The sequence below is a fragment of the Streptomyces clavifer genome (assembly GCF_036345975.1).
GTDB lineage: Bacteria > Actinomycetota > Actinomycetes > Streptomycetales > Streptomycetaceae > Streptomyces > Streptomyces clavifer.
In genome coordinates, this window is the sequence record NZ_CP107793.1 from 5,607,250 (window position 1) to 5,664,920 (window position 57,671).

Annotated in this window: 44 protein-coding genes and 1 riboswitch (2 of these 45 only partly in view); of the genes, 31 read left to right on the forward strand and 13 right to left on the reverse strand. The window is 71.4% G+C overall.

The genetic code is table 11. From position 1 onward, the window contains the following. Positions 1-2,745 carry the 3' portion of a vitamin B12-dependent ribonucleotide reductase gene (locus tag OG927_RS24640; protein ID WP_124281013.1) on the forward strand. The gene continues 165 nt to the left of window position 1, outside the view, so 2,745 of the gene's 2,910 nt are visible here — the last part of the coding sequence; its start codon lies beyond the left edge, outside the window; its stop codon occupies positions 2,743-2,745. 646 nt (positions 2,746-3,391) lie between these two features. On the opposite strand, the gene OG927_RS24645 is transcribed toward OG927_RS24640, so the two are convergent. Continuing rightward, positions 3,392-3,922 (reverse strand): TerD family protein, encoded by a 531-nt coding sequence (locus OG927_RS24645; RefSeq protein ID WP_124281012.1) that lies wholly within the window; start codon positions 3,920-3,922, stop codon positions 3,392-3,394. Positions 3,923-4,124: 202 nt separating this feature from the next. Here OG927_RS24645 and OG927_RS24650 point away from each other — a divergent pair, with 202 nt between their 5' ends. From OG927_RS24650 to OG927_RS24675, 6 genes are all read left to right on the forward strand, one after another. Further along, positions 4,125-4,730, forward strand: coding sequence for a YdbC family protein (locus OG927_RS24650; protein ID WP_079099279.1), 606 nt, complete (start codon positions 4,125-4,127; stop codon positions 4,728-4,730). A gap of 184 nt (positions 4,731-4,914) precedes the next feature. After that, positions 4,915-5,574 carry a histidine phosphatase family protein gene (locus OG927_RS24655; protein WP_056790811.1) on the forward strand — a complete coding sequence of 220 codons (660 nt, stop codon included), beginning with the start codon at positions 4,915-4,917 and terminating at the stop codon, positions 5,572-5,574. Between the two features lie 12 nt (positions 5,575-5,586). After that, a complete protein-coding gene (locus OG927_RS24660; RefSeq protein WP_209469613.1) occupies positions 5,587-6,495 on the forward strand; it encodes an ADP-ribosylglycohydrolase family protein in 909 nt (302 codons plus the stop codon). A 300-nt stretch (positions 6,496-6,795) separates the two neighbouring features. Then, positions 6,796-8,676: a DUF4153 domain-containing protein gene (locus OG927_RS24665; RefSeq protein ID WP_330320782.1), complete on the forward strand. Its 1,881-nt coding sequence runs from the start codon at positions 6,796-6,798 to the stop codon at positions 8,674-8,676. A 448-nt stretch (positions 8,677-9,124) separates the two neighbouring features. Next, the gene (locus OG927_RS24670) at positions 9,125-9,835 is read left to right on the forward strand and encodes a ribonuclease HII (protein ID WP_056790801.1); all 711 of its coding nucleotides are present in this window, start codon (positions 9,125-9,127) and stop codon (positions 9,833-9,835) included. A 57-nt stretch (positions 9,836-9,892) separates the two neighbouring features. Beyond that, positions 9,893-10,525, forward strand: coding sequence for a hypothetical protein (locus OG927_RS24675; protein ID WP_056790951.1), 633 nt, complete (start codon positions 9,893-9,895; stop codon positions 10,523-10,525). Between the two features lie 57 nt (positions 10,526-10,582). Here OG927_RS24675 and OG927_RS24680 read toward each other — a convergent pair whose 3' ends face one another. Together OG927_RS24680 and OG927_RS24685 are read right to left on the reverse strand one after the other, a co-directional pair. Then, entirely contained in the window at positions 10,583-11,224 is a 642-nt protein-coding gene (locus OG927_RS24680) for a hypothetical protein (protein WP_056790796.1), read from the reverse strand. A gap of 216 nt (positions 11,225-11,440) precedes the next feature. Next, positions 11,441-13,612, reverse strand: a complete 2,172-nt coding sequence (locus OG927_RS24685) for a RecQ family ATP-dependent DNA helicase (protein WP_330320783.1) — start codon at positions 13,610-13,612, stop codon at positions 11,441-11,443. A gap of 111 nt (positions 13,613-13,723) precedes the next feature. On the opposite strand from OG927_RS24685, the gene OG927_RS24690 reads away from it, so the two are divergent. The 6 genes from OG927_RS24690 (at position 13,724) to OG927_RS24715 (ending at position 22,022) form a co-directional block, all read left to right on the forward strand. Further along, positions 13,724-15,100, forward strand: coding sequence for a DUF4192 domain-containing protein (locus OG927_RS24690; protein WP_330320784.1), 1,377 nt, complete (start codon positions 13,724-13,726; stop codon positions 15,098-15,100). A 294-nt stretch (positions 15,101-15,394) separates the two neighbouring features. Further along, positions 15,395-16,159 (forward strand): NUDIX hydrolase, encoded by a 765-nt coding sequence (locus OG927_RS24695; protein WP_056790787.1) that lies wholly within the window; start codon positions 15,395-15,397, stop codon positions 16,157-16,159. Between the two features lie 238 nt (positions 16,160-16,397). Further along, the gene (locus tag OG927_RS24700; protein WP_209469609.1) at positions 16,398-18,146 is read left to right on the forward strand and encodes an ABC transporter ATP-binding protein; all 1,749 of its coding nucleotides are present in this window, start codon (positions 16,398-16,400) and stop codon (positions 18,144-18,146) included. Between the two features lie 181 nt (positions 18,147-18,327). After that, entirely contained in the window at positions 18,328-19,185 is an 858-nt protein-coding gene (locus OG927_RS24705; RefSeq protein WP_056790781.1) for a FadR/GntR family transcriptional regulator, read from the forward strand. Positions 19,186-19,508: 323 nt separating this feature from the next. Next, positions 19,509-21,059, forward strand: a complete 1,551-nt coding sequence (locus OG927_RS24710; protein ID WP_124281006.1) for an RNA polymerase sigma factor — start codon at positions 19,509-19,511, stop codon at positions 21,057-21,059. A gap of 132 nt (positions 21,060-21,191) precedes the next feature. Then, entirely contained in the window at positions 21,192-22,022 is an 831-nt protein-coding gene (locus OG927_RS24715; RefSeq protein ID WP_056790779.1) for a S1 family peptidase, read from the forward strand. Between the two features lie 113 nt (positions 22,023-22,135). On the opposite strand, the gene OG927_RS24720 is transcribed toward OG927_RS24715, so the two are convergent. Beyond that, on the reverse strand, positions 22,136-22,369 hold the full coding sequence (locus OG927_RS24720; protein WP_014153643.1) for a DUF7455 domain-containing protein: 234 nt from the start codon (positions 22,367-22,369) through the stop codon (positions 22,136-22,138). Between the two features lie 432 nt (positions 22,370-22,801). On the opposite strand from OG927_RS24720, the gene OG927_RS24725 reads away from it, so the two are divergent. The 3 genes from OG927_RS24725 (at position 22,802) to OG927_RS24735 (ending at position 27,278) form a co-directional block, all read left to right on the forward strand. Further along, positions 22,802-24,928, forward strand: coding sequence for a DNA gyrase/topoisomerase IV subunit B (locus OG927_RS24725; RefSeq protein ID WP_056790776.1), 2,127 nt, complete (start codon positions 22,802-22,804; stop codon positions 24,926-24,928). A gap of 284 nt (positions 24,929-25,212) precedes the next feature. Beyond that, a complete protein-coding gene (locus OG927_RS24730; protein WP_330320785.1) occupies positions 25,213-25,689 on the forward strand; it encodes a DUF485 domain-containing protein in 477 nt (158 codons plus the stop codon). Then, entirely contained in the window at positions 25,686-27,278 is a 1,593-nt protein-coding gene (locus OG927_RS24735; protein ID WP_124281003.1) for a solute symporter family protein, read from the forward strand. The genes OG927_RS24730 and OG927_RS24735 overlap by 4 nt, the downstream gene beginning before the upstream one ends. A gap of 25 nt (positions 27,279-27,303) precedes the next feature. On the opposite strand, the gene OG927_RS24740 is transcribed toward OG927_RS24735, so the two are convergent. Together OG927_RS24740 and OG927_RS24745 are read right to left on the reverse strand one after the other, a co-directional pair. Continuing rightward, the gene (locus OG927_RS24740; RefSeq protein ID WP_124281002.1) at positions 27,304-27,981 is read right to left on the reverse strand and encodes a DUF7342 family protein; all 678 of its coding nucleotides are present in this window, start codon (positions 27,979-27,981) and stop codon (positions 27,304-27,306) included. Beyond that, positions 27,978-29,654 carry a sensor histidine kinase gene (locus OG927_RS24745; RefSeq protein WP_330320786.1) on the reverse strand — a complete coding sequence of 559 codons (1,677 nt, stop codon included), beginning with the start codon at positions 29,652-29,654 and terminating at the stop codon, positions 27,978-27,980. Before OG927_RS24745 ends, OG927_RS24740 begins: the two co-directional genes overlap by 4 nt. Positions 29,655-30,044: 390 nt before the next feature. Here OG927_RS24745 and OG927_RS24750 point away from each other — a divergent pair, with 390 nt between their 5' ends. After that, positions 30,045-31,064, forward strand: coding sequence for a LacI family DNA-binding transcriptional regulator (locus tag OG927_RS24750; RefSeq protein ID WP_056790765.1), 1,020 nt, complete (start codon positions 30,045-30,047; stop codon positions 31,062-31,064). Positions 31,065-31,070: 6 nt separating this feature from the next. Here OG927_RS24750 and OG927_RS24755 read toward each other — a convergent pair whose 3' ends face one another. Then, positions 31,071-32,384 (reverse strand): citrate synthase, encoded by a 1,314-nt coding sequence (locus OG927_RS24755; RefSeq protein ID WP_330320787.1) that lies wholly within the window; start codon positions 32,382-32,384, stop codon positions 31,071-31,073. 130 nt (positions 32,385-32,514) lie between these two features. On the opposite strand from OG927_RS24755, the gene OG927_RS24760 reads away from it, so the two are divergent. Beyond that, on the forward strand, positions 32,515-33,678 hold the full coding sequence (locus OG927_RS24760; protein ID WP_330320788.1) for a citrate synthase/methylcitrate synthase: 1,164 nt from the start codon (positions 32,515-32,517) through the stop codon (positions 33,676-33,678). A gap of 24 nt (positions 33,679-33,702) precedes the next feature. After that, positions 33,703-34,797: a CobW family GTP-binding protein gene (locus tag OG927_RS24765; protein WP_330320789.1), complete on the forward strand. Its 1,095-nt coding sequence runs from the start codon at positions 33,703-33,705 to the stop codon at positions 34,795-34,797. A gap of 168 nt (positions 34,798-34,965) precedes the next feature. Here OG927_RS24765 and OG927_RS24770 read toward each other — a convergent pair whose 3' ends face one another. After that, a complete protein-coding gene (locus OG927_RS24770) occupies positions 34,966-37,416 on the reverse strand; it encodes a DNA gyrase/topoisomerase IV subunit A (protein ID WP_124280999.1) in 2,451 nt (816 codons plus the stop codon). 246 nt (positions 37,417-37,662) lie between these two features. Here OG927_RS24770 and OG927_RS24775 point away from each other — a divergent pair, with 246 nt between their 5' ends. The 4 genes from OG927_RS24775 (at position 37,663) to OG927_RS24790 (ending at position 42,531) form a co-directional block, all read left to right on the forward strand. Then, positions 37,663-39,015 (forward strand): M16 family metallopeptidase, encoded by a 1,353-nt coding sequence (locus tag OG927_RS24775; RefSeq protein ID WP_319099253.1) that lies wholly within the window; start codon positions 37,663-37,665, stop codon positions 39,013-39,015. Between the two features lie 26 nt (positions 39,016-39,041). Continuing rightward, on the forward strand, positions 39,042-40,424 hold the full coding sequence (locus OG927_RS24780) for a M16 family metallopeptidase (protein WP_319099297.1): 1,383 nt from the start codon (positions 39,042-39,044) through the stop codon (positions 40,422-40,424). A 191-nt stretch (positions 40,425-40,615) separates the two neighbouring features. Continuing rightward, a riboswitch (cyclic di-AMP (ydaO/yuaA leader) is annotated at positions 40,616-40,784 on the forward strand. A gap of 13 nt (positions 40,785-40,797) precedes the next feature. After that, complete coding sequence (locus tag OG927_RS24785) at positions 40,798-41,604, forward strand: M23 family metallopeptidase (protein ID WP_056790751.1); 807 nt, start codon at positions 40,798-40,800, stop codon at positions 41,602-41,604. A 222-nt stretch (positions 41,605-41,826) separates the two neighbouring features. Next, on the forward strand, positions 41,827-42,531 hold the full coding sequence (locus OG927_RS24790) for a GntR family transcriptional regulator (protein WP_056790748.1): 705 nt from the start codon (positions 41,827-41,829) through the stop codon (positions 42,529-42,531). A 169-nt stretch (positions 42,532-42,700) separates the two neighbouring features. Here the strand turns inward: OG927_RS24790 and OG927_RS24795 are convergent, their stop codons facing one another. Then, positions 42,701-42,982, reverse strand: a complete 282-nt coding sequence (locus OG927_RS24795) for an HPr family phosphocarrier protein (RefSeq protein ID WP_056790745.1) — start codon at positions 42,980-42,982, stop codon at positions 42,701-42,703. A gap of 164 nt (positions 42,983-43,146) precedes the next feature. Between OG927_RS24795 and OG927_RS24800 the strand changes: the two genes are divergently transcribed. The 4 genes from OG927_RS24800 (at position 43,147) to OG927_RS24815 (ending at position 48,801) form a co-directional block, all read left to right on the forward strand. Continuing rightward, positions 43,147-46,248 carry a bifunctional acetate--CoA ligase family protein/GNAT family N-acetyltransferase gene (locus tag OG927_RS24800; RefSeq protein ID WP_330320790.1) on the forward strand — a complete coding sequence of 1,034 codons (3,102 nt, stop codon included), beginning with the start codon at positions 43,147-43,149 and terminating at the stop codon, positions 46,246-46,248. Positions 46,249-46,316: 68 nt separating this feature from the next. Further along, positions 46,317-46,913 (forward strand): DUF5998 family protein, encoded by a 597-nt coding sequence (locus OG927_RS24805; protein ID WP_056790739.1) that lies wholly within the window; start codon positions 46,317-46,319, stop codon positions 46,911-46,913. Continuing rightward, the gene (locus OG927_RS24810) at positions 46,913-48,100 is read left to right on the forward strand and encodes an alkaline phosphatase family protein (RefSeq protein ID WP_056790735.1); all 1,188 of its coding nucleotides are present in this window, start codon (positions 46,913-46,915) and stop codon (positions 48,098-48,100) included. Before OG927_RS24805 ends, OG927_RS24810 begins: the two co-directional genes overlap by 1 nt. Positions 48,101-48,150: 50 nt before the next feature. Then, a complete protein-coding gene (locus OG927_RS24815; RefSeq protein ID WP_056790731.1) occupies positions 48,151-48,801 on the forward strand; it encodes a thymidine kinase in 651 nt (216 codons plus the stop codon). A 198-nt stretch (positions 48,802-48,999) separates the two neighbouring features. Here OG927_RS24815 and OG927_RS24820 read toward each other — a convergent pair whose 3' ends face one another. Beyond that, complete coding sequence (locus OG927_RS24820) at positions 49,000-49,776, reverse strand: VOC family protein (protein WP_056790728.1); 777 nt, start codon at positions 49,774-49,776, stop codon at positions 49,000-49,002. A 257-nt stretch (positions 49,777-50,033) separates the two neighbouring features. Between OG927_RS24820 and OG927_RS24825 the strand changes: the two genes are divergently transcribed. Further along, positions 50,034-50,861 (forward strand): sulfurtransferase, encoded by an 828-nt coding sequence (locus tag OG927_RS24825; RefSeq protein ID WP_330320791.1) that lies wholly within the window; start codon positions 50,034-50,036, stop codon positions 50,859-50,861. A gap of 83 nt (positions 50,862-50,944) precedes the next feature. On the opposite strand, the gene sepH is transcribed toward OG927_RS24825, so the two are convergent. Continuing rightward, entirely contained in the window at positions 50,945-52,006 is a 1,062-nt protein-coding gene (gene sepH / locus OG927_RS24830) for a septation protein SepH (protein WP_209469598.1), read from the reverse strand. A 498-nt stretch (positions 52,007-52,504) separates the two neighbouring features. Here sepH and OG927_RS24835 point away from each other — a divergent pair, with 498 nt between their 5' ends. Beyond that, positions 52,505-53,521, forward strand: a complete 1,017-nt coding sequence (locus OG927_RS24835) for a RodZ family helix-turn-helix domain-containing protein (RefSeq protein ID WP_330320792.1) — start codon at positions 52,505-52,507, stop codon at positions 53,519-53,521. A 63-nt stretch (positions 53,522-53,584) separates the two neighbouring features. Here OG927_RS24835 and OG927_RS24840 read toward each other — a convergent pair whose 3' ends face one another. Then, entirely contained in the window at positions 53,585-54,904 is a 1,320-nt protein-coding gene (locus tag OG927_RS24840; protein ID WP_330320793.1) for a D-arabinono-1,4-lactone oxidase, read from the reverse strand. Next, positions 54,864-56,108 carry an MFS transporter gene (locus tag OG927_RS24845; RefSeq protein ID WP_330320794.1) on the reverse strand — a complete coding sequence of 415 codons (1,245 nt, stop codon included), beginning with the start codon at positions 56,106-56,108 and terminating at the stop codon, positions 54,864-54,866. The genes OG927_RS24840 and OG927_RS24845 overlap by 41 nt, the downstream gene beginning before the upstream one ends. A 125-nt stretch (positions 56,109-56,233) precedes the next feature. Here OG927_RS24845 and OG927_RS24850 point away from each other — a divergent pair, with 125 nt between their 5' ends. After that, on the forward strand, positions 56,234-57,361 hold the full coding sequence (locus OG927_RS24850) for a ferrochelatase (protein WP_056790709.1): 1,128 nt from the start codon (positions 56,234-56,236) through the stop codon (positions 57,359-57,361). Between the two features lie 85 nt (positions 57,362-57,446). Continuing rightward, positions 57,447-57,671, forward strand: partial view of an inositol monophosphatase family protein gene (locus tag OG927_RS24855; RefSeq protein WP_056790706.1) — the beginning only. 576 nt of this gene lie beyond the right edge of the window; 225 of the gene's 801 nt are visible here — the first part of the coding sequence; it begins with the start codon at positions 57,447-57,449; its stop codon lies off the right edge, out of view.

Here is a 57,671-nt window from a genome sequence, read left to right on the forward strand (position 1 = left end):
CGCGACGGCTCGATCAACTTCGAGCAGCGTGGCGTCGAGTTCCCCGACTTCTGGTCGGTGAACGCGGTCAACATCGTCACCAGCAAGTACTTCCGCGGCGCTGTCGGTACGCCGCAGCGCGAGACGGGTCTGCGTCAGCTGATCGACCGGATCGTGAAGACGTACCGGAAGGCCGGCGAGGACTACGACTACTTCGCCTCGCCCGCCGACGCCGAGATCTTCGAGCACGAGCTGGCGTACGCCCTCCTGCACCAGATCTTCAGCTTCAACTCGCCGGTCTGGTTCAACGTAGGCACTCCTCAGCCGCAGCAGGTCTCGGCCTGCTTCATCCTGGCCGTCGACGACTCGATGGAGTCGATCCTCGACTGGTACAAGGAAGAGGGGATGATCTTCAAGGGCGGCTCCGGTGCCGGCCTGAACCTGTCCCGCATCCGTTCCTCCAAGGAACTGCTCTCCTCCGGTGGTAACGCCTCCGGCCCGGTCTCCTTCATGCGGGGCGCCGACGCGTCCGCCGGCACGATCAAGTCCGGTGGTGCGACCCGCCGCGCGGCCAAGATGGTCATCCTCGACGTCGACCACCCCGACATCGAGAACTTCATCGAGACCAAGGTGAAGGAGGAGGAGAAGATCCGCGCCCTGCGTGACGCGGGCTTCGACATGGACCTGGGCGGCGACGACATCACGTCCGTCCAGTACCAGAACGCCAACAACTCGGTCCGCGTGAACGACGAGTTCATGAAGGCCGTCGAGTCCGGCGGGAAGTTCGGCCTGCGTGCCCGGATGACCGGTGACGTCATCGAAGAGGTCGAGGCCAAGTCCCTCTTCCGCAAGATGGCCGAGGCGGCCTGGGCCTGCGCAGACCCGGGCATCCAGTACGACGACACGATCAACCAGTGGCACACCTGCCCGGAGTCCGGCCGGATCAACGGCTCGAACCCCTGCAGCGAGTACATGCACCTGGACAACACCTCGTGCAACCTCGCCTCGCTGAACCTCATGAAGTTCCTCAAGGACGACGGCGAGGGACACCAGTCCTTCGAGGTCGAGCGCTTCGCCAAGGTCGTCGAGCTGGTCATCACCGCGATGGACATCTCGATCTGCTTCGCGGACTTCCCGACGCAGAAGATCGGCGACAACACCCGCGCCTACCGTCAGCTGGGCATCGGCTACGCCAACCTGGGCGCCCTCCTGATGGCGACCGGCCACGCGTACGACAGCGACGGCGGCCGTGCGCTCGCCGGCGCCATCACGTCGCTGATGACCGGTACCTCCTACCGGCGCTCCGCCGAGCTCGCCGCGGTCGTCGGCGCCTACGACGGTTACGCCCGCAACGCAGAGCCGCACCAGCGCGTCATGAAGCAGCACTCCGACGCCAACGGCAAGGCCGTCCACGTGGACGACCTGGACTCGCCGATCTGGGCCGCCGCCACGGAGGCCTGGCAGGACGTGATCCGCCTCGGCGCGAAGAACGGCTTCCGCAACGCGCAGGCCTCGGTCATCGCCCCCACCGGCACCATCGGTCTCGCGATGTCCTGCGACACCACCGGCCTGGAGCCCGACCTCGCCCTGGTCAAGTTCAAGAAGCTGGTCGGCGGCGGCTCGATGCAGATCGTCAACGGCACGGTGCCCCAGGCACTGCGCCGGCTCGGCTACCAGCCGGAGCAGATCGAGGCGGTCGTCGCCCACATCGCCGACAACGGCAATGTGATCGACGCCCCCGGACTGAAGCCCGAGCACTACGAGGTCTTCGACTGCGCGATGGGCGAGCGTTCCATCTCCGCGATGGGTCACGTCCGCATGATGGCGGCCATCCAGCCGTGGATCTCGGGCGCCCTCTCCAAGACGGTCAACCTGCCGGAGACGGCGACCGTCGAGGACGTCGAGGAGGTCTACTTCGAGGCGTGGAAGCTGGGCGTCAAGGCGCTCGCGATCTACCGCGACAACTGCAAGGTCGGCCAGCCCCTCTCCGCCAAGACCAAGGAGAAGGAGAAGGTGGCGGTCACCGCCAAGGCCGAGGACACCATTCGTACGGCCGTCGAGAAGGTCGTCGAGTACCGTCCGGTCCGGAAGCGTCTGCCCAAGGGCCGCCCGGGGATCACCACCTCCTTCACGGTGGGTGGCGCCGAGGGCTACATGACCGCCAATTCCTACCCGGACGACGGTCTCGGTGAGGTCTTCCTGAAGATGTCCAAGCAGGGTTCGACCCTCGCGGGCATGATGGACGCCTTCTCGATCGCGGTCTCGGTCGGTCTGCAGTACGGCGTGCCGCTGGAGACCTACGTCTCCAAGTTCACCAACATGCGGTTCGAGCCGGCCGGAATGACGGACGACCCGGACGTGCGGATGGCGCAGTCGATCGTCGACTACATCTTCCGCCGCCTGGCGCTCGACTTCCTGCCGTTCGAGACCCGTTCGGCGCTCGGCATCCACTCCGCCGAGGAGCGTCAGCGCCACCTCGACACCGGTTCGTACGAGCCCCCCTTCGGGGACGACGAGCTCGACGTCGAGGGCCTGGCGCAGTCCGCCCCCGTACAGGTGGAGCCGCTGAAGGCGGTTGCCTCTCCCACGGAGAGCGCTGCCGAGAAGCCCGCTCCCAGGACGGCGCACACCTCGGCCGAGCTGGTCGAGATGCAGCTCGGGATCAGTGCGGACGCCCCGCTCTGCTTCTCCTGCGGTACGAAGATGCAGCGTGCCGGATCCTGCTACATCTGCGAGGGCTGCGGCTCGACCAGCGGTTGCAGCTGACAGCGGACTGAGGTGAAGGGGAGGGGCACCGGCCACGGCCGGCGCCCCTCCCCTTCGCATGTCAGGCCTCGGGCATGCCGGGGGACGCCGTCCCCTCCTGGTCCGGGGCGACCGGGCGGAGGGGCGGTACGCGTCGATCAGTGAGTGGCGCACGAAGGAGGCGGGGGCGCCGGTGCCGCCGAGCGGCACGTCTCCGCCGGTCCGGACCGTGGACGCCCACCGCGGTGCGAGGTCGGTGGGCGCCGGGTCGCGGGCGCGAGGGCGTCCGCGGGGACGACGCCGCACCCCACACGGATGGTGCGGTTCGCATGTTCCGCCGCTTCCTGGGGCCGGGAAGGCGATGCCGCGTGTGTCCCGGCGATCCCGGCCATCGGGCGGCGTGCGACGGGGCGGCGGGCGCGCCGGGCCGGAATCCGGCCCGGCGTCCTCAGGTGGGCCACCCCGTGCGGACGGCGCTCATGGCTCCCAGCAGGTCGTCCGGCTCCCAGCAGGCCGGTCGGGGCGCGCTCGCGGTCCGTCGTCGCCCGGATGGCCGGTGGGGTCGGCGTCCGGGGCCATCGGAGCGGCTGCCGGCGGACGTCGGCAGGGGTCGGGGCGATCCGTCTGGTGCGGCTCGCCGGGCCCGGGGCTCAGGGGCCGCCGGGCGTCAGCCGACGCGATTTCCCATCACCGTGGCGAACGAATCAGGATCGCCGTCGAATCCGCGGACAGCCGCGTGGAAGCCCCATGCCCCCGTCGTGTCCCGGGTGAACTCGGCGACGACGGCGGCAGTGGCCGCGTGGACGCCGGAGAAGTCGTCCTCCGAGAGGTCGGTGTAGCCCTCACGGATCTGCACCGCCGTCTGCTCTATCTGCCCGAAGGTCTTCCGGCCGTCGCGCTGCTGGATGGCGACGCCGACGACCACCCTGGAGTACGCGTCCGACAGTCGGCCCAACTCGATCGTCATGACCTCGTCGAAACCGAACCCCTGGCCGGTCCTGCTGTCCCGGTTCAGAGTGATCGTGCCGTCGGGGGACCTGCTGTCGAAGTGCACGAGATAGGCGGGGGCGCCGTACGGTGCGGCCGTCTCGTAGGTGGCCGCGATGATGTCGAGGTCATTGGCCGGCTCGCCATACGCGCTGGGGTCCCATTTGACCCTTACTTCGACCTTCTCGATGTCCTTCTTGGGTGTGCTCATCGGACTTCCCTTCCTGCTGCTGGGCCGACGGAGCTCTGCACCTCAGATCATGTCCGTAACTGTCGGTGAATCCAACCGCGTTGGGAACGGAGGGCGTAATCGGGCCATTGCGCCGCCCGGTGTGGTCCGGTACGGACCCCCTTCTTCTGCCGGTCCGTCAGGAGCGCGACCCGCGCCACTCGGGGCGCCGTACGATGGCGCTGTGCTGGTCAAGTGGATTCGCTGCACCGTGGTGGACCGTCGCGGTTTCGAGCGGGGGCAGCGAAAGTGGGCGGGGCTGCTCGACGAGCCCGGATTCAGGGGACAGGGCGGCGGGTGGAGCCGGAGGCAGCCCGATGTCGCCCATGTGTTCGCGTTCTGGGAGAACCGTGTCTTCTACGACTCGTTCATGGCCCGTGAGCACGACCGGCTGGCCGCCGGGCAGTCCGGCATGCACAAGGACATGCAGGTCAAACTCTTCGAGTACCGGTTCGACGTCAAGACCGGTTTCGAGCCGCACTTCACCGAGGCGGACGTGGTCAGGGTGGCGCACAGCCGGGTGTACGAGGACCGTACCGACCACTTCGCCCTCATGCAGAAGAGAGTGTGGAACCCGGCCATGGCGGGGTCTCCCGGCATGTTGCGGGGGGTGTTCGGGGAGGCGCCGGGGCGCGAGTTCCTGGTGTTGTCGATGTGGCAGTCGAGCGCCGAACGGGGCAAGTACCGGCCCCAGAGCATCGCCCGGCTTTCGGCACGGGCGGAGACCGAGAGTGACGTCGAGGAGCTGACGGGGGACGTGGTGCAGCTCGAACCGTCCTGGACGGTCTGACGGGCGACAACGCGGTCGCTCCCCGGGCACCTCGAGCGCCCCCGATGCTCCCGTCTGGGACACCCTGGGCCCCTCGGTGCCCGGTCCTTCGCACGGCCGTCTCCTGGTCGTTTTCTTGGTCACATATGCCCGGTGGAGCGCACACGACCGCTCGGCGGTGCGGGACAGCATCTAGGGTCGGACCATGGCACGACCGCACCGCATAGTTCTCGTCCGGCACGGCGAGTCCGAGGGCAACGCCGACGACTCCGTCTACGAACGGGAACCGGACCACGCGCTGAGGCTCACCGCGACCGGGCTGCGCCAGGCGCGGGAGACGGGTGCCGGGCTGCGCGAGCGGTTCGGGGCCGAGAGAGTCAGTGTGTACGTCTCGCCCTACCGGCGCACCCATGAGACGTTCAGGGCGTTCGGCCTCGATCTGGAGCACGTACGGGTCAGGGAGGAGCCCCGGCTGCGTGAGCAGGACTGGGGCAACTGGCAGGACCGTGACGATGTCCGGTTGCAGAAGGTCTACCGGGACGCGTACGGACACTTCTTCTACCGCTTCGCGCAGGGGGAGTCCGGTGCCGACGTGTACGACCGGGTCGGGGCGTTCCTGGAGAGCCTCCACCGCAGCTTCGAGGCACCCGATCACCCGGAGAACGTCCTACTGGTCACCCATGGACTGACCATGCGGCTGTTCTGCATGCGCTGGTTCCACTGGTCGGTGGCGGAGTTCGAGTCCCTGTCCAATCCTGGGAACGGCGAGACCAGAACGCTGCTCCTCGGTGAGAACGGCCGTTACACGCTCGACCGGCCCTTCGACCGGTGGCGCACTCCTGAGCCGTACGGAATCACCGGATAGAGTGGCAGGGCGATGACCGTTGACTCCGCTTCCGACCGACGCTTCGAACGTGCTCTGGCCAGCCTGCGTGGACTGTCCGTGGGAGACGCCCTCGGCTCCCAGTTCTTCGTGCCGGCCCACTACCCGCTGCTCAAGGAACAGGTACTGCCGCCCGGTCACTGGCAGTGGACCGATGACACCGAGATGGCTTCTTCCGTGGTGGCCGTCCTGGCTGCGCACGGGCGGATCGACCAGGACGCACTCGCCCAGTCGTTCGCACGCCACCACGATTTCGACCGGGGCTACGGGCCCGCGGTGAACCGCATGCTGCGCCTGGTCAGGGAGGGCGGTGACTGGCGCGAGCTGTCGTCCGCGCTCTTCCAGGGACAGGGCTCCTGGGGGAACGGTTCGGCCATGCGTATCGCGCCGCTGGGTGCCTGGTACGCGGACGACCCGGAGCAGGCCACGCACCAGGCGGAGATCTCGTCGTACACCACGCACCAGCACCGCGAGGCCGTCGTGGGGGCCATGGCCGTGGCGGCGGCCGCCTCGCTGGTGGCCGCGCCGGACGGACCGCCGACGCCGGAAGCACTGCTGGACGGGGTTGTCGCGCTCGTGCCGCGCAGCGCGGTCGGTGCCGGGCTGCGCAGGGCGCGCGACATGCTGGACTACCGCGACGCGGGGACCGTCGCCGCGGTGCTCGGCAACGGGCGCCGCACGAGCGCGCACGACACCGTGCCCTTCGCCCTCTGGTCGGCCGCGCGCAGCCTCGGCGACTTCGAGCAGGCGTTCTGGGTGACGGCTCAAGCGGGCGGTGACGTGGACACCACCTGCGCCATCGTCGGCGGAGTCGTCGCCGCGGGCGCGGCAGGCGCTCCGCCGGCCGACTGGCTGGCCCGGACGGAAGAGCCGCCGGACTGGCTCCCTCGCTCGCTCGGCTGATACGACGCTGGACGACTTCCCCGGGCTTGGTGCCCTGCTGGTGCAGGGATCGGTGGCGCCGCACATCCGGGCCCGGTGCCGTCGTGCCCTTCCCGCCGGGTGTGGTCCCGACGGTCATGCCATGCCCTCCGTCACGGTCCTGCCACAGCGTGCCCCCGGCGCCGCCGACATGCGTGCGCAGGGCTACTCTTTCGCCCACACAGCCCTCATTTCGATCATGAAGGGCGTGCGCCTAAGAGACTCCGGGGCCGGCGCGCCGCTAGGTGGCCGCGCGAACGGACCCGGTGGGGGAGGGGTCCCATGTCCGATCAACCGTCCGGGGCGAACAGCCGGCCGGAGACGCCACCGCCGTCCGAGGACGCCGCAGGGTCCGACGGTGCCCTGAAGGCGGGGGACGCCGGGAAGTCCGGGGCCGCCGTTCCTCCGGAGGATGCCGTGAGGTCCGCGTCAGGGGCCGGGCACGACACCGCCTCCGATGCGCCGGGCGGGGAGGGGACAGCTGCTGCTCAGGTGCCCGGCCAGGAGGGGACCGCAGCTCAGGAGTCCGTCAGGGCGCCAGCGGCGGTCCCGCCCCAGAACACGGGCCCGTACGTGCCGGTGGTGCCCGCGTATCTTCAGGCGCCACCGCCCCCGGCCGACCCGTGGCGGCGCCGGGCGCAGGAACAGAAGCCCAGTGCTCTGTCCCGGCTGAGACCCTCGGTGCCGCCCCCGATCAGGGCCGCCACACTCTGGGCCGTCCTCGCCACCGCGCTGCTCAGCGCTCTGCTGCTCGGTGACGGCCTGGGCCCGAACCTGCTGATGGTCGCGGCGCCCGCGGCCCTGGCGGCCTTCTTCGCCGCGCAGGCTGCGGGCCGCAGGCTTCGGCCCTGGACCGCTGTCTGGGCGGTCGGCGGCCTGGCACTCCTGGCCGTCCCGGCGCTCCGGGACGCGGGATGGCCGACGTTCCTCGCCGTGGTGTCCGCCCTGGCCCTCGGATCGCTCGCGCTGCACGGCAGCCGGACCTGGCCGGGGGTGCTGCTCGGATCGGCGGGGCTGTTCACATCGGTCGCGGCCGGATTGCGCTGGGGCTGGCGGGGTGTGCGCGACCGTGCGGACGATTCCGGGGGCCGTGTGCGCACCGCGGTGCGCAGCACCGTGGTGGCCCTCGTACTGCTCGTCGTGTTCGGCGCGCTCTTCGCCAGCGCCGATGCCGCGTTCGCCGACCTCCTGGGCAGCCTCACCCCCGACGTGTCGGTAGGCGACAGTCCATGGCGGGTGTTCCTCTTCGTGCTCGGTCTCGCAGGCGCACTGGCCACGGCGTACAGCGCTGCCGCGCCGGTGCGCTGGGACAGCATCACCGTCCGGCCCGGACCGGCCCGGAGCCGGGTGGAGTGGGCACTCCCCCTGATCGTGCTCAACCTGCTCTTCGCGGCATTCATCACCCTCCAGCTCGCTGTGCTGCTCGGCGGTTACGACAAGGTCCTGGACGAGACCGGGCTCACCCCCGCCGCGTACGCACGCCAGGGCTTCTGGCAACTGCTCTGGGCGACCGTCCTGACCCTGCTCGTCATCGCACTCGCCCTGCGCTGGGCCCCCCGCAGCGGACCGCGCGACCGTACGCTCGTCCGGGGCGTACTCGGCGTCCTGTGCGTGCTCACGCTCGTCGTCGTGGCCTCCGCGCTGCGTCGCATGGACCTGTACGTGGACGCCTTCGGCCTGACCAGGCTGCGGATCTCCGTGGCCGCGGTGGAGCTCTGGCTCGGCGTCGTGCTCGTCCTCATCCTCGCGGCGGGTGTCTTCGGCGCGAAGCTGCTGCCGCGCGCCGTCGCGGTGAGCGCGGCCGCCGGTGTTCTCGCGTTCGGGCTGATCTCGCCCGACGGACTGATCGCGGAACAGAGCGTCCAGCGGTACCGCTCCGACAAGACGATCGACGTCCTGTACCTCCGCGATCTCTCGGCAGACGCCGTACCGGCGTTGGACACACTGCCCGAGCCGCTGCGGTCCTGTGCGCTGGAGAGGATCCAGCGCGACCTGGAGACCTCGGACACCCCGTGGTACGCCTCCAGCTGGGGCGAAGCCAGAGCACGGGACATCCTGAAGGATCATGCCGCCGAGGGCCGTGGGAGCGAGTGCTACGAGCTCGGCGGGCACGACAGTGAGCGGGAGGGGTACGAGGAGGAGGACTCCTACGACCCGTACTGATCCGATCCGGATCCGTTGTTCCGATGTGGACGGCATGGTGCGGGCCCCGGAGACTCCGGAGCGGCGGACCGCAGTGCTGCCCGGTCGCCGCCCGCGACGGGGACGGCGGCCGGAGCGCGCCGGGCCCGCCGCGGCGGATCTCCGGCTCGGCGCGTCCCGTTCGCTCCCGCGCCCGTGAGCGCCGGCGCCGCCGCCCGCCCGGTGGTCACCACCACCGGGCAGGGTGGTCACCGTCACCTCGACGCGCCCCGCTTCTCGCGTGTGACGGGTGGCTGCGCGGCTCCTGTTTCCGCCCGTGAAGCCCCGGCGCCGCCGCTCGTGCGGCTTTCTGCGGCCGCCCCGGACACCGGTTCCGCCGTGTTCCGCGCACGGCCGGACGCGTGCAGTCGTCCCGACCGGTGCCCCGGGGTGTTCTTGGCGGGGGCATCGGCGTAACCTGGCAGGCGCCATGCCGTACGAACCACCCACGCACACCGTCGAGCGCTCACTGCGCGCTACCTCTGGTGCCAGGACCGTCGCCGGTGTCGATGAGGTCGGACGCGGAGCGTGGGCCGGCCCCGTCACCGTGTGCGCGGCCGTCACCGGCCTCCGCAGACCACCCGAGGGCCTCACCGACTCCAAACTGATCAGTCCCAAGCGGCGTGCGGAACTCGCACCGCTGCTCGAGGGCTGGGTCACGGCCTACGGGCTGGGGCACGCCTCACCAGGGGAGATCGACGACCTCGGCATGACTGCCGCACTCCGGCTCGCAGCGGTCAGGGCCCTCGAGGCGCTACCCGTGCGGCCGGACGCCGTGATCCTCGACGGCAAGCACGACTACCTCGGCTCTCCCTGGAACGTCCGTACCGTGATCAAGGGCGACCAGTCCTGTATCTCCGTCGCCGCGGCCTCAGTGATCGCCAAGGTGCGACGGGACACGATGATGGCCGAACTGGGCGCGGACTCAGGGCAGTACGCAGACTTCGCCTTCGGCGCGAACGCGGGATATCCGTCCCCGGTACACCGGGCCGCGTTGGAGGAGCGGGGACCTACACCTCATCATCGCCTCAGCTGGGCCTATCTCGACGCGCTGCCGCGATGGCAGCACTTGAAGAAGGTCCGCTTCTCCGCCGAGGCGGCCGCACTGGAAAGCGGGGGCCAGCTCGGCTTCGACTTCTGACCACACAGACGTATCACCGGCGCGCAGCGCCGACGACTTTCGATGGACGAACCACTCGTGCCTCTTATCCCCGAGGAGCCTCAGATTCCCGAGAGCGCCCAGGGTCCCCGCGTGACACCGGCCGCCGGCCGCACCGCGTCGACCCCCCGCCCCGTACCCGGTCCGCGTTCAGCGGCCACGCCGCGTCCCGGACATCCGGGTCCCCGCCCCGCGCGGCCCGCGCCTCCGGCGCCGCGCCCCACACCGGTCTCTCCCACTGCGGCGCGCCCTGCCGTGCGCGAGCAGCCGGAGGATCGTTCCGCTGTGCAGCTTCAACTGGTTCCCGCCCCGGTGGGCGGTTCGCTCGCCGCAGCGGACGAAGCCGTCGACCTGTTGCTCGACTCGGGCCGCGCACCCGGTGACATCCTGGTGCTGACGACGCACGAGCAGCACCCCTGGGCGGCACACGAACTCTCCTTCGGGGAAGCCGCGTACTGGGCCCAGCACGACGTCGGTGACGACGTCTTCTTCGCGCACGCCGCGAAGCTCGACCGCTGTACGTCCCGTTCCGTGGTCGTCGTCGCGGTGAACGGCGACGTCGACGACGCCACCGCACGTGCGCTGGCCGCCGCTCGCGAGCGTGCCGGTGCGCTGCTGATCGTGTGCGGAGACCCGCAGAAGATCAACCCTGTGTTCGGCGCCGTCGCCTGAGCCGTACGTCCGTGGGTCCTGGCCGTCCGTGAGGACGGCCAGGACCCACGGGCCGTTTCACCGGGCCGCGGTCCGGCGCAGCGCCTCCGCGGCCCCGCCGCCGGTGCGCAGCGGAACCGGGTCGTGATCGGCGAAGGCGTCGGCCAGGGCGGCCGGTTCGGACAGGGAACTGGGCCTGCGGCCGCCCCTGCCCTCGCCGAGGACCTGCCAGCCCCCCCGGGTCAGGGTGATGTACGCCCCGCAGCGGAGGCCGTGGAGCGTGCAGGCATCCCGCAGTCCCCACATCCACGCCCCGTCCTCCTCCGTCCATCGCTCGTCTCCCTCACGGCAGTAGAGCAGGACCGCCGTGCGCACGGGGGTGCGGCGGCGCAGGTCGTGCGGAACGACGCGGCGCAGATGGGCCAGCAAGGAGTTGCGGAACTCCCAGCCGTCGGCGGCCACGTTGGTCCGCCGGGCGAACGAGGCGCTGGCGGTGAGCCGTTCCTCGTGGTCGAGGACGGCTACGACGGCAGTGGTCGGGGTCGGTCTGTGTCGTGCGTGCAGGCCGCTGACGACCTCACGCGGACTGCCCAGCAGAGGTATGCCGGCCGCCGCCCACTCGGCCGGTTCGAGCATCCGGGCAAGGTTGTTGACGGAGCCCGCGGATACCGGGGACGCCGACAGTGAAGTGGCTGCGGACGGAGCGAATCCGAAGGTCACGGTCCTCCCTTCGCTACGCGCCCACGGTGCGGGCAGGGTCGAGTGAGGGCGCGCCGCGGCACAGCCCTTCCGGGCCCGCGAAGGGACGGTGCGGGGAGCGAGTCCAATTCTTCCTGTCGTACCGGCGGGCGGCAACGAGCAATTGGTGCGGCTGACGGGTATCGGACGGAATGACACAGATATCCCTGCCCGTTCGGTGCCAGGACGAAGCCATCGTCATGCCTGGACTGCGAGGACCAGCGGAAACACACCCTCGGCACCCGCCCGGCGCAGGAGCCGCGCCGCGACGGCGAGTGTCCAGCCGGTGTCGGAGAGATCGTCGACGAGGAGGACGGGGCCGGCCGCCGATGCGAGCGCCTCGGCCAGTGGGGGGTCCACGACCAGAGCCTCGTGCAGGGCCCTCACCCGCTGGGCGCTGTTGGTCTGCGAGAAGCGGAGGTCCTCGGTCCCGGGTGCGTAGGAGACGGTCCCCAGCAGGGGCATCCGGCCGACCTCGGCGATACCGCTGCCCAGGGAGTGGACCAGCTGCGGCCTGCGGCGGGAGGCCACCGTCACGACACCGACGGGCCGGGGCGCCGCGTCCGGAGCGCCGGAGGCCCAACCGCCCGGTCCCTTCGCCCAGTCGGTGACGACCGTGACCACCGCGCTCGCCACGTCGTCGGGAACGGGGGCGTCCGGGGCCTCGGCTGCCAGCATCGGCCGGAGCCGGTTGCCCCAGCCGATGTCGGAAAGCCGCCCGAGCGCACGGCCTGGGAATGACAGCTCGCCCGCAGGGATGCGGCCCTTGAGGTCCACTCCCACCGCGGCCAGGCCGGTGGGCCACATCTTCCGGGGTTCCACCTCCACCCCGGGGCGGCCGAGCTCCCCCCGCGCGCCGTCGAGAGCCGCGGTGCTGACCTTGTCGTCGAACCGTGCACCCGCGCAGTTGTCACAGCGGCCGCACGCCGCGGCCTCCTCGTCGTCCAGCTGACGCCTGAGGAACTCCATGCGGCAGCCGGTCCCCGAGGCGTAGTCCCGCATGGCCTGCTGCTCGGCGGCGCGCTGTCGGGCGACCCAGGCGTAGCGCTCGGCGTCGTAGACCCAGGGCTCGCCCGTCGAGATCCAGCCGCCCTTCACCCGCTTCACCGCGCCGTCGACGTCCAGGACCTTGAGCATCGTCTCGAGACGGGTGCGCCGCAGGTCGACCAGGGGCTCCATCGCCGGCAGCGAGAGGGGCCGGCCCGCCTGGGCGAGGACGTCCAGGGTGCGCCGCACCTGCTCCTCGGGAGGGAAGGCGACCGAGGCGAAGTACTGCCAGATGGCCTCGTCCTCCTTGCCGGGCAGCAACAGGACTTCGGCGTGTTCGACCCCACGTCCCGCACGTCCGACCTGCTGGTAGTAGGCGATGGGGGAGGACGGTGATCCGAGATGGACGACGAACCCTAGGTCGGGCTTGTCGAAACCCATGCCCAGCGCCGATGTGGCCACCAGCGCCTTGACCTTGTTGGCCAGCAGATCGTCCTCGGCCTGCTGCCGGTCGGCGTTCTCGGTGCGGCCGGTGTACGACGTCACCGGGTGCCCGCACTGGCGCAGGTACGAAGTGACTTCCTCGGCGGCCGCGACGGTGAGCGTGTAGATGATCCCGGACCCCGGAAGCTCGCCGAGGTGGTCGCCCAGCCAGGCCAGGCGGTGTGCGGCATTGGGCAGTTGCAGGACTCCGAGACTGAGGCTCTCGCGGTCCAGGGGGCCGCGCAGCACCAGCGCGTCCGTGCCCGCGCCGGTGCCGAGCTGTTCCGCGACGTCCGCGGTCACGCGCGCATTGGCTGTCGCCGTCGTGGCGAGGACCGGGACGCCCGAAGGGAGATCGGCGAGCATGGTCCGCAGCCGTCGGTAGTCCGGCCGGAAGTCGTGACCCCAGTCGGAGATGCAGTGGGCCTCGTCGACCACCAGCAGCCCGGTCGCCGCGGCGAGCTCCGGCAGGACCTGGTCGCGGAAGTCGGGGTTGTTGAGGCGCTCCGGGCTGACGAGCAGCACATCCACTTCCCCCGCGGCCACCTCCGCCCGGACGCTGTCCCATTCCTCGGTGTTGGAGGAGTTGATGGTGCGTGCGCTGATGCCGGCCCTGGCGGCCGCGGCCACCTGGTTGCGCATCAACGCGAGCAGGGGCGAGACGATCACTGTCGGGCCGCTTCCCTGCGCCCGGAGCAGAGAGGTCGCGACGAAATACACCGCTGACTTGCCCCAGCCCGTCCGCTGCACGACCAGGGCCCGGCGCTTGTCCGCGACCAGCGCCTCGATGGCCCGCCACTGGTCCTCACGCAGCCGGGCAGCGCCGGTCGTGTCCCCGACGAGGCGGGTGAGTACGGAGTCGGCCGAGGCCCTGAGCTCTGCGCGGTCTGGGTTGGTCATGCCCCCATGCAACCCGATGCCTGTGACAAACCGCGAACGACCGTCCGAGCCTGTGGATAACTTTATCCACAGGGGTCGCGGAAATCGGCGGACCGGTGGGACGGTCATGCCATGAACAAGCACCACGAATCCACCGAACCGGCCGACGAGCAGCAGATCACTCTGCGCGGTCCCGCCGAGCTGGCCGACGCCCTTCCGTACCTGATGGGGTTCCACCCGAACGACAGCGTGGTCATGGTGGCGCTCCATGGCGGTCAGGGGCGCTTCGGCGGCCGGCTCAGGATGGGCATCCCGCCATCGCCGACAGAATGGGCACCGGTCGCGAACCAGCTGGCGGAGTGCCTGATCTCAGGCAGTGAACGACGTGACACGCGTCCGGACGCGATCGTCGTCTTCCTCTGCCAGGATCCCGCCGAGGGGGAGAGCGGGCATCAGGCCATGGAGCGGCTGAGGCCCCTGGCCCAGCGTCTGCGCACGGCCTGCGGGGCGCTCGACGTTCCCGTGCTCGAAGCCCTCTGCATCTCCGACGGCCGCTACTGGTCCTACTGCTGCCCCGACGAGCGCTGCTGCCCCGTCGAGGGCAATCCGCTGGCGCTTCCGGGGACGACGGTGATGGCGGCGGCAGCCGCCTATGCCGGTATCCGGGTGCGTGGTTCCCTACGGGACATGGAAGCCCGGCTCAGGCCGTGGGGCTCCCCGGCGGGTGCGGAGCAGGAGAAGGCGCTGGACTCCGCGGGAGCCGTGCTGGTGTCCAGGATCCTCGACGCCGATGGACGGGGTGCGGTCGCGGGGGAGACGCTGGCCCTGGCGCGTGAGCTCATGGAACGTCTCGTGCGGGCGCCCGCGGCCACGACTGCGGACATCGACGACGATCGCCTAATCAGCTGCGACGAAGCCGCGGCACTCATTCTCGGTCTTCAGGACCGGGAGACCCGGGACCGGGCCGCGGAGTGGATGGAGGGCCGCGAGGCGGAGGCGGCCCTACGGCTGTGGCGGGCGCTCGCCCGCCGCTGCGTGGGCCCGTACGTGGAGCACTCCGCGGCACCTCTCACTCTGGCCGGCTGGGTCTCCTGGTCCGCCGGCGACGAACCCGGTGCCAGGGTCGCGCTCGGGCTCGCTCTGCGGGCCGATCCCGACTACACGTTCGCCCAGCTGTTGCATCAGGCGTGCAACGAGGGCATGGACCCGGAAACGCTGCGGCGCTGCCTCCGCGACGAACGCGGCCTGCGTGCCGGGCGCGACGGTGACGGCGCGGGCGCGAGTGTCAGCGGTACGACCGGACGGCACGAAGGGCGGCGTGCGGAACGGCGGCCGGGGCGGAGGCCCCCGCGCACACCGGCTGCGAAGCGGAAGAGGGCGACAGGAACGGCGGCCGGCTCCGCAGGCCCCGGTTCGGCCGCGGCCCGTCCCCGGGCCGGTGGCCCGCAGTGCCGGAGCCGGGCGCCGGGACAGGGGGGAGGGCAGCGCGGGGCCAGGAGCGGCCGTTGACCGACCGCGCTCCACCGGGCCGCACGGGGGCGGTCGCGGCGGAGCGCGGCATCGGACCTCATTCTGGTGCCTTGGCTTCGCGAGGAAACGCAGTACCGGGGATCGCAGGGACAGGCGCCCCGGCTTCGCGAGGACAGGCGTACGGGCTTCGCGAGGCCACGCGCACCAGGCATCGCCGAGACTGCCGGACCGGCATCGCGAGCGGGGGCGGTATCGGCACCGTGACGGCAGAGGCAGGCTCACCAACATCGCGAAGTGACTGTTTATCGTCAGGAAGACGACTATGATTTCGGCATGCCGTCCTACGACCCGTCGACCTTTCCGCCCTTCGCAGTCACCGTCGACCTGGTTGTGCTCACAGTGCGCCGTCACGCGCTCTGCGCGCTGGTGGTGCGCCGCGGTGAGTCGCCGTTCCAGGGCCGGTGGGCGCTGCCGGGCGGATTCGTCAGAACGGACGAGGACCTCGGTGCCGCGGCGGCGCGTGAGCTCGTCGAGGAGACAGGGCTCTGCGCCCACGATCCGGCCGCCCCCGCCGTCGGGAACGGCGCCCACCTCGAGCAGTTGGCCACCTATGGAGATCCGGGGCGCGATCCGCGGATGCGGGTCGTCAGCGTCGCGCACCTCGCGCTGGCTCCAGATCTTCCCGCGCCCCGTGCGGGTGGTGATGCCAACAGCGCGCGCTGGGCCCCCGTCGTGGATCTCCTCGGCCCCGGCGGCGGTTTCGGCCGGGACGGCGAGCAGTCCGAGCCGCTGGCCTTCGATCATGCCCGGATTCTCGACGACGGGGTGGAGCGGGCGCGCTCCAAGATCGAGTACTCCTCGCTGGCCACGGCGTTCTGCCCGCCCGAGTTCACCGTCGGTGAGCTGCGCCGGGTGTACGAAGCGGTGTGGGGTGTGGTCCTTGACCCCCGGAACTTCCATCGCAAGGTCACGGGCACGCCCGGTTTCCTCGTTCCGTCCGGTGGAACGACCACGCGACAGGGTGGCCGCCCCGCGCAGTTGTTCCGGGCCGGAGCCGCCACCGTGCTCAACCCCCCGATGCTGAGGCCGGAGGTCTGAGACTGCGGGGGCTGAGGCTGCGGGGGTCGGGGGCGGTTGTCCGGGCCGGAGATCGCGATCCGGGCGGGCGGTAGCCGGGCGGGCGTTGGGCGGAAGTCCGGTGCCGCGCAGGCGCGGTATTTCTGACCCACGGAACGCCCACTGGAACAGTGCTGCGCCAAAAGTCTGAAATGTCGCGTTATGTTGCTGGGGTACCCCACCCTGCCGCCGAGCGGTCTCACCCTCAGCGAGAGAAGCGATGCTCCAGGCCATCGGACTCACCAGCGCCCCCCGCCGCGACCTTCCCTCCGTCGTGGACGACCTGACCTTCGAAGCGCCCTCCGGCCGCGTCACCGTACTTCTGGGCGCCACCGGCGCCGGCAAGACCACTGCCCTGCGTCTGATGCTCGAACTCGAATCCGGGCGGGGCGTCACCTACTTCCGCGGCCGGCCCCTGCACCGCATCGGCCACCCGGCCCGCGAGGTGGGCGTGCTTCTCGGCGACGTACCGGGGCATCCCGCGCGCACCGCGCGCGGCCAGCTCCGGATGCTCTGTGCGGCGGCGGGAGTTCCCGCGTCGCGGGCCGACGAACTGCTCGACGTCGTCGGGCTGGCCGGGCTCGGGGACCAGCGCATCGGCACCCTCTCCGCCGGTATGGACCGCCGCCTCGGTCTCGCTTCGGCGCTGCTCGGAGACCCGCACACGCTCGTCCTCGACGACCCGGCCAGGGGCCTCTCCCCGCGGGAGAAGAGCTGGCTGCACGGCCTGCTGCGCGCCCACGCCGCAGAGGGCGGCACCGTCCTGCACACCACCAGCGACCCCAAGGAGGCCGCCCGTTCGGCCGACCGTGTGGTCACCATCGACGACGGACGTCTCGTCGCCGACCAGGACGTCGCCGACTTCTCGCGCACCCGGCTGCGCCCCAGAGTCGCGGTACGGACACCGCATGCCGCCCGACTGGCCGCCGTGGTCAGCCGTGAGGCGCGTGCGGCGCGGCGCTCCGTCGAGGTCGTCGCCGAGGACGGGAGCCGGCTGTCGGTGTACGGCAGCACGTGCGCCGAGGTCGGGGACGCCGCGTACCGGCACGGCCTGCCCGTGCATCAACTCGCCGACGAAATCGGAGATGCGGGCCCCGCCTCCGCTCCCCCCGCCCGGCCTGCAGGCGCGGCCGTACCGGGGCCCGCGTCAACGGTGGCGGTCTCGGAGCTGCCCCCACCGATTCCCGTCCGTCCCGCCCGTGGCCCGCTCCGCCCCGTGCGCTACGAACTGCGCCGCCTCTTCGGCGTCAGGACGACAGCTCTGATCATGGCGGCCGTCCTGGTGGTATCGGCCGGCCTCTCCGTCCTCCTGGCCCGGTCGGGCCGCACACCCCTCCCCGGTCTCCTGGTCGCCTGGCCCGACCTGATGCCCCTCCCACCCGCGGCCTTCGGTGCCGGCCTGCTCGGGGCCCTCTCCTTCGGCGACGAGTTCCGCTACCCGGCGCTCGCCGCAGGGCGGGGCACCGTCCCGCGGCGCCTCGGACTCCTGCTGGCCAAGCTGGTGGTGTCCGCGGCCGTCGCCCTGCTGCTGGCCGTGCTGGCCGTGCTGGTGAATGCCGAGGTCCTGCATCTCGTGTATGGCGGTGACTTGATCGGCGTACCGGCCAACGCCCGTCAACTGGGCGCCAGTTGGGCCGGACTGGCGATCGGATGCGCCTGGGCCGGGCTGCTGGCCGCCGGCGTCTTCCGTGCGGCCGGTGCGGGGGTCGCCGCCGTGCTGGCCGTTCCCGTCCTGGTCGTTCCGCTGGTGCGGAAACTGCTCGAAGGTCCGTCCGTTCGTTCGATCGCCGGGCTCCCGGGTCGAATGCGCGAACTCGCCTGGCTGCAATGGCCGTACGAGGCGGACCGGTGGGCGATGGCCGCGGTGCGGGTCGTGGCGCACCCGGTGGGTGTGGCGCTCTCCTTGTCGTTGTCCGCCCTGATCTGTGCGTACGTGTTCACCAGTCTGCGGGGGAGGGCCCGTTGGTGAGTGCGAGGCCCGGATCCGGTGGCCGAGTGCAGGCAACTCCGCCGAGAAGGAGCGATTTCTCCCCATAAAGCGTCAATTGCGGGGCGGGTGCCGATCACCCTTTCGTGTGCTTTTCACCAAAGACCTCAAGGGCTGGCTGAGCCACGCCGACAAAGGATGCGTGAGTACCCTTGCGCACACCATGATGACCGCCGCCCGTTCCGCCGACTCCGGCCCGGGCGAACTCGACCGTTACCCCTGTGCGGAGGCGCCGGCCGGCGAGCGTGGCCCCCTCCGCTCCTGGGGTGGTTCCGATTCCGAACTGGGGCGGGCGAGCCGGCGTGGCACGGCCAGTCGCGGCCGTGGGCTCCACGGCCAACTGGTCCAGCAGCTCGGCCAGATGATCGTTTCCGGTGACCTCGGCGCCGACCGGCCGCTCGTTCCGGAGGAGATCGGCCAGCGATTCGAGGTCTCCCGCACCGTCGTGAGGGAGTCCCTGCGCGTACTCGAGGCCAAGGGCCTGGTCAGTGCCCGGCCCAATGTGGGTACCCGGGTCCGGCCGGTCAGCGACTGGAACCTCCTGGACCCCGACATCATCGAATGGCGCGCCTTCGGCCCCCAGCGTGACGACCAGCGCCGCGAGCTGGCGCAGCTCCGTTGGACGATCGAGCCGCTGGCCGCCCGGCTGGCCGCCGGCCACGGCCGCGAGGACATTCAGCAGCGCCTCGGAGAAATGATCGAGATCATGGGGCACGCGATGGGGCACGGGGACGGCATCACGTTCTCCCGGGCGGACGCGGAGTTCCACTCCCTGCTCATCCAGGCGGCGGGCAACCGCATGCTGGAGCACCTCTCCGGCATCGTGTCGGCGGCCCTGCACGTCTCCGGTGGGCCCGTCGCGGGGTGCGACCGGCCCACCGAGGTGTCGCTCGGGCACCATGCGCGGATCGTCGAGGCGCTGGCCTCGGGTGACTCCGCCGCCTCCGAAGCGGCGATGAGGCAGCTGCTCGTCGGCCACCTCGACGGGGAGCCCGTGGTTCCCGCGCCCCGCGAGCACTGACCGCACCACGGCCGGGGAGTGCGGACCGTGTGCCGCCGGGCCCTGTGGTCCGGCGGCATAATTGTATGTATATATGAGCCCTGGTTCCGTTTGTCGCACATGGGGTGTGACTGGGGCCACGCGATTAGGGCGTAACACTCCTCGAAACAGTGCGATGACTTAAGAGGTGACCGCCGCGGAAGGAATACAGCAGCCACACAGCGCGCTGTGCAGTTCTGAGGCCAAGCCCGCGCCGTCGGCAACATCCCCAGCCGCCGGTCGTCGGTTCCAGCCCTCTCCAGGGCCGGGCCGGAAGCCGTTTCCATCGTTCCGAGAGGTTGTTCGTGTCGGCCAGCACATCCCGTACGCTCCCGCCGGAGATCGCCGAGTCCGAGTCTGTGATGGCGCTCATCGAGCGGGGAAAGGCTGATGGGCAGATCGCCGGCGATGACGTGCGTCGGGCCTTCGAGGCTGACCAGATTCCGCCAACCCAGTGGAAGAACGTTCTTCGCAGCCTCAACCAGATCCTCGAGGAAGAGGGTGTGACGCTGATGGTCAGTGCCGCGGAGTCGCCGAAGCGCGCCCGCAAGAGCGTCGCAGCGAAGAGCCCGGTCAAGCGCACCGCCACCAAGACCGTCGTAGCCAAGACGACCGTGACGCGGACCGTCGCCGCCACCGCCGCCCCGGCGGCGGCCGGAAGCGCGGACGCGGCGGCCGACGACGCTGCCGTCGCCGCTCCGGCGAAGAAGACCGCAGCCAAGAAGACGGCTGCCAAGAAGACAGCCGTGAAGAAGACCGCGGCGAAGAAGACCGCGGCCAAGAAGTCCGGCAAGCAGGACGAAGAGCTCCTCGACGGTGACGAGGCCGCCGAGGAAGTCAAGGCCGGTAAGGGTGAGGAAGAGGAGGGCGAGGGCGAGAACAAGGGCTTCGTCCTCTCCGACGACGACGAGGACGACGCGCCTGCGCAGCAGGTCGCCGTCGCCGGCGCCACGGCCGACCCGGTCAAGGACTACCTGAAGCAGATCGGCAAGGTTCCCCTCCTCAACGCCGAGCAGGAGGTCGAGCTCGCCAAGCGCATCGAGGCAGGCCTCTTCGCCGAGGACAAGCTGGCCAACGCCGACAAGCTCGCGCCGAAGCTCAAGCGTGAGCTGGAGATCATCGCCGAGGACGGCCGCCGGGCCAAGAACCACCTGCTGGAGGCCAACCTCCGGCTCGTGGTCTCGCTGGCCAAGCGCTACACCGGTCGCGGCATGCTCTTCCTGGACCTGATCCAGGAGGGCAACCTCGGCCTGATCCGCGCGGTCGAGAAGTTCGACTACACCAAGGGCTACAAGTTCTCCACGTATGCCACCTGGTGGATCCGTCAGGCGATCACCCGCGCCATGGCCGACCAGGCCCGCACCATCCGCATCCCGGTGCACATGGTCGAGGTCATCAACAAGCTCGCGCGAGTGCAGCGTCAGATGCTCCAGGACCTGGGCCGTGAGCCCACCCCGGAGGAGCTGGCCAAGGAGCTCGACATGACCCCTGAGAAGGTCATCGAGGTCCAGAAGTACGGCCGTGAGCCGATCTCGCTCCACACGCCGCTGGGTGAGGACGGGGACAGCGAGTTCGGAGACCTGATCGAGGACTCCGAGGCGGTCGTCCCGGCCGACGCGGTCAGCTTCACGCTGCTCCAGGAGCAGCTGCACTCGGTGCTCGACACGCTTTCCGAGCGTGAGGCGGGCGTGGTCTCGATGCGCTTCGGCCTGACCGACGGCCAGCCGAAGACGCTGGACGAGATCGGCAAGGTCTACGGCGTGACGCGCGAGCGCATCCGTCAGATCGAGTCCAAGACGATGTCCAAGCTGCGTCACCCGTCGCGTTCGCAGGTGCTGCGCGACTACCTCGACTAGATCGAGGACGGAAGACAGGACGAGGGCCCGGAACCTGGGAAGGTTCCGGGCCCTCGTCCTTCTGCGGGTGCGGGCCGCACCCGTGCGGATGACGCTGAGTGGGCACTGCTCACCCCGGCGTCAGGAGACTTCATGCCCCGCATCGTCGTCCGTGCCCTCCCCCCGGCGTTCGCCCTGGCGGCCCTCGCGGCCGTCATACCACTCGGTCCCCCGGCTTCCGCCGCCGCGGACAGCATCGTCGTGGGCGGCACACCGGTGCCCGTCGCGGACAGTCCCTGGGTCGTGGCCCTGTCGAGCCGTGACCGGTTCGGGGGAAGCCGCGCGGGCCAGTTCTGCGGCGGGGTGGCAATCGCGCCCACGAAGGTGCTGACGGCCGCGCACTGCCTGCGGCAGGACGTCCTGGGCACCACTGTGCCCGAGGTCCCCGATCTGCGGATCATCAGCGGCCGTGACGAGCTGAGCGGACCCGGCGGCCAGGAGATCCCGGTGCGGTCGGCCTGGATCAGTCCTCGGTACGAGCCGCGTACGAACATCGCCGACCTGGCGGTGCTCACCCTGGACCGGGCACTGCCGGAGGCAAGCGTCGTGCCGACCGCCGCGGCCGGGGACGCGGCGTACGAGCCCGGTACGGCCGCGACGGTGTACGGCTGGGGGGACACCACCGGGTACGGCGCCTACGCGTCCGTCCTCCACGCCGCGAAGGTGCGGGTGCTGTCGGACAACGCCTGCACGCGGGCGTACCCCGGCGGCGTACACGGCTCGTACGACGCCTCATCGATGCTCTGCGCCGGTAGCACGGCCGGGGGGCGGGATGCGTGCCAGGGCGACAGTGGAGGCCCGCTGGTGGCCCGTGGGCGCCTCATAGGGCTGGTCTCCTGGGGCAGCGGCTGCGGGAGCCCGGGAAGCCCGGGGGTGTACACCCGCGTGTCGGCAGCCATCCGGTGGATGGCCGGCCAGTCCTGACGTCAGGCCGACCGAACGCGGTCCGGATACGAGAACGGGCGGCTTCCCCCCTGGGGGAAGCCGCCCGTCGGCCGGTCCTGGACCGGGCCCTGGCTCGTCGTGGATGCGAGGTGTCAGTGTTGTTCCTCGTCGGCGGCACTTGCCTGCACGGCAGTGAGCCGATCTGTCTCATCCTGTATTTCCGCGGCGATCTTCTTGAGTTCCGGCTCGAACTTGCGCCCGTGGTGGGCGCAGAAGAGCAGTTCACCGCCGCTGATCAGGACGACGCGCAGGTATGCCTGGGCGCCGCAACGGTCACAGCGGTCTGCTGCGGTCAGCGGGCTCGCGGGGGTCAGAACAGTAGTCACGTCGCCTCTTCTCTAGCTCGACGAGCTGTCGTACCAGGGTCAACATCCAACCAGGCCGAAAACGTTCCCGCTCGTGGCTTTTCTTCGAAACTTCTTCTCGGGATGGCTGTCCGTTGCCGGTTGGCGGCGAATGTGCCGTATTGCGTAGCGCTACGGTTTCGCGTTGCTTGTGTGGGCCCGTCCACCGGCTGGCTTGCCGGTTGTTGATGAGGACGTGCCCGGAGCCTAAATGGTTCATGCCTCGAAGGGAACGTGATGTGCATGTCACTCCGACGAGTGATCGAACGCGTATACGAAGCTGGACTAGCATAAGGATTCCCCGTGGGTGGCGTTACAACCGCTCTACCAGGCCTCGGTAGGCTCTCAGCGGCTACCGAGGCCGAGCCCGCTACCCACTGGGCCCCAAATGAAATTCAGCGAGGAGCGAACCGCGTGACCGCCGATTCCGTGCCGTCCACTGCGCTGCTGACCGGAGCAGGCGGCTCAGACAGGGACAGCTCCAACTACACCGCGCGGCACCTTCTCGTACTCGAAGGGCTCGAAGCGGTCCGCAAGCGCCCCGGGATGTACATCGGGTCCACGGACAGCCGCGGACTCATGCACTGCCTCTGGGAGATCATCGACAACTCGGTCGACGAGGCTCTCGGCGGGTACTGCGACACCATCGAGGTCATCCTCCACGACGACACCTCCGTCGAGGTCCGCGACAACGGCCGCGGCATCCCGGTCGACGTCGAGCCCAAGACGGGCCTGTCCGGCATCGAGGTCGTGATGACCAAGCTGCACGCGGGCGGGAAGTTCGGAGGGGGCTCCTACGCCGCCTCCGGAGGCCTGCACGGGGTCGGCGCCTCGGTCGTGAACGCGCTCTCCGCGCGGCTCGACGTCGAGGTCGACCGCAGCGGCTCGACCCACTCGATCAGTTTCCGGCGCGGTGTTCCGGGCATGTTCACCGAACAGGGGGCGGACAGCCCCTTCGACCCGGCCACCGGCCTGCGCAAGGGGAAGCGCGTCCCGAAGACGCGCACGGGTACCCGAGTGAGGTACTGGGCGGACCGGCAGATCTTCCTCAAGGACGCCAAACTCAACCTGGAGACGCTGTACCAGCGGGCCCGCCAGACCGCGTTCCTGGTCCCCGGCCTCACCATCCTCGTGCGGGACGAGCGGGGCATCGACGGCGAGGGCAAGACCGAGGAGACATTCCGCTACGACGGCGGGATCAGCGAGTTCTGCGAGTACCTGGCCCAGGACAAGGCCGTCTGCGACGTCCAGCGCCTGACGGGGACGGGGACGTTCAAGGAGACCGTGCCGGTGCTCGACGAGCGCGGGCACATGACGGCGACCGAGGTCACCCGCGAGCTGGCCGTCGACATCGCACTGCGGTGGGGCACCGGGTACGACACCAACGTCAAGTCCTTCGTCAACATCATCGCCACCCCCAAGGGGGGCACCCATGTGTCCGGCTTCGAGCGTTCCCTGACCAAGACCGTCAACGAGGCCCTGCGCTCCGCGAAGCTGCTGCGGGTCGCCGAGGACGACGTCGTCAAGGACGACGCGCTCGAGGGACTCACCGCGGTCGTGACCGTGCGGCTGGCGGAGCCCCAGTTCGAGGGGCAGACCAAGGAGGTGCTGGGCACCTCGGCGGCCAACCGGATCGTGGCCGGCGTGGTGTCCAAGGAGCTCAAGGCGTTCCTGACCTCCACCAAGCGCGACGCCAAGGCCCAGGCCAGGGCGGTGCTGGACAAGGCGGTGGCCGCAGCCCGCACGCGCATCGCGGCCCGCCAGCACAAGGACGCGCAGCGCCGCAAGACCGCGCTGGAGTCCTCCTCGCTGCCCGCGAAGCTCGCCGACTGCCGCAGCGACGACGTCGAGCGGAGCGAGCTCTTCATCGTGGAGGGCGACTCGGCGCTCGGTACCGCCAAGCTGGCCCGGAACAGCGAATTCCAGGCGCTGCTGCCGATCCGCGGGAAGATCCTCAACGTCCAGAAGTCGTCCGTGTCGGACATGCTCAAGAACGCCGAGTGCGGCGCGATCATCCAGGTCATAGGAGCAGGCTCCGGGCGTACGTTCGACATCGACGCCGCTCGCTACGGCAAGATCGTCCTGCTGGTCGACGCCGACGTCGACGGCGCCCACATCCGGTGCTTGCTGCTCACGCTCTTCCAGCGCTACATGCGACCGATGGTCGAAGCGGGGCGGGTCTTCGCCGCGGTCCCCCCGTTGCACCGGATCGAGCTCGTCCAGCCCAAGAAGGGCCAGGACAAGTACGTCTACACGTACTCCGACAACGAGCTGCGGCAGACGTTGCTGGAGATGCAGCGCAAGAACGTACGGATCAAGGACTCGATCCAGCGCTACAAGGGTCTCGGCGAGATGGACGCCGACCAGCTGGCGGAGACCACGATGGACCCGCGCCACCGCACGCTGCGCCGGATCAACATCGGCGACCTGGAGTCCTCCGAGCAGGTCTTCGACCTGCTGATGGGCAACGAGGTCGCGCCCCGCAAGGAGTTCATCACCAGCTCGGCGGCCACGCTGGACCGCTCGCGTATCGACGTCTGATCGCATCCGCCCGCGGGTGGGGACCGCTGTCTCCGCCCGCGGGCGGAACCGGTGCCCCCACCCACGGATGGAGGAATCGCGTCGGTGATCCCTCCGCCGAGACCGGAACACACGGCCGGACATCGCGGGCAGACCTCTACGCGTACGACCGGCTTTCACACAGCCGCCCCGGACTTCCTTCACCTGAAATGGTGAAGCCTGGTGAATGAAGTGCCCGGGATCTTCCCGATCTGCCCATTCTTGGCTACGCGGCCGAAAAGGCGCGTGGACAAGGGAGTTGTTCGGTGGAGAAGGAAGCAGGGCCGGATGCCGCAGCGACGCGGCTCGACGACCCGTGGTACGACGCGCCGCCCCCCGGATGGGGCGAGCCGGACGGCGCGGCGGGCTTCGCGCCCGACGCGCGGACCGGTCCGGAAACGGTGCGGCACCCCCACAGCGCATCCGACGTCTATGTGGAGGTGCAGCGCAGCGAGGCCTTCCGCGAGGTGCGCCGTCGCTACCGGAGGTTCGTGGTCCCGGCCTCGGCGGCCTTCCTGCTCTGGTACCTCGCCTACGTCGTCGCCGCCACCACGGCGCCCGGTCTGATGGCGCGTCCCGTCGTCGGCGCACTCAATGTGGCGATGCTCGCGGGGCTCGGCCAGTTCCTCACCACGTTCGCGCTCACCTGGGCGTACGTGCGTCATGCCCGGCTGCACCGGGACCGGGCCGCGCTCGAACTGCGCTGGGACACCCAGGAGATGACGAGAGGGATCGGGCGGTGAGCGGGGACCACCAGACACTGGCGCTGCTGCTGTTCAGCGTGTTCATCGCCGTGACGCTCGGCATCACCACATGGGTCGGCCGGAACAGGCAGGGCTCCGCGGAGGAGTTCTACGCGGGCGGGAGGCTGTTCTCGCCCATGGAGAACGGATTCGCCATCGCCGGCGACTACATGTCCGCCGCGTCGTTCCTCGGCATCTCGGGGCTCATCGCCCTCTTCGGCTACGACGGCATGCTGTATTCGGTCGGTTTCCTCGTGGCCTGGCTCGTCGTCCTGCTTCTCGTCGCCGAACTCGTGCGCAACTGCGGCCGCTTCACCCTCGCGGACGTGGTCGCCGCCCGCATGGCGGAGCGCCCGGTGCGCACCGCGGTGGGGACGTCGTCCGTCACCGTCTCGGTGCTGTACCTCGTGGCGCAGATGGTCGGTGCCGGCAGCCTGGTCGCGCTGCTGCTGGGCGGTACGAGTGACACCGCCCGGTCCTGGACCGTGGTCGGTGTGGGGGCGCTCATGGTCATCTACGTGTCGTTCGGCGGCATGCGCGCCACGACCTGGATCCAGATCGTCAAGGCCGTCCTGCTGATGGCCGGGGCCGTCGTGCTCACCGTGCTGGTCCTCGCCCACTTCCACGGTGACGTCAACGCCCTGCTGCACACCGCCGCCGAGCGCAGCGGGCACGGCAGGGACTTCCTCTCACCCGGACTCAGGTACGGGGAGAGCTGGACCGCCCGGTTCGACTTCATCAGCCTGGGCCTGGCGCTCGTGCTCGGGACAGCGGGCCTGCCGCACATCCTGTCGCGCTTCTACACCGTGCCCACCGCCCGAGCGGCCCGTCGGTCCGTCGTCTGGTCCATCGGGCTGATCGGCAGTTTCTACCTGATGACGATCGTGCTCGGCTTCGGGGCGGCCGCCCTGGTGGGTTCCGCGGACGTACGGGCGTCCAACGCCTCGGGGAACACCGCGGTGCCGCTCCTGGCACTCGTACTCGGTGGTGGTGAGGGCTCCACGGGCGGCACGGTGCTCTTCGCGGTCGTCGCCGCCATCGCCTTCGCGACGATCCTCGCGGTCGTCGCCGGGATCACCCTGGCCTCCTCCGCGTCCGTCGCCCACGACCTCTACGCCACGTTCCGGCGGCCGGGGGCCGAGCAGCGCAGCGAGGTCGCCGTGGCCAGGGTGGCCGCGGTGGGGGTCGGCGTGGTGGCCATCGCCCTCGGGCTGCTCGCGCAGGACCTCAACGTCGCCTTCCTGGTGGGCCTGGCCTTCGCGGTCGCGGCCTCGGCCAACCTTCCGGCGTTGCTCTATTCGCTGTTCTGGCGGAGCTTCACCACGCGGGGTGCGGTCTGGGCCGTGTACGGCGGGCTGGTCCCCGCCGTACTGCTCGTCCTGCTCTCGCCGGTCGTGTCGGGCGGCCCGGCCTCGCTCTTCCCCGGCGTGGACTTCCAGCTCTTCCCACTGGAGAACCCCGGTCTGGTGTCCATTCCGGCCGGCTTCCTCGCCGGCTGGATCGGCACGGTCACCTCGTCCGGGCCGCCCGACGAGGCCAGGCACGCCGAGACGGAGGTGCGGTCGCTCACCGGGGCGGGCGCGGCGTAGGCCCGCCTCCGGCAGGGCGGCGGCGTCAGGAGCCCGTGGCCCACGTGTACCGGTGCTCCGGGCGGCCCGTCTCGCCGTACCGGAGCGACAGCCGGACCCGGCCGGTGCGCTCCAGCAGCTTCAGATAGCGCTGGGCGGTCTGTCGGCTCATTCCGGCGCTCTCCGCGATCTCGTGTGCGGAGAGCGGCGCGTCGGCGGTGCGCAGGGCCTGGCGGACCAGCTCCGCGGTGGTCGGCGAATGCCCCTTGGGCAGGTCGGACCCGCCCGTCGCCCACAGGCCGCCGAACAGCCGGTCCACCTCCGTCTGCTCGGCCTCGCCGCCGCCCTCGAAGGTGCGCCGCAGCGCCGCGTACGCCTCCAGCTTGGTGCGCAGCCCCGCGTAGGCGAACGGCTTGACCAGGTACTGGAGTGCGCCGTGGCGCATCGCGGCCTGAACCGTCGCGACGTCGCGCGCCGCCGTCACCATGATCACGTCGGTGTGGTGTCCGAGTGCGCGCAGCTCCCGCACCACGGCCAGGCCGTTCCTGTCCGGCAGGTAGTGGTCGAGCAGGATCAGGTCGATCGGTACCTCGTCGATCCTGCTGAGGGCCTCGGTGGCGGAGTGGGCCAGGGCGGCCACCCGGAAACCGGGCACCTTCGCGACGTAGGCCGCGTTGATCTGCGCGACTCGGACGTCGTCGTCGACGACCAGGACCTGGATCACGGTGCGTCTCCTGTTTTCGCCGGTCGTACGCGTGCCGACGGGTCACCACCGGGGTCCGGTTCGCCCAGCGCCTCCGGGAGGACGACGGTGAACACCGCTCCTCCGTCGGGCGAGTCCGACACGGACGCGCTGCCGCCCTGACGTTCCGCGAGCCGCCGCACGAGCGGCAGCCCCAGGCCGCGCTTGCCGTGGGCCGGGAGGTCCTTGGTGGACCAGCCCTCCATGAAGATCGATTCACGGCTGCCGGACGGCACGCCCGGACCGCTGTCATGCACCCGTAGCACCACCGTACGGCCTTCGGCCCGCAGCCCGACCTCGATCCGGGCGTCCACCGACCCCGCGGCCGCGTCCAGGGCGTTGTCCACGAGGTTCCCGACGACCGTGACGAGTCCGCGGGGGTCCACCAGCCGGTCCGGCAGCAGTGTCCCGGGGGCCACGCGCAGGGAGACGCCTCGTTCCGCGGCCACCGTCGCCTTGCCGACCAGGAGTGCGGCCAGCAGCGGGTCGTGGACCTTCTCGGTGACCTGCTCGGCGGTCGCCCGGTGTACGCCGACGACCTCGGTGACGAACTCCATCGCGTCCTCGTGCATCTCCAGTTCGAGGAGCCCCAGCAGGGTGTGCAGCCGGTTGGCGTGTTCGTGGTCCTGGGCGCGGAGTGCGTCGATCAGCCCGCGGGTGGAGTCGAGCTCGCGGCCGAGGTACTCGAGCTCCGTACGGTCGCGCAGGGTGGCCACGGCCCCGCCGTCGTCGGTCGGCATCCGGTTGACGAGCAGCACCCGGTTGCCGCTGACCGCCACCAGGTCGTCGCCGACCACCCGCCCCGCCAGTACCTCGGCGGTCCTGCCCGCGCCGAGTGCCTCGTCGAGCGGTCGGCCGGCGGCGTCGGGGCCCAGGCCGAGCAGGCGCTGCGCCTCGTCGTTCAGCAGCCGGATGCGGCCCGTGCGGTCGAGCGCGACGACTCCCTCGCGGATGCTGTGCAGCATGGCCTCGCGTTCCGTCAGCAGGGCCGAGATGTCGGAGAAGGCGAGGTCATGGGTCTGTCGCTGGAGACGGCGGGAGATGAGATAGGCCGCCAGTGCCCCGACGGCCAGCGCCCCGCCCGCGTAGGCCAGGAGCCCTGGGATCGCCGCGAGCAGCCGGGCGCGGACGCTGTCGTACGCGATCCCGACCGAGACGGCGCCCACGATCCGGTCCGAGTCGTCACGCAAGGGCACCTTGCCGCGGGCCGAGCGTCCGAGGGTGCCGTTGTCGATCTCCATCACGGCCCTGCCCGCCAGCGCCGTACTGGGGTCGGTCGAGACGACCTCGCCGATCCGGTCGGTATCCGTGTGCGACCACCGCACTCCGCGCTTGTCCATGATCACGACGTACTCCGCACCGGTGGAGCGCCTGATGCGCTCGGCCGCGGCCTGGACGGGGCCGCCGGGGGCGGGCTCCGTGGTGAGCAGCGATACGGCGATCTGCTGCTGCGCCGCCGTGCTCTGCGCGATCGCGAGGGCCCGGCGCATCGCCTGATCGTCGAGCTGCGCGCTGAGCGGTGCCAGGAAGAGGCCCGTGACCAGCACCGTGACGCCGGTGATGATGGCCAGCTGCATCAGCAGGACCTGGGAGAAGACCCGCTTCGGCCAGCCGAACCGGTGCGGGGCCCGCGGGACGGTCGGTGGGGCGCTCATCGTACGAACGGTAAGGGGCCGATCCGGCGTTCCTGAAATTCCGGCTGCGTGATATTCGTCCGGTGAACCTTCCGGCGGGGTCCCACCGGGAGGTTCACGCCGCCCCTTCCGGCGGGACCCCACGGAGACCTCCCGGCGATCCTCCGGATCCTCCCGACGGACCTTGGACAGGCCGGTGCCGAGCCATGTCCGGTTCCCTGTCCGGCGGACGTCCCGGGTGCCGGCCCGGTGGCTCGCGCCTGCGGTTGCCCGCCCCGCGCCGGGACCGCTCACCGGTACGGGACGCCGTACCCGGCGGAACCCTTGCCTCCTGGCGCTCCGTCTGTGAGCGTTCCAAGAGGTGCCATCCCAACGCAATCATCTTGCTTTTCTTGCGCTAATCTTGCGTTCATGACGCGACGACTTGCTCAGGTTGCCAAGAAGGTAGGGGTCAGCGAGGCCACGGTCAGCCGGGTGCTGAACGGTAAGCCGGGCGTCTCCGACGCCACCCGGCAGTCCGTCCTCTCCGCGCTCGACGTCCTCGGCTACGAGCGTCCCACGCAGTTGCGCGGCGAGCGGGCCCGGCTGGTCGGACTGGTCCTCCCCGAGCTGCAGAACCCGATCTTCCCGGCCTTCGCCGAGGTGGTCGGGGGCGCGCTCGCCCAGCAGGGACTGACCCCCGTGCTGTGCACGCAGACCAAGGGGGGTGTCTCGGAGGCCGACTACGTCGAGCTGCTTCTGCAGCAGCAGGTTTCCGGGGTCGTGTTCGCGGGCGGTCTCTACCACCAGGCCGACGCCCCGCACGACCACTACAAGGTGCTCGCCGACCGCAAGATTCCTGTCGTCCTGATCAACGCCGCCATAGCCCGTCTCGGGTTCCCCGGCGTCTCGTGCGACGACTCGGTCGCAGTCGAGCAGGCCTGGCGCCACCTCGTCTCGCTCGGCCACGAACGGATCGGGCTGGTCCTCGGCCCGTCCGACCACGTCCCCTCGCAGCGCAAGCTCGCCGCGGCCCGGGCGCTCGCCGAGGAGTCGGGGACCACCGTGCCGGACGAGTGGGTCGCCCGGGCGATGTTCTCGCTGGAGGGCGGCCAGGCCGCGGCCATGCGGCTGCTCGACCAGGGCGTCACCGGCATCATCTGCGCCAGCGACCCGCTCGCCCTGGGTGCCGTGCGCGCGGCGCGCCGCCGCGGACTCTCGGTGCCCGCGGACGTCTCGGTCGTCGGCTACGACGACTCGGCGTTCATGAACTGCACCGAGCCGCCGCTGACCACGGTGCGCCAGCCCATCGAGGCCATGGGCCGGGCCGCGGTCGAGCTGCTGTCCGTGCAGATCGGGGGGCGCGCGGTGCCGTCCGACGAGCTCCTCTTCGAACCGGAACTCGTCGTACGCGGCTCGACGGCCCAGCCGCCCCGCGAAAATTCCCGCTGATTGTAGCTAATTTGCAGGCCCGGTCTCTGCCCGCAGTGCCGCACGGGGAAGCGGCTGCGGCGGCGGCGGCCCCGTGTACTGCCCGCTGGGCCGCATCCGCAGCGGGCGCTCCGCGTACTCCTCGAGGGCATGGGCGATCCAGCCGGCCGTGCGGGACACCGCGAACACGGTCTCACCGGCCTCGGCGGGCATGCCGCACGCGACGGAGAGGACGGCCAGCGCGAGGTCGACATTGGCGTGCAGGGGTGTGTGCCGAGCGGTGGTGGCGACCACGTCGCGGGCCGCCTCCAGTGCCGGTGCCGCGTCCGGCACCTCCGCGAGCAGGGCGAACAGCACCTGGGCCCGCGGGTCCTCGCCCGCGTAGAGGCGATGCCCCAGCCCCGGTACCGGGCGGCCGGTCCGGAGGTGGTCGGCGACGACCGGTGCGGCACCGCCCCGCTCCACCACCTCGGACAGCATCCGGTGTGCCAGGCCGCTCGCCGCGCCGTGCAACGGCCCTTCCAGGACGCCCAGGCCGGCGGAGACGACCGCGTACGGATGGGCGTGAGCGGACGCGGCCACGCGCGCCGCCAGCGTCGAGGCGGCCAGATCGTGATCCGCCAGCAGCGCCAGAGCGGCGTCGAGCACGGCCAGCGAAGCCGCGTCGGCCTGTCGGTCCGAGAGCCTCGGCCACAGGCGGCGGGCCAGACGGTCGCCGTCACCGGCCTCCTCGCCCTTCACCGGCAGGGCGCCCACCAGGGTGGGGATCATGCTCCGTGCGCTGTTCAGCACGCCGTGGGGGGAGAGGTCGAACCGCAGCGGATCGGCGGCGGCAGCGGCGGCGACGGCCACCCGCAGGCGGTCCGTCGAGCCGCTGTGCGCCGGCAGGGCGGCGACCGTCCGCCGAGCGGCTGCGAGAGATTCCGGGGGTGCGCCGAAGCGGGTGCCCGGACGGAGCTCGCCGGTCCAGATCCACTCGGCGACCTCCTCGTATCCGTAGTGGCGCGCGAGTTCGGTCGCGTCGACTCCGCGGAAGTAGTACCGGTCGTGCTCGATGAGGGTGATCCCGGTACGGAACGCCAGGTCACCGACGGCAGGAGCGGGCTCCCGGCGCCCGGCGCGCCGTGCCAGTCCCTCGACCTCGGCGGCGTCGAACGTGCTGCCGCGCCCGCCGGGAGCGCGGCGGCTGCTGAGCTGCCCCCTGCTCACGTAGGCGTATACGGTCTCGGGCTTCACACCGAGCAGCTCTGCGGTCTCCCGCGTGGTCAGCCTGCGTGCGCCCTCGCCGCCCTCGGCCTCCGCGCGCTCCCTGTCGGCCCCGTGCCCCGCGTCATACGTCATGGGGCCCACCGTATCCACTTTCATCGGTACTCATCATGGTCTCATGTTGATTGAGTCAATGTTGACACAGCTAAAGTCAATCATGGACTGTTGAATCAATGTTCATCGCATGATGAGGGAGAGACCGGACATGCCTGCTCCGAGGACCGACCCCGCTCCGCTCGACGTCCCCCGCGGCTTGGCGGGCGTGATCGTCACCGACACCGCTCTCGGCGACGTCCGTGGGCGCGAGGGCTTCTACCACTACCGGCACTACTCGGCGGTCGAGCTGGCACAGCGCCGCAGCTTCGAGGACGTCTGGTACCTGATGTTCCACGGCGAGCTCCCCGGCAGGGCCGCGGGCGTCGACTTCGCCGCACGCACCGCGGGCCTGCGCCACCTGCCCGCCGAGGTGCGGGAGGCACTGCCCGCCATCGCCCGGGCGGGCGCCGACTCCGGCCCGCTGGCCGGGCTGCGCACCGCGCTCTCGCTGCTCGGGGCCTCCGCCGGCTTCCGTCCCGTGTACGACATCGGCGCCGACCGCCGCCGCACCGACGCGCTCGCCGTCTGTGCAGCCGTCCCCACCCTGCTGACCGCCCTGCACCGCCTGGGCCAGGGGCTCGAACCGGTCGCACCGCGTGACGACCTGCCGTTCGCCGCGAACTACCTGTACATGCTCACCGGCGCCGAACCGGACGTCTCCCGGGCCAGGGCCGTCGAGCAGTACCTCGTCTCCACCATCGACCACGGGTTCAACGCCTCGACGTTCACCGCCAGAGTGGTCGCCTCCACCGGCGCCGACACGGCCGCCTGCCTGGTTGCCGCCGTCGGCGCGCTCTCCGGGCCGCTGCACGGCGGCGCGCCCAGTCGGGCCCTGGACACCCTGGACGCCATCGGCACCCCGGACCGCATCGACGGCTGGATCCGCGAACAGGTCCTCGCGGGGGGCCGGATCATGGGCTTCGGCCACCCCGTGTACCGCACCGAGGACCCGCGCTCACGCATGCTGCGCTCGATCGCACAGGGCTTCGGCGGCCCGCTCGTCGACTTCGCCGTCGAGGTGGAACGCCAGGTGGAGGCCATCCTCGCCGAGCTCAAGCCAGGGCGTGAGCTGCACACCAACGTGGAGTTCTACGCAGGCGTCGTCATGGAGCTCTGCGGGCTGCCGCGCGAGATGTTCACCCCCACCTTCTGTGCGGCGCGCATGGTCGGCTGGAGCGCCAATATCCTGGAGCAGGCGGAGGACTCGAAGATCATCCGCCCGGCGGCCCGCTATGTCGGGGCCCCGCCGCCCCGGCCCGTGCCCGCACCCTGACCGACTCCGAGGAAGGCCCCCCTGTTGACCCCGCCCCGCGCCCCGCAGATCCCGGTCGTCGTCCTGGCGGGGTTCCTGGGATCCGGCAAGACGACACTCCTCAACCATCTGCTGCACAACCGTGCCGGCACCCGCATCGGAGTGATCGTCAACGACTTCGGGTCCATCGAGATCGACGCGATGACCGTCGCGGGGCAGGTCGGCTCGACGGTCTCGCTGGGCAACGGATGCCTGTGCTGCGCCGTCGACGCGAGCGAGCTCGACACCTTCCTGGAGACCCTGACCAGGCCCGCCGTCCGCCTCGACGTGATCGTCATCGAGGCGAGCGGCCTCGCCGAACCCCAGGAGCTCGTCCGGATGCTGCTGGCGAGCGACAATCCGCGCATCCGCTACGGGGGACTGGTCGAAGTCGTCGACGCCGCCGAATTCATGAACACGCGGGAGCGCCACCCCGAGATCGACCGCCACCTCGCTGTGGCCGACCTGGTCGTACTGAACAAGACGGACCGGGCGTCGGAAGCCGGTCTGGACGCCGTGCGGGAGGCCGTGGCCGCGTCCTGCGGCGGGGCGGCGGTCATCGAAGCCTCGTACGGGCGGATCGACCCGGAGCTGCTCTTCGACCCCGTGATCCGGCCGGACGAGGACGACGACGCCCGCCAGCTGACCTTCGAGGACCTGCTCCAGGAGACGGCGCACGATCACGGCAGTCACCTGCACGCGGCGTACGAGAGCGTCTCCTTCTCCGCCGAGGTGCCGATGAACCCGCGCCGGCTCATGGCGTTCCTGGACTCCAGGCCCGGAGGCCTCTACCGGATCAAGGGCTTCGCCGACTTCGGTGCGGCGGACCCGGGCAACCGCTACACCCTGCACGCCGTCGGCGGATTCCTGCGCTTCGTACCGCAGCCGTGGACACGGGACGAGCCACGCCTCACGCAACTGGTGCTGATCGGCTCAGGCATCGATGCCCGGGCGTTGCACGAGGAGCTCGCGGACTGCCGGGAAACACCGCAGGACGCCACCGTGCAGCTGGAGCGCAGCATGTGGGGCGTCCTGCGGTACGTGCGGCAGCCGGATGACGCCGGGCCCGGTCACGAGCCGGCCGCCGACGAAACGCCGTAACGACCGACGCGGGCCCGAGTGCCGCGTCAGCCGGACGGCGGACGAGGCGGACCCGGACGAGGCGGACCCGGACGCGGCAGACCCGGACGAGGCGGACCCGGACCCGGCGACAGCCGGGCCGGACGGCGGACGGGGCCCGACCGGCCCCGCCGCCGTGCCCGCCGATGGTTACAGCGGTCCGGCGATCACCGCGACCGGGCCGACCAGTGGCGTCCCCGAGCCGTCGCGGCGCGGATCCGGGGCGGGCAGCACCGCGGGCGCGCCGCTCTTCTGCGCGGCCCGGGCCGGAAGACCGCCCGCCCAGGCGAACACCAGGACGTCCTCGCCCTTGAGGAAGCGCTGGCAGCGCACCCCGCCGGTGGCCCTGCCCTTGCGCGGGTACTGGTCGAACGGGGTGAGCTTCGAGGTCAGCTCCGAATCGTCCAGCGTGCCGTGCGACCCGGCCACCGTGAAGACCACGGCGTCGGCCGCGGGATCGACCGCGGTGAACGAGAGCACCGTGGCACCCTCCGTGAGCTTGACGCCCGCCATGCCGCCCGCCGGACGACCCTGCGGACGTACCTGTGCCGCCGGATAACGCAGCAGCTGAGCGTCCGACGTGATGAAGACCAGGTCCTCCTCGCCCGTACGCAACTCCGTCGCACCGACGATGCGGTCGCCGTCCCTGAGCGAGATGACCTCCAACTCGTCCTTGTTCGCCGGGTAGTCGGGCACCACGCGCTTCACCACCCCCTGCAGGGTGCCGATGGCCAGCCCGGGGGACTCCTCGTCCAGGGTGGTGAGGCAGACCAGCTCCTCGCCCGTCTCCAGGGTGAGGAACTCCGAGATCTGAGCCCCTCCGGAGAGATTGGGAGCCGCGTGGGTGTCCGGCAGCTGCGGCAGATCGATCACCGATAGCCGCAGCAGCCGCCCGGCGGACGTCACCGCACCCACGTCGCCGCGGGCCGTCGCGGGTACGGCCGAGACGATCACGTCGTGCTTCGTGCGCTTGGCGTCCTCGGCGACGACGATCGGATCGGCGTTGGCCGTCCGGGCCAGCAGGCCCGTCGAGGAGAGGAGCACCCGGCACGGGTCGTCGGCGACCTCCAGCGGTACGGCGGCCACCTGCGATCCGGCCGACTCCAGCAGCACGGTGCGCCGGTCGGTGCCGAACTTCTTCGCCACCGCGGCGAGTTCGGACGAGACGAGCTTGCGCAGCTCCGCGTCCGAATCCAGGATCGCCGTCAGCGCGGCGATCTCATCGGCGAGCCGGTCGCGCTCGCCCTCCAGCTCGATCCGGTCGAACCGGGTGAGCCTGCGCAGCGGGGTGTCCAGGATGTACTGCGTCTGGATCTCACTCAGCGAGAAGCGCTCCATCAGGCGTTCCTTCGCCTGCGCCGAGTTGTCGCTGTCCCGGATGAGGCGGATGACCTCGTCGATGTCGAGCAGGGCGACGAGGAGACCCTCGACCAGGTGCAGCCGGTCGCGGCGCTTGGTCCTGCGGAACTCGCTGCGCCGGCGCACGACCTCGAAGCGGTGGTCGAGATAGACCTCCAGGAGCTCCTTGAGCCCCAGGGTGAGCGGCTGTCCGTCCACCAGTGCCACGTTGTTGATGCCGAAGGACTCCTCCATCGGCGTCAGCTTGTAGAGCTGCTCCAGAACGGCCTCGGGCACGAAGCCGTTCTTGACCTCGATCACCAGGCGCAGACCGTGGGACCGGTCCGTGAGGTCCTTGACGTCGGCGATGCCCTGGAGCTTCTTGGACCCGACCAGGTCCTTGATCTTGGCGATCACCTTCTCCGGGCCGACGGTGAAGGGGAGTTCCGTCACGACGAGGCCCTTGCGGCGGGCCGTGACGTTCTCTATGGCGACGGTCGCGCGGATCTTGAACGTGCCCCGCCCGGCCGCGTACGCGTCCTTGATGCCGCCGAGGCCGACGATCCGGCCGCCGGTCGGCAGGTCGGGGCCGGGCACGAAGCGCATCAGGGTTTCCAGGTCGGCACCCGGATGCCTGATGAGGTGGCGGGCGGCCGCGATCACCTCCCCGAGGTTGTGCGGGGGCATGTTGGTCGCCATGCCGACGGCGATCCCGGAGGCGCCGTTGACCAGGAGGTTCGGGTACGCCGCGGGGAGGACGACCGGCTCCTGCTCCTGGCCGTCGTAGTTCGACTGGAAGTCGACGGTGTCCTCGTCGATGGACTCCGTCATCAGTGACGTGGCGTCGGCCATCCGGCACTCGGTGTACCGCATGGCGGCCGGCGGGTCGTCGTTGCCGAGCGAGCCGAAGTTGCCATGACCGTCGACGAGGGGCAGACGCATGGAGAACGGCTGTGCCATGCGCACCAGTGCGTCATAGATCGAGGCGTCACCGTGCGGGTGCAACTTGCCCATGACCTCACCGACGACACGGGCGCACTTCACATAGCCGCGGTCGGGGCGCAGCCCCATCTCGTTCATCTGGGACACGATGCGGCGGTGCACGGGCTTCATGCCGTCGCGGGCGTCGGGCAGAGCGCGGGAGTAGATCACCGAGTACGCGTACTCGAGGAAGGAGCCCTGCATTTCGTCGACGACGTCGATGTCGAGGATCTTCTCCTCGAAGTCGTCCGGCGGCGGGGTTTTCGTGCTGCGGCGGGCCATCGCGGCTGCGACTCCTTCACAGATTCTGTCGGGCAACCTCAAGTTCTGACGCGGACCATTGTGGCCCGCCGTACCGACAACGCCGACCTCGACCCGTCCGAAGCGGTCCCGAGGGCCTCCTCGAAACCCCTGTTTACGGCAGCATCTACGACAACATCCACGGAACGGGAACTTCGCCAGGTGCCCGTGCGCTTGCTTACAGTGGCAGGTCCGGCAGGAAATCCTGTATCGATCGAAGGGACGTACATGCCCATGGGTCACACGGCCACAGCCCAGGCCGGTTCCGGCGGCTTGACGGCGACCGAGCACCGCTTGGCCAACGGCCTGCGCGTCGTGCTCTCCGAGGACCATCTGACCCCGGTCGCCGCGGTCTGCCTCTGGTACGACGTCGGTTCCCGCCACGAGGTCAAGGGACGCACCGGCCTCGCCCACCTCTTCGAGCACCTGATGTTCCAGGGCTCCGGCCAGGTCAAGGGGAACGGGCACTTCGAGCTGGTGCAGGGGGCCGGGGGCTCCCTCAACGGCACCACCAGCTTCGAGCGCACCAACTACTTCGAGACGATGCCCACGCACCAGCTGGAGCTGGCCCTGTGGCTCGAGGCCGACCGGATGGGCTCCCTGCTCGCCGCGCTCGACGAGGAGTCCATGGAGAACCAGCGCGACGTCGTGAAGAACGAGCGCCGCCAGCGGTACGACAACGTCCCGTACGGCACGGCGTTCGAGAAGCTCACGGCCCTCGCGTACCCGGAGGGCCACCCGTACCACCACACGCCGATCGGTTCGATGGCGGACCTGGACGCCGCCACGCTGGAGGACGCGCAGACGTTCTTCCGGACGTACTACGCGCCGAACAACGCGGTGCTCTCGGTGGTCGGGGACATCGACCCGGAGCAGACGCTCGCCTGGATCGAGAAGTACTTCGGCTCCATCCCCTCCCACGACGGCAAGCAGCCGCCGCGCGACGGCACGCTGCCCGGCACCATCGGCGAGCAGCTGCGCGAGGTGGTCCACGAGGAGGTGCCGGCGCGCGCCCTGATGGCCGCCTACCGGCTGCCGCACGACGGCACGCGTGAGTGCGACGCCGCTGACCTGGCGCTGACCGTGCTCGGCGGGGGCGAGTCGTCCCGGCTGCACAACCGCCTGGTCCGCCGCGACCGTACGGCGGTGGCCGCGGGATTCGGGCTGCTCAGGCTCTCCGGAGCCCCCTCCCTGGGCTGGCTGGACGTCAAGACGTCCGGTGGCGTCGAGGTGCCGCAGATCGAGGCGGCCGTCGACGAGGAGCTCGCCCGGTTCGCCGCGGAGGGCCCGACGCCCGAGGAAATGGAACGGGCGCAGGCCCAGTTGGAGCGCGAGTGGCTGGACCGGCTCGGTACGGTCTCGGGCCGCGCCGACGAACTGTGCCGGTACGCGGTCCTGTTCGGTGACCCGCAGCTCGCCCTGACCGCGGTGCGGAGGGTGCTCGACGTCACCGCCCAGGAGGTCCAGGAGGCCGCCCGGGCGCACCTGCGTCCCGACAACCGGGCCGTCCTGGTCTACGAGCCGGTCGAGCCGGCCGACGAGACGGACGGCACCGACGCGCACGAGGGGGCCGACAAGTGACCGACGCCGCCGTGACTGGAGTAGCCATGCAGTACCACCCGCAGCCGACCGCAGGCGAGGCCAGGCCCTGGGCCTTTCCCGCACCCGAGCGGGGAGCCCTGCCCAACGGCCTGACCGTGCTGCGGTGCCACCGCCCCGGCCAGCAGGTCGTCGCCGTGGAGATCTTCCTGGACGCGCCCCTGGACGCCGAGCCCGAGGGCCTGGACGGCGTGGCCACGATCATGGCGCGTGCGCTGTCCGAGGGTACGGACAAGCGCTCCGCGGAGGAGTTCGCCGCCGAGCTGGAGCGCTGCGGCGCCACCCTCGACGCGTCCGCCGACCACCCGGGGGTCCGTGTCTCCCTGGAGGTCCCGGTCTCCCGGCTCGCCAAGGCGCTCGGCCTGGTCGCCGAGGCGCTGCGGGCGCCCGCCTTCTCCGAGAGCGAGGTGGAGCGCCTGGTCGGCAACCGTCTCGACGAGATCCCGCACGAGCAGGCCAACCCGGCCCGCCGCGCCGCCAAGCAGCTCTCCAAGGAGCTCTTCCCCACGACGGCGCGCATGTCGCGCCCGCGTCAGGGAACCGAGGAGACGGTGCGCCGGATCGACGCGGCGGCCGTGCGCGCGTTCTACGACGCCCACATCCGCCCGTCCACCGCGACGGCCGTGATCGTCGGTGACCTCACCGGGGTCGACCTGGACGCGCTGCTGGCCGACACGGTCGGCGACTGGTCGGGCAACGCCGGGGTGTCCCGCCCGGTACCGCCGATCACCGCGGACGACACCGGCCGCGTGGTCGTCGTCGACCGCCCCGGGGCCGTGCAGACCCAACTGCTGATCGGCCGCATCGGCGCCGACCGGCACGACAGCGTCTGGCCCGCCCAGGTCCTCGGCACGTACTGCCTGGGAGGCACGCTCACCTCCCGACTGGACCGCGTGCTGCGGGAGGAGAAGGGCTACACCTACGGGGTCCGCGCCTTCGGGCAGGTCCTGCGCTCCACGGCACCCGGATCCTCCTCCGGGGCGACCGGTGCCGCGATGCTCGCCATCAGCGGTTCCGTGGACACGGAGTCCACCGGGCCCGCGCTGGAAGACCTCTGGAAGGTCCTGCGCACACTGGCGGCCGAAGGGCTCACGGACGCCGAGCGCGAGACGGCGGTGCAGAACCTCGTGGGTGTGGCTCCGCTGAAGTTCGAGACGGCGGCCTCCGTCGCAGGGACCCTGGCCGACCAGGTGGAGCAGCACCTCCCGGACGACTACCAGGCCCAGCTCTACGCCCGCCTGGCCGAGACCGGCACGGTGGAGGCGACCGCAGCGGTGGTCAACGCCTTCCCGGTCGACCGTCTGGTCACCGTCCTCGTCGGGGACGCCGCCCAGATCGCGGAGCCCGTCAGGGCGCTGGGTATCGGAGAGGTGTCGGTCGTCAGCGGCTGACGTGTCAGGGCGGTACGGACCCCGGCGAGAGCGTTCTCGCCGGGGTCCTCCCTTTTGCCCCCTTTGGGGGGAGAGTTGCGGTATGCCCTGTGGGATGTGCGACAAAAGACCTGATCCGTTTGGCGCCGGAAAGGCGCCCGGCCTAGCGTCGGCCCGGCTGTCCGCCAGACATATGCCGCGTCCGCGGCGCCGGACAGCCATCGCCGAGTCCCCGTCAGGCGCGAGCCTGGGGAGCCGGGGACCCACGAAGTCCCTGGGGTGAATCGGACGCCTGCGCCCTCGCACGGGGTGGAGGGGCCCGTAGGAGACCTTCCTGCTCCGAACCCGTCAGCTAACCCGGTAGGCGAGAAGGAAGGAAAGGATCAGCCCCTCCATGGCGTTCACCCGAGCCACCGGGAAGCACCGTGCCCCGAGCCGTCTGACGCGCAGGAGCGCTCAGGTCGCCGGCATCGCGGCCCTGGCCACCACCGGTGTCATCGGCGGTGTGTCCTCCCCGGCCCTCGCCGCGGACTCCGAGGCCCTCACCGCGGGCAGTACCGGCCTGACCCAGGCCGTCGCGATCGACTCCACGCTCGCCGACCAGATCGCCGCCCAGGCGAAGGCCCAGCAGCACCAGGCCGACCTCGCCGCCAAGGCCGAAGCGAAGGCTAAGGCGGAAGCCAAGGCCAGGGCGAAGGCCGAGGCCGAGGCGAAGCGCAAGGCCGAAGCCCGCGCCAAGGAGGCCCGTGAGGCCGAGGCGCGCGCCGCCCGCGCCGCCGAGCGCGCCCGGCTGAACGCCTTCCACCTCCCGGTCGCCGGCTCCCAGGTGACCACCGGCTACAAGTCCGGCGGCGCCCTCTGGTCCTCCGGCAGCCACTCGGGCGTGGACTTCCGGGCCGCATCCGGCAGTTCCGTCGTCGCGGTCGGCGCCGGCACGGTCGTCGAGGCGGGCTGGGGCGGTGCGTACGGCAACAACATCGTGCTCCGGATGGCGGACGGCACGTACACCCAGTACGGCCACCTGTCCTCGATGGGGGTCTCGGTCGGCCAGAGCGTCACGTCGGGCCAGCAGATCGGCCTCTCCGGTTCGACCGGCAACTCCACCGGACCCCACCTGCACTTCGAGGCGAGGACCACGCCGGAGTACGGCTCCGACATGGACCCCGTCGCCTACCTCCGCGCCCACGGAGTCCAGGTCTGACCCGCCTCGCACGACTCCGCTGACGACGAAGGCCCCGGCACCGCCGGGGCCTTCGTCGTGCTGCCGGAGAAGGTACGGGCCGAAGCTGAGCAGAAGTGCTTTCAGGACAGAAGATATGCATGGATTCCGCTCCGCCTTCGGAAATTCTGGCTGATTGCAATAGAGTCACAGAACAGGCGTCGATCGGCCGCGTTGCGCGGGGATTAAGGCGGAGGTTCGGACATGCGCATTCCTGCGCATTCGGTATGCACGGCAATCCGTGACGACATCGTCTCCGGTGTCTTCGAGCGTGGCAGCCGCCTCACCGAGGAGGTGCTCGCGCGTCGCTACGGCGTCTCCCGCGTCCCGGTGCGCGAGGCGCTGCGCACCCTGGAGTCCGAGGGGTTCGTCGTCACCCGTCGGCACGCGGGGGCGTGCGTCGCCGAGCCCACCGAACAGGAGGCCGCCGACCTGCTGGAGATACGGATGCTCCTGGAGCCCCTCGGTGCCGCCCGGGCCGCGCAGCGACGCACGGAGGCACACCTCAAGGTGCTCCGAGGCCTGGTCAGGCTGGGGCAGGAGAGGGTGCGCCGCGGCGAGGGGGAGGACCTGCGCTCTCTCGGTGGCTGGTTCCACGAGACGCTGGCCCAGGCTTCGGGAAGCCCCGCGCTCATCGCGCTGCTCACCCAGCTCCGGCACAAGATCGCCTGGATGTACGCGGTCGAGCAGCCGGCCCGGCCCGCCGACTCCTGGGCCGAGCACGGTGCTCTCGTGGACGCGGTGGCGCGTGGTGACGCGGAGCGGGCCAGGGCGCTCGCCACCCTGCACACCGAGCGTGCCACGGCCGCACACCGGCTGCGCCGCACGGACCGCCCCGGGCACGCGGCGGATCCGCCCCGGGTGAGGACTTCGCAACACGCCGTAAACATCGCGGGCGTCCGTCATTAACAATTGCGCCGTATACAAAGAAGGTAATTAACGCAGGGCTTTCTTTATGCTGCCGTAATTCCGGTCGGCGTGCGATCTTCCCGCCCCGTTCCGGAAACAGAAAAGCCGCGGCTCCCCGAGGGGTGCCGCGGCTTCGCCGCAGAAATCGATCCGGTGCGGGCCGGTCGGATCAGACGGTCTCCGGGAGCTCGTCGAGCCCCTCGGCGACCAGCTTCGCCAGACGGTCCAGGGCGACTTCGGAGTCGTCCGCCTCGGACGCGAGCACGATCTCCTCGCCACCCTGCGCGCCCAGGCCGAGCACCGCGAGCATCGACGCGGCGTTCACCGGGGTGCCGTCGGCCCTGGAGATCGTCACCGGGACGCCGGAGGCCGTGGCGGCACGGACGAAGATGGAAGCGGGGCGGGCGTGCAGGCCCTCGGCCCAACCGACGTTGACGCGGCGCTCAGCCATGGTTCTGCCCTTCACGTATCAATAGGTTGTCTAGACCAGTCTCTCATGCAGTGCGCACTGCTGTGCCCGGGCTCCGGCCTGCGGGCCACCGCCGCGCCGGCTCCCTCAGCGTGCCCGCGCACCGAACCCTCCGCTACCGGTGCGGCGGGCCGTAGGCTTTGCCCATGGAGCCCACGCCGGAGCAGAGTCCGCATCATGCGTACCCCGATCACTGGGAGGCGGACGTGGTGCTCCGCGACGGCGGCACCGCGCGCATCAGGCCCATCACCACGGACGACGCCGACCGGCTGGTCAGCTTCTACGAGCAGGTGTCCGACGAGTCGAAGTACTACCGCTTCTTCGCCCCGTATCCGCGTCTCTCCGCGAAGGACGTGCACCGCTTCACCCATCACGACTACGTCGACCGGGTGGGTCTGGCCGTCACCATCGGCGGGGAGTTCATCGCCACCGTCCGCTACGACCGGATCAACGAGCAGGGCAGGCCCGCCTCCGCCCCCGCCGACGAGGCGGAGGTCGCCTTCCTCGTCCAGGACGCCCACCAGGGCCGCGGGGTGGCCTCGGCCCTCCTCGAACACATCGCGGCAGTCGCCCGCGAGCGGGGCATCCGCCGCTTCGCCGCCGAAGTGCTGCCCGCGAACAACAAGATGATCAAGGTGTTCCGCGATGCCGGGTACACCCAGCACCGGAGCTTCGAGGACGGGTCCGTCCACCTGACGCTCGACCTGGAACCGACCGCCGAGTCGCTCGCCGTGCAGCGCGGCCGTGAGCAGCGGGCCGAGTCGCGCTCCGTGCAGCGGCTGCTGGCTCCCGGCTCCGTCGCCGTCATCGGCACCGGGCGTGCACCCGGCGGCGTGGGCCGCACCGTGCTGCGCAATCTGCTCGGCTCCGGCTTCACCGGACGCGCGTACGCCGTGAACCGGTCGTTCGCCGCCGGCACGGCCGCGGTGGACGGCGTCCCCGCGCACCGCTCCGTCGGCGAGATCGGCGAACAGGTCGATCTCGCGATCGTCGCCGTCCCCGCCGACCGGGTGCCCGAGGTGGTCGCCGACTGCGGGGAGCACGGGGTCCAGGGCCTCGTCGTCCTCTCCGCCGGCTACGCCGAGCGCGGCACCGAAGGCCGGGAGCGGCAGCGCGAACTGGTCCGGCAGGCCCGCTCGTACGGCATGCGGATCATCGGACCGAACGCCTTCGGCATCATCAACACCTCCGACGCGGTACGGCTCAACGCCTCCCTCGCCCCCGAGTCCCCCCGGGCCGGCCGCATCGGCCTGTTCACCCAGTCCGGCGCGATCGGGATCGCCGTCCTCTCCGGCCTGCACCGCCGCGGGGCGGGACTGTCGACCTTCATCTCGGCGGGCAACCGGGCCGACATCTCCGGAAACGACTTCCTGCAGTACTGGTTCGAGGACCAGGACACCGATGTGGCCCTGCTGTACCTCGAATCGCTCGGCAACCCGCGCAAGTTCACCCGGCTCGCCCGCCGCACGGCAGCGGTCAAGCCCGTGGTCGTGGTCAAGGGGGCCAGGCACAGCGGATCCATGCCGCCCGGGCACGCCGTGCCGGTCAGCCGGATCCCCGACGCGACGGTCTCCGCACTGATGCGGCAGGCCGGCGTGATCCGTGTCGACACGGTGACGGAGATGGTCGACGCGGGGCTGCTCCTCGCGGACCAGCCGCTGCCGGCCGGCCCCCGCGTGGCGATCCTCGGCAACTCCGAGTCCCTCGGCCTCCTCACGTACGACGCCTGCCTGACCGAGGGGTTGCGTCCGCGACCGCCCCGCGACCTCACCACGGCGGCGGGACCCGGGCACTTCCGGGACGCGCTGGCCGAGGCGCTCGCCGACCAGACCTGCGACGCCGTGATCGTGACGGCGATCCCCTGGGTGGGGGAGAACGGCGAGGCGGAGACGGGCGACGGCGAGGTGCTCGCCGCCGCGCTGCGCGAGGCCGCGGCCTCGGGTCCCGCCAAGCCGGTGGCGGTCGTCCACGTGGAGATGGGCGGCCTGGCCCATGCGCTGGCCGCCGCGTCGAGCACGGCCGCTCCGCCCGGGGAAGGCGCCCCGGCGTCCGGCAGTGCCCAGGGGGCCGGGCCCGGCGGTGGGACCACGGGCGGCACCACCACCGGTCCGACTGGACCGCGCGACGTGGACCCGGGGGCGTCGCGCGCCGCGGGTCCGTACGTCCAGGGGGCACCAGGAGCCATGACGGGTGCGGGCCCCTCCGGCCCCCCGGCCGCGCGGGGGACCGCCGCTCCGGCGGGTTCCGGGGCGGGCCGCACCGCGGAGTCCGCATCCGGCCCGGCGGCCGGCGCCGCACGCCCCCCGGGGACCGGCGGCGCCGCACGTGCCCCCGAGCCGGGTGGAGACGTAGGCGCCCCCGGGCCCCGCATCGGGCGCATCCCCGCCTATCCCGCTGCCGAACGGGCCGTCCGGGCGCTCGCCGAGGCCGTGAAGTACGCACAGTGGCGGCGTCAGGCAGCCGCCCCCGGCAAGGTCCCCGAGTTCCTGGACGACACGATCGACGAGCCGGGCACCGCGGCCCTGATCGAGCGGCTGCTCGGACCCGGGCCCGACCCGCGGGGCCGCCCGCTCACCCACGACGAGGCAGGCGAGCTGCTCGGCCTCTACGGGGTCTTCGTACGGCCCGCTCTCCCGGCCCCCGACGCGGAGGCCGCCGTCAACGCCGCGGGGCGGCTCGGCTACCCGGTGGCCCTCAAGACCACCGCGCCCCACCTCCGGCACCGCGCCGACCTGGGCGGCGTCCGGCTCGACCTCGTGAACGAGAGCGCCCTGCGCCGCGCCTACGAGGAGCTGACCGACCTGCTCGGCACCCCCGTGGAGCTGCGGCCGGTCGTCCAGGCCATGGCGCCGCGAGGAGTCGACACCGTCGTACGCGCCTCGATCGACGCCGCAGCCGGGGCCGTCCTCTCCTTCGGCCTGGCCGGAGCGCCCTCCGAACTGCTCGGCGACACCGCCCACCGGCTCGTGCCCGCCACCGACCGCGACGCCGCCGAGCTGATCCGCTCGATCAGGGCGGCGCCGGTGCTGTTCGGCTGGCGCGGCTCCGCACCGGCGGACACCGCGGCGCTCGAAGAGCTTCTGCTGAGGGTCTCCCGGCTGGTCGACGACCACCCCGAGGTGGTCTCGGTCGCCCTGGAGCCCGTCGTCGTCGCCACGCAGGGGCTGACCGTGCTCGGGGCGAGTGTCCGGCTCGCCCCGCCGCCGGCCCGCACCGACCTCGGTCCCCGTCGCCTCCCCAGTTACTGACTGCTCACCCGTCACGGAGGCGCGCACGGCGTGCCCGGCAGTCACCGGCCCCCCGTAGGATGGTCCGTATGGCAAAGACCGGTACGACGACCCAGGGGCTGCGCGCGGCGATCGAGCGCAGCGGCTACTACCCGGCCCTCGTGGCCGAGGCGGTGGAGGCCGCCGTCGGCGGGGAGCCGGTCGCTTCGTACCTGGTGCACCAGGAGACCACCTTCGACTCCAACGAGGTGCGCCGCCATGTCACGGTCCTCGTCCTGACGGACACCCGCTTCATCGTCAGCCACACCGACGAGCAGGCCGCCGACACCAGCTCCCCCACTCCGTACGCCACGACGTCCACCGAGTCCGTCAAGCTCGACCGGATCTCGTCCGTCGTGGTCTCCCGCGTGGTCGCCAACCCCGAGAAGTACGTGCCCGGCACCCTGCCCCGTGAGGTCGTCCTGACGATCGGCTGGGGAGCGGTCTCCCGGCTCGACCTCGAGCCCGCTGCCTGCGGCGACCCCAACTGCGAGGCCGACCACGGCTACACGGGCAGTTCCACCGCCGACGACCTGAGCCTGCGTGTCAGCGAGGCCGGGGACGGCCCGGACACCGTGCGCCAGACCCTCGCCTTCGCGCAGGCACTCTCCGAGGCCACGGCCGCGACCGCGGCGACCGGCCGCTGATGGTCCAGCCGGCCTGGCAGGACCCCGTTCTGCTCGCTCCCGAGACCGCCCCCGTGCCCGAGTACGGCAGCGGCTCGCTCGCCGACCTGCTGCCGACGCTCGCCGCAGGCCAGGGCGTACCCGGATTCGAGGCGACGATCCCGGAGCTGACCCCCGCCGACCGGAACTGCGTCTTCCTGATCGACGGGCTCGGCTGGGAGCAGATCAAGGCCCACCCGGACGAGGCCCCCTTCCTGCACTCCTTGCTCCCCACCTCTCGCGGCGGCACCGGCCGTCCGGTCACCGCGGGCTTCCCGTCCACCACGGCGACCTCCCTCGCCTCGGTCGGTACGGGACTGCCCCCGGGCAGGCACGGCCTTCCCGGCTACACCGCGCGCAATCCGGAAACCGGCGCGCTGATGAACCAGCTCCGCTGGAAGCCGTGGACCGAGCCGAAGGTCTGGCAGCCGTACCCCACCGTCTTCCAGCTGGCCGACGCCGCGGGCGTGCGCACCGCCCAGGTCTCCGCCCCCGACTTCGAGCAGACCCCGCTCACGAAGGTCGCGCTGAGCGGAGGATCGTTCCTCGGCCGACTGTCCGGCGAGGACCGGATGGACCTCGCCGCCGAGCGGCTCGCGGCCGGCGACCGGTCGCTCGTCTACACCTACTACAGCGAGGTCGACGGCAAGGGGCACCGCTTCGGCGTCGACTCCGACGCCTGGCGCGGCCAGCTGATGTACGTCGACGGCCTCGCACGGCGTCTCGCCGAACAGCTTCCGCCCCGCTCGGCGCTGTACATCACCGCCGACCACGGGATGATCGACATCCCGTTCGACGAACAGTCCCGTATCGACTTCGACGAGGACTGGGAGCTCCGTGCCGGAGTCGCCCTGCTCGGCGGCGAGGGCCGCGCCCGTCACGTGTACGCGGTCCCGGGGGCCGAGGCCGATGTGCTGACCGTCTGGCGAGAGGTCCTCGGCGAGCAGTTCTGGGTGGCCGGACGGGACGAGGCCATCGCGGCCGGCTGGTTCGGCCCGGAGATCGACGAGCGCGTGTACGGCAGGATCGGCGACGTGGTGGCGGCCGCCCACGACGACGTGGTGATCACCGCCTCGGTCAATGAGCCCCACGAGTCGGCGATGGTCGGCATGCACGGCTCGCTGACACCGGTGGAACAGCTGGTCCCGCTCCTCGAAGTACGTTCGTGACTCCGCCTCCCCCCACCCGCACCGCACCCCCGAAAGGCGCTCGACCTCTCATGCCCGAGCTTGTGTTCTTCTCCGGAACCATGGACTGCGGAAAGAGCACACTGGCGCTCCAGATCGGGCACAACCGGTCCGCGCGAGGGCTTCAAGGCGTGATCTTCACGCGTGACGACCGGGCCGGCGAGGGGAAGCTGTCGTCGCGTCTGGGCCTGGTGACCGAGGCCGTGGAGGCGGGTCCCGGGCGGGACCTGTACGGGTACGTGGTGGACCAGCTGTCACGGGGCGGCAGGGTCGACTACGTGATCGTGGACGAGGCGCAGTTCCTCGCTCCGGACCAGATCGATCAGTTGGCGCGGATCGTGGACGAACTGGACCTGGACGTCTTCGCGTTCGGGATCACGACGGACTTCCGGACCCGGCTGTTCCCCGGCTCGCAGCGCCTGATCGAGCTGGCCGACCGGTTGGAGACCTTGCAGGTCGAGGCGATGTGCTGGTGCGGCGCGCGGGCGACGCACAACGCGCGCACCGTGGGCGGCGAGATGGTGGTCGAGGGCGAGCAGGTCGTGATCGGCGACGTGAACCACCCTGCGGAGGCCGTGGGTTACGAGGTCCTCTGCCGCCGACACCACCGGCGCCGCATGACTGCTGTGTCCGCTCGTGTGGGCGCACTGTCCCCGGACGTCCTTCCGGTGCCGTCCGCCTGACATCAGGGCGGAGGAGTCCCGCCCCGTCCGACATCAGGGCGGTACGAGCCCCGCGACGCACCGGACCCCGCCACGAAGTCCGGGCCCCGGCCCTGGCAGGGTCGCGGAGGCCTGAAAGCCGCGTCCGGTCCGGCCGTCGCGCCGGGCGTCCTGACCATCACCCTTCCCCGCCCTCCCGGTTGCCCGGGAGGCCCGGGTTCAGCTGCTCGCCGACCGCACCATCGTGAACACCGCGCCCTCCGGGTCCGCGACGGTGGCCAGCCTTCCGCTCGACGCGTCCCGGGGCTGCTGCAGCACATGCCCGCCGAGCTCCACCACGCGCGCGGTGGCCTCGTCGGTGTCGGCCACCTCGAAGTAGGTCATCCAGTGCGGTCCCCGGTCACGTGGCAGGGCGTGCCCCACGCCGTGCAGGGCCGCCACCGGCCGGCCCTTCAGGTGCAGCGTCTGGTAGTCGAAGTCGGCTGATACGACCGCCTCGGTCTCGAACCCGAAGACGGCCTGGTAGAACTTCGCGACCGATGACGTCTCCCGGGTCACCAGCTCGTTCCACACAGGGGTGCCCGGCGTGCCGGCCTCGGCCGTGCCGAGGTGCTCCGCGGCCTGCCAGATGCCGAAGACCGCCCCGCACGGGTCCGAGGCGATGGCGAGCCGGCCCGCACGGCCGGCGTCGATCGGCCCCACGGCCACGGTGCCGCCGCAGGACCGGATGGCCTCCGCGGTGGCGTCGGCGTCCGTCGTGGCGAGGTAGGTCGTCCAGGCGATCGGGAGGTGCCGGTCGGGTGGCAGCTGCCCGATGCCCGCGACCTCCTTCCCGCGCAGCAGGGCACGGACGTAGGGACCCAGCTCTTCGGGCCCAGGCCGGAACTCCCAGCCGAACAGCCGCCCGTAGAAGTCCTGGGTCGTGGTCAGGCCGTGCACGATCAGACTCACCCAGCACGGTGCTCCGGGCGTGCGTCGGGCGGCAGCCTCGGTCATCTTCTTCTCTCTCCTGGTGCCATCGGGGTGGCCGTACGGGCGGACGGAAACGGCCGCACGGGGGAGCGGAGCCGGTACGCCGTCCAGCGGTACGGATGCGGGCGCGGGCGCCCCGTGCAGATGCTCGCACCACCGGGCTCCCCAGGCACCCCGGCCGCGCCGCGTTTCGGCGTCCGGTCGCCAGGAAGGCAGGTTTTGCGCGGTAAATCCCTTTTGGAATCGCACCCCGGGACGCCGCCTGCGCGAAGATGGCACCCATGAAGCCCATCATCACTGCATCCGAATACGCGAGCGAGTCGGCCGGGGCGCGTCCGCCGGTACTCCTGGACGTCCGCTGGCAGCTGGGCGGCCCGCACGGCCGTGCCGACTACGACGCGGGACACCTGCCCGGCGCGGTGTTCGTCGATCTCGACGCGGAGCTCGCCGGTCCGGCGGGCAGCGGAGGCCGTCACCCCCTGCCCGAACCGGAGACCTTCGGAGCCGTGATGCGGCGGGCCGGCGTCTCCCCGGACACGCCGGTGGTGGTCTACGACGGCGGGCAGGGCTGGGCCGCGGCCCGTGCCTGGTGGCTGCTGCGCTGGTCCGGGCATCCCGATGTCCGGGTGCTGGACGGCGGCCTGGGCGCGTGGGCCGGTGAGCTCGACACGAAGACGCCGGAGCCCGCAGAGGGCGACTTCCGGCCGGTGCCGGGAGCGCTTCCCCTGCTGGACGGCGACGGCGCGGCGGCACTGGCCGGCTCGGGCCTGCTGCTCGACGCCCGGGCCGCCGAGCGCTACCGCGGCGACGTGGAGCCGATCGACCGGGTGGGCGGCCACATCCCGGGAGCGGTCTCCGCCCCCACCGCCCTGAACGTCGCCGAGGACGGGTGCTTCCTCCCCGCCGACGTGCTGGCCTCCCGCTTCTCCGCCCTGGGTGCCGACGGCGACACGGAGGTCGGTGTCTATTGCGGCTCCGGCGTCTCGGGCGCGCACGAGGTGCTGGCACTGGAGATCGCCGGACACCGGGCAGCCCTGTACGCGGGGTCCTGGTCGGAGTGGTCCTCGGACGAGTCCCGCCCCGTCGCCACGGGTCCCGACCCCCGGTAACGCGACCCGCACCGGAACGGAGCGAGGGCCCGTACGCAACGGCGTACGGGCCCTCGTCATGCCAGCGGAATCCGGGCCGGCTCTCAGTCCTGCTTCTTCCGGCGTGTGCCGAAGACGATCTCGTCCCAGCTGGGCACGGCCGCCCGGCGGCCCGGTCGCACGCCGTCCGCCTCGGCCTGCCGGTCCGTCGTCCCGGTCAGCCGGTCGCGGTGACCGGCCACCGCGCGGGGCATCAGGACATCCGCGTAGGCGGAACCCGCACCTGCCGAGGCCGCCGGAGCCGGGGGCTCCTCGACCTCGGGTTCCTGCGCGGCCGGCTCGATCGCCGGAGGCTCGGGCTGGGTCGGCCGCTCGGGCACGATCATGTCGCCGCGGAAGCTCGGCACGGCCTCCAGGAGGCTGGTCAGCGAGTCGCGCTCGCCGGCCGACACGCCGCCGATGCGCTCCTCCGGGTCCGGTGCCGGGGGAGCGGGGCGCTCGATCTGGCGGTCGAGCGCACGGTCCAACGGCCGGTCGCGCGGCAGCCGGGCGATCCGGGGCACGAACGGGAAGCTCGGCTCCGGAGCGGCGATGTCGTCGCTCTCGCCGATGAGCGAGCGGGCCTCTTCGTCCACGGCCTGGACCAGCCGGCGCGGCGGGTCGTACGTCCAGCTCGCCGAGTGCGGTTCGCCCGCGACCCGGTAGACGAGGAGGACCTCCCAGGTGCCGTCGTCCCGGCGCCAGGAGTCCCACTGGACGGTCTCCCTGTCGGCGCCGCGCAGCAGGAGGCGCTCCTGTACCGCCTCCCCGAGCTGGGGGCCGGCGTTCTCGCCCGGCCGGCGCACAGGGGTCTTCCGGGCCCGCTCGGCCATGAAGGCACGCTCCGCGAGCACGGGGCCCTCGAAGCGGCGCACGCGGTCCACCGGGATGCCGGCGAACTGGGCGACCTCCTCCGCGGAGGCACCGGCTCGTATCCGGGCCTGGATGTCGCGGGGGCGGAGGTGGCTCTCCACCTCGATCTCGATCTGACCGAGCCGGGCGCGGTCGTTGCGCACAGCGGCGCGCAGCCGCTCGTCGATCGGAAGCGTGTACTCCGTGCTGTCCGCAGCCTTGAGCACCAGTCGTGTGCCGTCGTTTGAGACGGCCACGACACGCAGTTCGGGCATGGGAACCTCCCGGGTGGTGCCTGCCGACGTCACGTGCGTCGCTGCTTCCGCTAGTCGAGTGTGACCTGCCCGGGTTCAGCCTGTCACAACCTTGCCAAGTTACCCGGCGTGTCGGGCGTTGGCCCTGGATCACCACGCCGACACGGTCACCTGTGTGCGACGAGAGGTGACCTGGCTGGTCACTCCGTGTCGCAGACGCCCGTGCGATGCCGCGGCGCCGCCGGTTCGAGTGCCGCCTTCGGCCCTCTCCCGTAAGGCCCGGATACCCGTGTGGGAGTCCGGCCCCAGGGCTCGCCACAGTACTCCATTCGGGCCACCGGGGTGGACCGGCGCGCCGCCGAAGTTCTCACCGGGCACGGGAGTTGGACTACCCAGTTGTCCGCGGTATGCCCTCAATGCGTGTGCTGCTTCACAGAATCTCCAAGAACGGAACTATTCGCTTCGCTCATATGTCCCTTCTTGGTGCAAGGTGGGGTGGTTGTCGAGCAAGGGCTGGTAATGGTTCAGAAGCCGCAAGGTGATGCGGAACACAAGGAAAGGCGTATAGATCTGAGTCTGCCGCAGGTCGCGGGCAGTGCCGTCGCCGCGGTCGCGGCCGCCGTGATGGCCTCGCAGCTCGGCGTCTACGGCACGATCGCCGGCGCGGGCGTGATGAGCGTGGTGGCCACCTGCGGGGGATCGGTCTTCCAGCACTTCTTCCGTCGCACCGGCGAGCAGATCCGTGAAGTCACCGTGCAGGTGAAGCATCCGGGCGGCCGTCAGGTGACCGTGCGCACACGGGAGACCACCCCGGCGGACGAGGCGCCCCGGGCGGGGCCGACCGCACCGGACGACGGTGCCACGACGGTCCTGCGCACGACCGGGGCCGGCCCGGAGCACACCCGGCTCCTGAGGTTCGGCCCGGAGCACACCCGGCTGCTCGATCCGGGACCGGACCGCACCCGACCGCTCGGCCCCGCGCCCTCGGGCGAGCACGTGTCGTCCGACGACGCGCACCCGGACGACGCCTACTCGGACGCCCGCACGCACGGCACCCGCATCCGTGGCTGGCGGCGCTCGGCCCTCGCGGCCGTCGCGGTCTTCGCCATGTCGATGGCCGGCATCACGGCGTACGAACTGGTCTCCGGCAACGGCCTCGGCGGCGGCGGGGGAACGACCGTCGGCTCCGTCGTCCGCGGTGAACGGGGCTCCGGCACGACGGATCCCGCACCCACGCACAGTACGGACCAGGAGCGGACCGACGACCAGGAGGAGCCGGGTTCCGGCAGTGGCACGGGGACGTCGCCCGCCACCGAACCGGGCGCCGGGACGAGCGCGACGCCGGGCCCCGGCACCGGCGGTGCGCCGACGGCTGAGCCCGGTCCCACGACCACCCCTTCGGGGGGCGCCGCCTCGCCCGCTCCGACCACCACGCCGACGGCGCCCGAGGAGAGCGCCCCGGCCGCACCGGACCCGGCCGGCGAAGCGCCGGCGCAGCAGGACGGAGCCACGACGGGAGCGGACACCGGCCCGTGACCGGGCGGGGCCGCTGTCCGGACCGCCGTCCGGCCGCCCTCCGCCGACCGGACGGCCGGGCGCTCAGTCTCCGAGGACCCGGCGCAGGTAGTCGTTGGCGAACAGCCGGTCCGGGTCGAGCCGGTCGCGCAGGGCGGTGAACTCGCCGAACCGCGGGTACGTCCCGGCCAGGTCACGGGCGTTCCGGGTGTGGATCTTGCCCCAGTGCGGACGGCCGTCGTACCCGGTCATGATTCGCTCGACGGCGGTGAAGTACGCCTGGTACGGCGTGCCCCGGTACATGTGCACCGCGATGTACGCGCTCTCCCGGCCCGAGGCCGTGGAGAGCGCGATGTCGTCCGCGGGGGCCGTGCGGACCTCCACCGGGAAGCCGACCCGCAGTGGCGAGCGGTCGACCATGGCCCTGACCTCGCGCAGCGCCTCGACCGCGGCCTCGCGGGGGAGGGCGTACTCCATCTCGACGAAGCGCACCCGCCGGGGGCTGGTGAAGACCTTGTAGGGGATGTCGGTGTACGTACGGGCCGACAGGGCGCGGCTGGAGATCCTGGCGATCGACGGGACGGTCCCGGGGACGGCCCGGCCGATCGAGCAGGCGACCTGGAAGATCCCGTTGGAGAGCAGCTCGTCATCGATCCAGCCGCGGATCCTGCTGGGCGGGGCCGCGGGACCCGCACTGCGGTTGTTGCGCTTGGTGTTGCAGTTGCCGGTGTGGGGGAACCAGTAGAACTCGAAGTGCTCGTTCTCGGCGACCAGCCGGTCGAAGTCGGAGGTGACCCGGTCGAAGGTCATCGGTTCCTCACGCGCCGTCAGCAGGAACACGGGTTCCACGGCGAACGTGATCGCGCTGATGACGCCGAGTGCTCCGAGCCCGATCCGGGCGACCGCGAAGACGTCGGCATTCTCGTCGGGGGAGCAGTGCAGGACCGTGCCGTCGGCGGTGACCAGCTCCAGCGCGCGGATCTGCGCGGCGATCGACGCCGAGTCGCGGCCGGTGCCGTGGGTGCCCGTGGAGGTGGCCCCGGCGACCGTCTGCTCCATGATGTCGCCCATGTTGGTGAGCGACAGTCCGTCACGCGCCAGTGCGGCGTTCAGCCGCTTCAGGGGCGTGCCCGCCTCGACCGTCACCGTCATCGCCGTGCGGTCGATCTCCCGGATCCCGGTGAGCAGGTCCGGGCGTATGAGCACACCGTCGGTGGCCGCCGTCGCGGTGAAGGAGTGACCGGTACCGGCCGGCTTGACCCTCAGGCCGTCCCCGGACGCCCTGCGGAGCACCTCGGCGAGCTCGTCGACGGAGGCGGGGGAGGCGGTCCGTACCGGCCGGGCGGTGACGTTGCCCGCCCAGTTACGCCACGTGTCGGTCGTCCGTGCGTAGGTCTCGGTCATTGTCCCCGCGCCCTCCCGTAGGAACCGGCCCGGTGAGCCGGCGATACCCCAGGAACGCCGTCGCGGCCGCGAGCGCTCCGGCCGCGACGGGCACCGCGTACCCCGCCTCGGCTCCGGAGGCGTCGACCACCCAGCCCGCGGCGGAGGAGCCGAGCGCCACCCCGACCGCGAGCCCGGTACTGGTCCAGGTCATGCCCTCGGTCAGCCGGGTGCGCGGTACGTGCTGCTCGACGAGGGCCATGGTGGTGACCATCGTCGGTGCGATGGCGAGACCCGCGACAAAGAGCGCCACGGCCAGGAACGGCAGGCTCCCGGCCATTTGGAGGGGGATCATACTCACGGCCATCGCGCAGACTCCCACCAGCCACCTGGTGGACGGCTTCCCCTTCAGGTGCAGCAGGCCGAAGACGGCACCCGCGAGGCAGGACCCCAGGGCGTAGACCGCCAGCACGAGGCTGGCCGCCGCCTTGTTTCCGCGCTCCTCGGCGAAGGCCACCGTCACCACGTCGACCGCGCCGAAGACGGCGCCGGTCGCGACGAAGGTGACCACCAGCACCTGGAGGCCCGTCGAGCGCAGCGCCGAACCCCCCGCGTGGTGCTCCTTCGGATGCGGCCTCGGCTCGGTGGTGCGCTGGGCCGTCAGCCAGAAGACGCCGATCAGCAGGAACACGGCGGCGAGCAGCGGTCCGGCCTCCGGGAACCAGGCGGTGGACAGGCCGATGGAGATGATCGGCCCGAAGATGAAGCACACCTCGTCGACGATCGACTCCCAGGCGTACGCGGTGTGCAGCTGTCGGCCCGTGCCCCGGTAGATCTCCGCCCAACGGGCGCGGACCATCGACCCCACGCTCGGGACGCAGCCGGCGCCGGCGGCGAAGACGAACAGGGTCCAGTCCGGCAGCCGCTGCTGGGCGCAGATCAGCAGACCCGCGACCGCCGCGGCCGAGACCAGGGTGAAGGGGCGCAGGACGCGGCGCTGCCCGTACCGGTCCACCAGCCGGGAGACCAGGGGCCCCATCACGGCGGCGGCCATCGCGAGCGTCGCCGAGAGCGCGCCCGCCAGCCCGTAGCGGCCGGTGATCTGGGACACCATCGTCACCACGCCGATCCCCATCATGGACAGCGGCATCCGGCCGAAGAACCCGGCCGCCGAGAACGCCCGGGCTCCGGGTGCGGCGAAGATGGCGCGGTAAGGGCTGGGCACGAGGACTCCGGTGAAGCCTGACAGGTGTGAAGGCGGCCGATACAGCTTACGGGCGGGCGGGGGCGCCCCGGACCGGGCCGATGTCGGTTGCCGCACCGTCGGAGGCGAGTGGCAGGATCGGGTACATGTCCGATCTGCGCGATCCCGCTCCCTACGACGCCCTGCTGCTGCTCTCCTTCGGCGGTCCCGAAGGCCCGGACGACGTGGTCCCGTTCCTGGCGAACGTGACGCGCGGCCGGGGCATCCCCGAAGAACGTCTGAAAGAGGTCGGCAAGCACTACTTCCTCTTCGGCGGCATCAGCCCGATCAACGCGCAGAACCGGGCGCTGCTCGACGCGCTGCGTGAGGACTTCGCCGGCCACGGCCTCGATCTTCCGGTGTACTGGGGCAACCGGAACTGGGCTCCGTACCTCACCGACACCCTCCGCGAGATGATCACGGACGGACACCGCCGGATCGCCGTCCTCGCCACGAGCGCGTACGCCTCCTACTCCGGCTGCCGCCAGTACCGCGAGAACCTCGCGGAGTCGCTGGCCGCGCTGGAGGCCGAGGGCCTGCCGGTCCCGCGCGTGGACAAGCTCCGGCACTACTTCAACCACCCCGGCTTCGTGCGTCCCATGGTGGACGGAGTGCTCGCCTCACTGGCCGGCCTCCCCGAGGACGTCAGGGCCGGTGCCCACCTCGCGTTCTGCACGCACTCCATCCCCACCTCGGCGGCCGACACCTCGGGACCGGAGCAGACGCACGGCGACGGCGGCTCCTACGTGGCCGAGCACCTCGACGTCGCCCGGCTGATCGTCGATGCCGTGCGCGAGGAGACCGGCGTCGAGCACCCGTGGCAGCTCGTCTACCAGTCGCGCAGCGGCGCCCCGCACATCCCGTGGCTCGAGCCCGACATCTGCGACCACCTGGAGACCCTGCACGGCGAGGGTGTTCCGGCCGTCGTCATGGCCCCCATCGGCTTCGTCTCGGATCACATGGAGGTCCTCTACGACCTCGACACGGAGGCCACCGCGAAGGCCGCCGAGCTGGGACTGCCGGTCCGCCGCTCGGCGACGGTCGGCGCGGACCCCCGGTTCGCCGCGGCCGTGCGCGAGCTCCTCCTGGAACGCGCCACCGCCGAGCGGGGCCGTCCCGCGCAGCGGTGCGCCCTGGGCGAGCTCGGCCCCTCGCACGACCTGTGCCCGGTCGGCTGCTGCCCGGCCCGGGCCCCCAAGCCGGCCGCCGCGGGCGCCGACAGCCCGTACGCCTAGGCTTTTTCGTGCGGATCCGGCCCGGACCGTACGCAGGACCCCGGACCTCGGTACGTCCGCCCGCGAACCCTCACCCTGGAGCGCTGTGACCGACCCCTTCCTGTCCGAACTGCTCGACCTCGCCCTGGAGGCGGCCCGCCGGGCCGGAGCGCTGCTGCGCGACGGCCGCCCCGCCGACCTGGGGGTGGCCGCGACGAAGTCCAGCCCCATCGACGTCGTCACCGAGATGGACATCCGGGCGGAGAAGCTGATCACGGGCTTCCTGGCGGAGCACCGCCCCGCCGACGGCTTCCTCGGAGAGGAGGGCGCC

Coding starts and splice junctions, on each gene's coding strand:
- OG927_RS24825 (WP_330320791.1), top strand. CDS start 50,034: ATGAAGCCCATCATCACTGCATCCGAATACGCGAGCGAGTCGGCCGGG.
- OG927_RS24810 (WP_056790735.1), top strand. CDS start 46,913: ATGGTCCAGCCGGCCTGGCAGGACCCCGTTCTGCTCGCTCCCGAGACC.
- OG927_RS24685 (WP_330320783.1), bottom strand. CDS start 13,612: ATGACCAACCCAGACCGCGCAGAGCTCAGGGCCTCGGCCGACTCCGTA.
- OG927_RS24670 (WP_056790801.1), top strand. CDS start 9,125: ATGCCGTACGAACCACCCACGCACACCGTCGAGCGCTCACTGCGCGCT.
- OG927_RS24695 (WP_056790787.1), top strand. CDS start 15,395: ATGCCGTCCTACGACCCGTCGACCTTTCCGCCCTTCGCAGTCACCGTC.
- OG927_RS24700 (WP_209469609.1), top strand. CDS start 16,398: ATGCTCCAGGCCATCGGACTCACCAGCGCCCCCCGCCGCGACCTTCCC.
- OG927_RS24815 (WP_056790731.1), top strand. CDS start 48,151: ATGCCCGAGCTTGTGTTCTTCTCCGGAACCATGGACTGCGGAAAGAGC.
- OG927_RS24790 (WP_056790748.1), top strand. CDS start 41,827: ATGCGCATTCCTGCGCATTCGGTATGCACGGCAATCCGTGACGACATC.
- OG927_RS24660 (WP_209469613.1), top strand. CDS start 5,587: ATGACCGTTGACTCCGCTTCCGACCGACGCTTCGAACGTGCTCTGGCC.
- OG927_RS24800 (WP_330320790.1), top strand. CDS start 43,147: ATGGAGCCCACGCCGGAGCAGAGTCCGCATCATGCGTACCCCGATCAC.
- OG927_RS24795 (WP_056790745.1), bottom strand. CDS start 42,982: ATGGCTGAGCGCCGCGTCAACGTCGGTTGGGCCGAGGGCCTGCACGCC.
- OG927_RS24770 (WP_124280999.1), bottom strand. CDS start 37,416: ATGGCCCGCCGCAGCACGAAAACCCCGCCGCCGGACGACTTCGAGGAG.
- OG927_RS24755 (WP_330320787.1), bottom strand. CDS start 32,384: ATGACGTATGACGCGGGGCACGGGGCCGACAGGGAGCGCGCGGAGGCC.
- OG927_RS24745 (WP_330320786.1), bottom strand. CDS start 29,654: ATGAGCGCCCCACCGACCGTCCCGCGGGCCCCGCACCGGTTCGGCTGG.
- OG927_RS24785 (WP_056790751.1), top strand. CDS start 40,798: ATGGCGTTCACCCGAGCCACCGGGAAGCACCGTGCCCCGAGCCGTCTG.
- OG927_RS24820 (WP_056790728.1), bottom strand. CDS start 49,776: ATGACCGAGGCTGCCGCCCGACGCACGCCCGGAGCACCGTGCTGGGTG.
- OG927_RS24840 (WP_330320793.1), bottom strand. CDS start 54,904: ATGACCGAGACCTACGCACGGACGACCGACACGTGGCGTAACTGGGCG.
- OG927_RS24835 (WP_330320792.1), top strand. CDS start 52,505: ATGGTTCAGAAGCCGCAAGGTGATGCGGAACACAAGGAAAGGCGTATA.
- OG927_RS24705 (WP_056790781.1), top strand. CDS start 18,328: ATGATGACCGCCGCCCGTTCCGCCGACTCCGGCCCGGGCGAACTCGAC.
- OG927_RS24780 (WP_319099297.1), top strand. CDS start 39,042: ATGCAGTACCACCCGCAGCCGACCGCAGGCGAGGCCAGGCCCTGGGCC.
- OG927_RS24850 (WP_056790709.1), top strand. CDS start 56,234: ATGTCCGATCTGCGCGATCCCGCTCCCTACGACGCCCTGCTGCTGCTC.
- OG927_RS24760 (WP_330320788.1), top strand. CDS start 32,515: ATGCCTGCTCCGAGGACCGACCCCGCTCCGCTCGACGTCCCCCGCGGC.
- OG927_RS24645 (WP_124281012.1), bottom strand. CDS start 3,922: ATGAGCACACCCAAGAAGGACATCGAGAAGGTCGAAGTAAGGGTCAAA.
- OG927_RS24775 (WP_319099253.1), top strand. CDS start 37,663: ATGCCCATGGGTCACACGGCCACAGCCCAGGCCGGTTCCGGCGGCTTG.
- OG927_RS24655 (WP_056790811.1), top strand. CDS start 4,915: ATGGCACGACCGCACCGCATAGTTCTCGTCCGGCACGGCGAGTCCGAG.
- OG927_RS24665 (WP_330320782.1), top strand. CDS start 6,796: ATGTCCGATCAACCGTCCGGGGCGAACAGCCGGCCGGAGACGCCACCG.
- OG927_RS24715 (WP_056790779.1), top strand. CDS start 21,192: ATGCCCCGCATCGTCGTCCGTGCCCTCCCCCCGGCGTTCGCCCTGGCG.
- OG927_RS24750 (WP_056790765.1), top strand. CDS start 30,045: ATGACGCGACGACTTGCTCAGGTTGCCAAGAAGGTAGGGGTCAGCGAG.
- sepH (WP_209469598.1), bottom strand. CDS start 52,006: ATGCCCGAACTGCGTGTCGTGGCCGTCTCAAACGACGGCACACGACTG.
- OG927_RS24690 (WP_330320784.1), top strand. CDS start 13,724: ATGAACAAGCACCACGAATCCACCGAACCGGCCGACGAGCAGCAGATC.
- OG927_RS24805 (WP_056790739.1), top strand. CDS start 46,317: ATGGCAAAGACCGGTACGACGACCCAGGGGCTGCGCGCGGCGATCGAG.